Source organism: Paenibacillus sp. GQ49 (genome assembly GCF_059759055.1).
Window position 1 is genome coordinate 173015 of sequence record NZ_JCAXEL010000003.1, and the last position, 57671, is coordinate 230685.

General features: G+C 47.5%; 52 protein-coding genes and 1 pseudogene (1 of these 53 cut by a window edge). 37 read left to right on the plus strand and 16 right to left on the minus strand.

The window, feature by feature from the left end; translation table 11 throughout:
• The first annotated feature begins 57 nt into the window (after window positions 1-57).
• From AC6CIF_RS07950 to AC6CIF_RS07970, 5 genes are all read left to right on the plus strand, one after another.
• Window positions 58-1800, plus strand: a complete 1743-nt coding sequence (locus AC6CIF_RS07950; RefSeq protein WP_498198926.1) for an adenine deaminase C-terminal domain-containing protein — start codon at window positions 58-60, stop codon at window positions 1798-1800.
• A gap of 227 nt (window positions 1801-2027) precedes the next feature.
• The gene (locus tag AC6CIF_RS07955; RefSeq protein ID WP_498198928.1) at window positions 2028-2765 is read left to right on the plus strand and encodes an HAD family hydrolase; all 738 of its coding nucleotides are present in this window, start codon (window positions 2028-2030) and stop codon (window positions 2763-2765) included.
• 383 nt (window positions 2766-3148) lie between these two features.
• On the plus strand, window positions 3149-3628 hold the full coding sequence (locus tag AC6CIF_RS07960; protein ID WP_498198930.1) for a Dps family protein: 480 nt from the start codon (window positions 3149-3151) through the stop codon (window positions 3626-3628).
• Window positions 3629-3755: 127 nt separating this feature from the next.
• Window positions 3756-4967 (plus strand): nitric oxide synthase oxygenase, encoded by a 1212-nt coding sequence (locus AC6CIF_RS07965; protein ID WP_498198932.1) that lies wholly within the window; start codon window positions 3756-3758, stop codon window positions 4965-4967.
• A gap of 156 nt (window positions 4968-5123) precedes the next feature.
• Window positions 5124-5591, plus strand: coding sequence for an NUDIX hydrolase (locus AC6CIF_RS07970; protein WP_498198934.1), 468 nt, complete (start codon window positions 5124-5126; stop codon window positions 5589-5591).
• A 308-nt stretch (window positions 5592-5899) separates the two neighbouring features.
• On the opposite strand, the gene AC6CIF_RS07975 is transcribed toward AC6CIF_RS07970, so the two are convergent.
• A complete protein-coding gene (locus AC6CIF_RS07975) occupies window positions 5900-7255 on the minus strand; it encodes an MFS transporter (RefSeq protein ID WP_498198936.1) in 1356 nt (451 codons plus the stop codon).
• Window positions 7256-7511: 256 nt separating this feature from the next.
• On the opposite strand from AC6CIF_RS07975, the gene AC6CIF_RS07980 reads away from it, so the two are divergent.
• Genes AC6CIF_RS07980 through AC6CIF_RS07995 form a run of 4 tightly spaced genes read left to right on the plus strand, consistent with a single transcriptional unit; the run spans window position 7512 to window position 11298 of the window.
• Window positions 7512-8621, plus strand: a complete 1110-nt coding sequence (locus tag AC6CIF_RS07980) for an ABC transporter ATP-binding protein (protein WP_036612848.1) — start codon at window positions 7512-7514, stop codon at window positions 8619-8621.
• Window positions 8611-9444 (plus strand): ABC transporter permease, encoded by an 834-nt coding sequence (locus AC6CIF_RS07985; protein ID WP_017691799.1) that lies wholly within the window; start codon window positions 8611-8613, stop codon window positions 9442-9444. Before AC6CIF_RS07980 ends, AC6CIF_RS07985 begins: the two co-directional genes overlap by 11 nt.
• A complete protein-coding gene (locus AC6CIF_RS07990; RefSeq protein ID WP_036612847.1) occupies window positions 9419-10228 on the plus strand; it encodes an ABC transporter permease in 810 nt (269 codons plus the stop codon). The genes AC6CIF_RS07985 and AC6CIF_RS07990 overlap by 26 nt, the downstream gene beginning before the upstream one ends.
• Window positions 10225-11298 carry an ABC transporter substrate-binding protein gene (locus AC6CIF_RS07995; protein ID WP_498198939.1) on the plus strand — a complete coding sequence of 358 codons (1074 nt, stop codon included), beginning with the start codon at window positions 10225-10227 and terminating at the stop codon, window positions 11296-11298. The genes AC6CIF_RS07990 and AC6CIF_RS07995 overlap by 4 nt, the downstream gene beginning before the upstream one ends.
• A 300-nt stretch (window positions 11299-11598) precedes the next feature.
• On the opposite strand, the gene AC6CIF_RS08000 is transcribed toward AC6CIF_RS07995, so the two are convergent.
• The 5 genes from AC6CIF_RS08000 to AC6CIF_RS08020 form a co-directional block, all read right to left on the minus strand.
• The gene (locus AC6CIF_RS08000) at window positions 11599-12099 is read right to left on the minus strand and encodes a hypothetical protein (protein ID WP_036667859.1); all 501 of its coding nucleotides are present in this window, start codon (window positions 12097-12099) and stop codon (window positions 11599-11601) included.
• 252 nt (window positions 12100-12351) lie between these two features.
• Window positions 12352-13353, minus strand: coding sequence for a cation diffusion facilitator family transporter (locus AC6CIF_RS08005; protein WP_100528301.1), 1002 nt, complete (start codon window positions 13351-13353; stop codon window positions 12352-12354).
• A 144-nt stretch (window positions 13354-13497) separates the two neighbouring features.
• Window positions 13498-14094, minus strand: a complete 597-nt coding sequence (locus AC6CIF_RS08010; protein ID WP_498198941.1) for an SMI1/KNR4 family protein — start codon at window positions 14092-14094, stop codon at window positions 13498-13500.
• 528 nt (window positions 14095-14622) lie between these two features.
• A complete protein-coding gene (locus tag AC6CIF_RS08015) occupies window positions 14623-15393 on the minus strand; it encodes a DODA-type extradiol aromatic ring-opening family dioxygenase (protein ID WP_498198943.1) in 771 nt (256 codons plus the stop codon).
• On the minus strand, window positions 15393-16067 hold the full coding sequence (locus AC6CIF_RS08020; protein WP_498198945.1) for an alpha/beta hydrolase: 675 nt from the start codon (window positions 16065-16067) through the stop codon (window positions 15393-15395). The genes AC6CIF_RS08015 and AC6CIF_RS08020 overlap by 1 nt, the downstream gene beginning before the upstream one ends.
• 229 nt (window positions 16068-16296) lie before the next feature.
• Between AC6CIF_RS08020 and AC6CIF_RS08025 the strand changes: the two genes are divergently transcribed.
• Both AC6CIF_RS08025 and AC6CIF_RS08030 read left to right on the plus strand, forming a co-directional pair.
• A complete protein-coding gene (locus tag AC6CIF_RS08025) occupies window positions 16297-16662 on the plus strand; it encodes a glyoxalase superfamily protein (RefSeq protein WP_076209698.1) in 366 nt (121 codons plus the stop codon).
• Between the two features lie 67 nt (window positions 16663-16729).
• On the plus strand, window positions 16730-17269 hold the full coding sequence (locus AC6CIF_RS08030; RefSeq protein WP_498198947.1) for a helix-turn-helix domain-containing protein: 540 nt from the start codon (window positions 16730-16732) through the stop codon (window positions 17267-17269).
• Window positions 17270-17512: 243 nt separating this feature from the next.
• Here AC6CIF_RS08030 and AC6CIF_RS08035 read toward each other — a convergent pair whose 3' ends face one another.
• The 5 genes from AC6CIF_RS08035 to AC6CIF_RS08055 all read right to left on the minus strand — a co-directional run bounded on the left by AC6CIF_RS08035 (window position 17513) and on the right by AC6CIF_RS08055 (window position 21964).
• Complete coding sequence (locus AC6CIF_RS08035) at window positions 17513-18232, minus strand: 3-ketoacyl-ACP reductase (protein ID WP_076209700.1); 720 nt, start codon at window positions 18230-18232, stop codon at window positions 17513-17515.
• Between the two features lie 77 nt (window positions 18233-18309).
• A complete protein-coding gene (locus AC6CIF_RS08040) occupies window positions 18310-19209 on the minus strand; it encodes a DUF4097 family beta strand repeat-containing protein (protein ID WP_076209701.1) in 900 nt (299 codons plus the stop codon).
• Window positions 19206-19799, minus strand: coding sequence for an HAAS signaling domain-containing protein (locus AC6CIF_RS08045; protein WP_076209702.1), 594 nt, complete (start codon window positions 19797-19799; stop codon window positions 19206-19208). The genes AC6CIF_RS08040 and AC6CIF_RS08045 overlap by 4 nt, the downstream gene beginning before the upstream one ends.
• Window positions 19792-20121, minus strand: coding sequence for a PadR family transcriptional regulator (locus AC6CIF_RS08050; RefSeq protein WP_036612821.1), 330 nt, complete (start codon window positions 20119-20121; stop codon window positions 19792-19794). Before AC6CIF_RS08050 ends, AC6CIF_RS08045 begins: the two co-directional genes overlap by 8 nt.
• A gap of 298 nt (window positions 20122-20419) precedes the next feature.
• Entirely contained in the window at window positions 20420-21964 is a 1545-nt protein-coding gene (locus AC6CIF_RS08055) for an FAD-dependent oxidoreductase (RefSeq protein ID WP_498198949.1), read from the minus strand.
• Between the two features lie 369 nt (window positions 21965-22333).
• Here AC6CIF_RS08055 and AC6CIF_RS08060 point away from each other — a divergent pair, with 369 nt between their 5' ends.
• Window positions 22334-25156: a glycoside hydrolase family 3 C-terminal domain-containing protein gene (locus AC6CIF_RS08060; protein ID WP_498198951.1), complete on the plus strand. Its 2823-nt coding sequence runs from the start codon at window positions 22334-22336 to the stop codon at window positions 25154-25156.
• Window positions 25157-25308: 152 nt separating this feature from the next.
• On the opposite strand, the gene AC6CIF_RS08065 is transcribed toward AC6CIF_RS08060, so the two are convergent.
• The gene (locus AC6CIF_RS08065) at window positions 25309-26148 is read right to left on the minus strand and encodes a methyl-accepting chemotaxis protein (protein ID WP_074092610.1); all 840 of its coding nucleotides are present in this window, start codon (window positions 26146-26148) and stop codon (window positions 25309-25311) included.
• Window positions 26149-26431: 283 nt separating this feature from the next.
• Between AC6CIF_RS08065 and AC6CIF_RS08070 the strand changes: the two genes are divergently transcribed.
• The gene (locus AC6CIF_RS08070; protein WP_340014807.1) at window positions 26432-27034 is read left to right on the plus strand and encodes a TetR/AcrR family transcriptional regulator; all 603 of its coding nucleotides are present in this window, start codon (window positions 26432-26434) and stop codon (window positions 27032-27034) included.
• Window positions 27035-27076: 42 nt separating this feature from the next.
• Complete coding sequence (locus tag AC6CIF_RS08075; protein WP_498198954.1) at window positions 27077-27523, plus strand: DoxX family protein; 447 nt, start codon at window positions 27077-27079, stop codon at window positions 27521-27523.
• Window positions 27524-27532: 9 nt separating this feature from the next.
• Here the strand turns inward: AC6CIF_RS08075 and nrdG are convergent, their stop codons facing one another.
• On the minus strand, window positions 27533-28036 hold the full coding sequence (gene nrdG / locus AC6CIF_RS08080; protein WP_498198956.1) for an anaerobic ribonucleoside-triphosphate reductase activating protein: 504 nt from the start codon (window positions 28034-28036) through the stop codon (window positions 27533-27535).
• Complete coding sequence (locus AC6CIF_RS08085) at window positions 28033-29994, minus strand: anaerobic ribonucleoside triphosphate reductase (protein WP_498198958.1); 1962 nt, start codon at window positions 29992-29994, stop codon at window positions 28033-28035. Before AC6CIF_RS08085 ends, nrdG begins: the two co-directional genes overlap by 4 nt.
• Window positions 29995-30475: 481 nt before the next feature.
• Here AC6CIF_RS08085 and AC6CIF_RS08090 point away from each other — a divergent pair, with 481 nt between their 5' ends.
• Together AC6CIF_RS08090 and AC6CIF_RS08095 are read left to right on the plus strand one after the other, a co-directional pair.
• Entirely contained in the window at window positions 30476-32113 is a 1638-nt protein-coding gene (locus tag AC6CIF_RS08090; protein ID WP_498198960.1) for a hybrid sensor histidine kinase/response regulator, read from the plus strand.
• A 153-nt stretch (window positions 32114-32266) separates the two neighbouring features.
• Window positions 32267-33205 carry an aldo/keto reductase family protein gene (locus tag AC6CIF_RS08095; RefSeq protein WP_498198962.1) on the plus strand — a complete coding sequence of 313 codons (939 nt, stop codon included), beginning with the start codon at window positions 32267-32269 and terminating at the stop codon, window positions 33203-33205.
• Between the two features lie 140 nt (window positions 33206-33345).
• Here AC6CIF_RS08095 and AC6CIF_RS08100 read toward each other — a convergent pair whose 3' ends face one another.
• Entirely contained in the window at window positions 33346-34458 is a 1113-nt protein-coding gene (locus AC6CIF_RS08100) for a GGDEF domain-containing protein (RefSeq protein ID WP_498198964.1), read from the minus strand.
• Between the two features lie 272 nt (window positions 34459-34730).
• Between AC6CIF_RS08100 and AC6CIF_RS08105 the strand changes: the two genes are divergently transcribed.
• The 20 genes and pseudogenes from AC6CIF_RS08105 (at window position 34731) to AC6CIF_RS08200 (ending at window position 55751) form a co-directional block, all read left to right on the plus strand.
• Window positions 34731-35126, plus strand: a complete 396-nt coding sequence (locus AC6CIF_RS08105) for a Fur family transcriptional regulator (RefSeq protein WP_036612807.1) — start codon at window positions 34731-34733, stop codon at window positions 35124-35126.
• Complete coding sequence (locus AC6CIF_RS08110) at window positions 35102-35908, plus strand: winged helix-turn-helix transcriptional regulator (protein WP_036612804.1); 807 nt, start codon at window positions 35102-35104, stop codon at window positions 35906-35908. Before AC6CIF_RS08105 ends, AC6CIF_RS08110 begins: the two co-directional genes overlap by 25 nt.
• Before the next feature lie 274 nt (window positions 35909-36182).
• Window positions 36183-37646: a catalase gene (locus AC6CIF_RS08115; protein WP_076209711.1), complete on the plus strand. Its 1464-nt coding sequence runs from the start codon at window positions 36183-36185 to the stop codon at window positions 37644-37646.
• Between the two features lie 209 nt (window positions 37647-37855).
• Window positions 37856-38272 (plus strand): BlaI/MecI/CopY family transcriptional regulator, encoded by a 417-nt coding sequence (locus AC6CIF_RS08120; protein WP_076209712.1) that lies wholly within the window; start codon window positions 37856-37858, stop codon window positions 38270-38272.
• Between the two features lies 1 nt (window position 38273).
• Window positions 38274-39134: a M56 family metallopeptidase gene (locus AC6CIF_RS08125; protein ID WP_076209713.1), complete on the plus strand. Its 861-nt coding sequence runs from the start codon at window positions 38274-38276 to the stop codon at window positions 39132-39134.
• 49 nt (window positions 39135-39183) lie between these two features.
• Window positions 39184-39597 (plus strand): DoxX family protein, encoded by a 414-nt coding sequence (locus tag AC6CIF_RS08130; protein WP_076209884.1) that lies wholly within the window; start codon window positions 39184-39186, stop codon window positions 39595-39597.
• A 303-nt stretch (window positions 39598-39900) separates the two neighbouring features.
• Entirely contained in the window at window positions 39901-40602 is a 702-nt protein-coding gene (locus AC6CIF_RS08135; RefSeq protein ID WP_036612794.1) for a pirin family protein, read from the plus strand.
• A 44-nt stretch (window positions 40603-40646) separates the two neighbouring features.
• On the plus strand, window positions 40647-40982 hold the full coding sequence (locus AC6CIF_RS08140) for a hypothetical protein (protein WP_076209715.1): 336 nt from the start codon (window positions 40647-40649) through the stop codon (window positions 40980-40982).
• A 175-nt stretch (window positions 40983-41157) separates the two neighbouring features.
• A complete protein-coding gene (locus AC6CIF_RS08145) occupies window positions 41158-42750 on the plus strand; it encodes a spore germination protein (protein WP_498198968.1) in 1593 nt (530 codons plus the stop codon).
• A gap of 4 nt (window positions 42751-42754) precedes the next feature.
• Window positions 42755-43954 carry a Ger(x)C family spore germination protein gene (locus tag AC6CIF_RS08150; RefSeq protein ID WP_498198970.1) on the plus strand — a complete coding sequence of 400 codons (1200 nt, stop codon included), beginning with the start codon at window positions 42755-42757 and terminating at the stop codon, window positions 43952-43954.
• Window positions 43947-44168 (plus strand): hypothetical protein, encoded by a 222-nt coding sequence (locus AC6CIF_RS08155; protein WP_076209718.1) that lies wholly within the window; start codon window positions 43947-43949, stop codon window positions 44166-44168. The genes AC6CIF_RS08150 and AC6CIF_RS08155 overlap by 8 nt, the downstream gene beginning before the upstream one ends.
• A 54-nt stretch (window positions 44169-44222) precedes the next feature.
• Window positions 44223-45425, plus strand: coding sequence for a GerAB/ArcD/ProY family transporter (locus AC6CIF_RS08160; RefSeq protein ID WP_498198972.1), 1203 nt, complete (start codon window positions 44223-44225; stop codon window positions 45423-45425).
• Between the two features lie 130 nt (window positions 45426-45555).
• Window positions 45556-46386, plus strand: coding sequence for a uroporphyrinogen-III synthase (locus AC6CIF_RS08165; RefSeq protein WP_498198974.1), 831 nt, complete (start codon window positions 45556-45558; stop codon window positions 46384-46386).
• 168 nt (window positions 46387-46554) lie between these two features.
• Window positions 46555-48056, plus strand: a pseudogene (locus tag AC6CIF_RS08170) (cobyrinic acid a,c-diamide synthase CobB).
• 178 nt (window positions 48057-48234) lie between these two features.
• Window positions 48235-48957: an SDR family oxidoreductase gene (locus AC6CIF_RS08175; RefSeq protein ID WP_498198975.1), complete on the plus strand. Its 723-nt coding sequence runs from the start codon at window positions 48235-48237 to the stop codon at window positions 48955-48957.
• Window positions 48958-49000: 43 nt separating this feature from the next.
• Window positions 49001-49639, plus strand: coding sequence for a ThuA domain-containing protein (locus AC6CIF_RS08180; RefSeq protein ID WP_498198977.1), 639 nt, complete (start codon window positions 49001-49003; stop codon window positions 49637-49639).
• 72 nt (window positions 49640-49711) lie between these two features.
• Window positions 49712-50092: a phasin family protein gene (locus AC6CIF_RS08185; protein ID WP_253441470.1), complete on the plus strand. Its 381-nt coding sequence runs from the start codon at window positions 49712-49714 to the stop codon at window positions 50090-50092.
• Window positions 50093-51763, plus strand: a complete 1671-nt coding sequence (locus tag AC6CIF_RS08190) for an ABC1 kinase family protein (protein ID WP_498198979.1) — start codon at window positions 50093-50095, stop codon at window positions 51761-51763.
• A gap of 512 nt (window positions 51764-52275) precedes the next feature.
• On the plus strand, window positions 52276-53727 hold the full coding sequence (locus AC6CIF_RS08195) for a SulP family inorganic anion transporter (RefSeq protein WP_498198981.1): 1452 nt from the start codon (window positions 52276-52278) through the stop codon (window positions 53725-53727).
• A 431-nt stretch (window positions 53728-54158) separates the two neighbouring features.
• On the plus strand, window positions 54159-55751 hold the full coding sequence (locus AC6CIF_RS08200) for a DEAD/DEAH box helicase (protein WP_498198983.1): 1593 nt from the start codon (window positions 54159-54161) through the stop codon (window positions 55749-55751).
• Between the two features lie 490 nt (window positions 55752-56241).
• Here AC6CIF_RS08200 and AC6CIF_RS08205 read toward each other — a convergent pair whose 3' ends face one another.
• Window positions 56242-57174, minus strand: coding sequence for a hypothetical protein (locus AC6CIF_RS08205; RefSeq protein ID WP_498198985.1), 933 nt, complete (start codon window positions 57172-57174; stop codon window positions 56242-56244).
• Between the two features lie 408 nt (window positions 57175-57582).
• Here AC6CIF_RS08205 and AC6CIF_RS08210 point away from each other — a divergent pair, with 408 nt between their 5' ends.
• Window positions 57583-57671, plus strand: the 5' portion of a protein-coding gene (locus tag AC6CIF_RS08210; RefSeq protein WP_498198986.1) for a vWA domain-containing protein. 1705 nt of this gene lie beyond the right edge of the window; 89 of the gene's 1794 nt are visible here — the first part of the coding sequence; it begins with the start codon at window positions 57583-57585; the stop codon falls past the right edge of the window.

Here is a 57671-nt window from a genome sequence, read left to right on the forward strand (position 1 = left end):
ATTCATTGTCCAGTCCGGATCGCGGTGAAATGCTTGTGAAGAAGGAGATTATGCCCCATGCGTGCAGATCAACTAATTGTGAATGTACATGTGTATAACAGTTATTATAAACGGTTTGAAATGAACAACGTTGCTGTGTTGGGCGGCAGATTCCTATATGTTGGACCCGGCGGACCGGAGATGATTCAGGCAGACGAAGTCATCGATGCGCGAGGAAGACACATGATTCCTGGCTTGATTGATATCCATCTGCATATCGAAAGTACGATGGTGACACCGGAAACCTTTTCTCATGGTCTGATTGGCTGCGGCGTAACATCCATTGTAGCGGAACCGCATGAGATGGCGAATGTGTTCGGGCTAGAGGGTGTGCAGGAGATGATGGCTGTGAGTCGGGAAACCACCGTGGATATGTTCTATGCGATCCCGAGTTCCGTTCCAGCAACCCCGATGGAGACAACAGGTGGTTCGATCGAGATTGAAGATATGGACGTGTTGCTCGCCACTGGCGAGATCATCTGTCTGGGTGAGATCATGAACTATGTCGATGTCATCCGTGATCCGGAATGCAAGACAAACCAGATTTTACAGCATATTCGCAAAAACTATCCGGATCTTGTGATCGAAGGACATACACCGAAACTGCTTGGACTCGATCTGCATCGACTGATCTACGCAGGTATTGATTCCGATCATACTCATCAGAGCATTGAGGGATTACAGGCGCGGATTGCGGCAGGTATGTTTATTGAAATTCAAGAGAAATCAATGACCCCGGAAGTCATGGAGTACCTGATTCAACATGATGTGGCGCAGCATTTCTGCTTTGTAACAGATGATGTAATGCCGGATTCACTGGTGGAGCGTGGTCATCTGGATCATATCGTACGCAAGGCAATTCAGATGGGGATGCGTCCGGAAGACGCGATTTATGCAGCAACATCAACCCCTGCTTCCCGGATGAAAATGACCGATCGTGGCAGCGTTGCCCCAGGCAAAGTAGCCGATTATGTGTTGTTATCTAACCTGGAGGAGCTCGCTATTGATCAGGTGTACAAAAACGGCCGCAAAGCTTATGACGATTACGAACCGTATAAGCAGGAACGCATAACCGGGCAGTTTCCACCTCATTTCTATAAGAGTGTACAGTTGGAGAAGCTGGGCGTAGCAGATTTTGCAATTCAGTTGTCAGACCCAAAAGTCAGTGGATCAGGTGTTGATCTCGCTGGCGAAGGTGAGCACCAATGCCGCGTCATGATGGTGAAGGATGGTTCTACTTTTGTAGAAGAACATATTGCACCGGTTCAGTCTGCGGATGGCGAATTGTTATGGGAAGAAAGCGGATATGCTCAAATCGCTACCTTTGAACGTTATGGTGTGAACGGCAATCGTGCACATGGTCTGATCGGTGGAGACACCATCAAGCGTGGTGCCATTGCAACGACATATTCACATGACAATCACAACCTGCTGGTTGTAGGACGTAATCGTGAAGATATGATACTGGCAGCTAACACAGTGATTTCGAGCCAGGGTGGGTTCTGTGTGGTGGAAGATGGCAAGGTGTTGTCCCATCTGGAACTTCCCGTAGGTGGCATTTTGACGGAGGAACCACTTGCAGTGGTATCCCATCAAGTGAAGGAACTGAGAGCAGCGATGTTGTCTCTTGGGTATGTACATTACAACCCGATCATGTCGATTAGCACGCACTCTCTTGCGGTAAGTCCCGCGCTGAAGATTACGGACCATGGTCTGATTGATGTGAATGCGGGTAAGGTTGTATCGTTGATTGTAGAATAGAGTTTATTAAAAAATAGCGTCACCCCATTTCATGACCATGAGTTGTGAAATGGGGTGTTTTTATATATAAGAATGACTATTTAATGATTCTTTGCCAGACAGAGGTCTCTGGCTATGGTTTATCCTAGAGAGGGCTGCAAAAAATCCTCTTTTGGACGGGACAAATGAATACATATATAGTAAGAAGAGAATCTTTGGACGCAAAAGCAGGAGGATAGACAACCATTATGGATAAAATGAATGATGCTAAAAACATATTTTTCGACGTGGATGATACCTTATATGATCACTTGCAGCCGCTTCGTGGCGCGTTGCAGGACGTTCTCGGCCTGCCCGATGAGTTCCCTTATGCTGAGGCCTATCATCGTTTTCGTTATTATAGTGACTGGCTGTCTGCACAAGAAGATCTGTCCGCTGTACCAGAAGCGGATGCAGTAGAGCGAATGCGCCATCGGAGGTTTGAGTTGACGATGGAAGAGTTCGGATTCCCCCTACAATCGGGACAGGCTGAAGAACTACAAGCACAGTATCTGAGCAGACAGTTTGAGATTGTACCTTTTGAAGGAGCGTATGAGCTGATCAGAAGGCTTCAGGCAGAAGGCCATACCGTTGGTCTAATCACCAATGGAGAAGGAGAGCATCAGCGCCGCAAGCTTGAAGCACTGGATGTGCTCAGTCTCGTGGACGAGCATCTGATTTTCATCTCCGGTACGACTGGTTATGCGAAGCCGGATCGCAGGTTGTTCGAATATGTGAGTATGCAGTCCGGGACGGATGCCCGTTCCAGCTATTACATCGGAGACTCGTGGCGTAATGATGTGGTAGGTGCAGTGGATGCAGGCTGGACAGTCATCTGGTTCAACCATCGGGAGGCGCTGCCGGAGTCCGATCATCAACCTCATTTTGTAGCATCGAGCTATGAAGAGATCAGTCGTATCCTGACTTTTGAGTTTGTTAAGCAATAAAATTGTACAGGTGGGTTCATGCAGTCCTATCTTCTCGCGGAGATGAAGGCTGTTTTTGCGTTATTTGCACTGTGAGAATATTCGCAGTATGTGAGCGTAATTAAAGGTATAAATAAAAAGTGGGATCTGGTGCAAGCAGTACTACAGATCCTCATTAATCAGCCGTGTGGCCAGTGTAACTCCACTTTTTATAATGATATAGGATGAAGCTGTACTTCATGGAATCTTCATGTACAAGACAGGGCAAAATCCTTCCCAAATAGTATATGCGGTGTTATAATTAAAACAAGATTTAGATTAAGTCTAAATTAAAAAGAAGCGAATCAAAGCAATCCATTATAAAATTCAAATTCTATTTTTATATTCGAGAGGGGATAAATTCCATGAGCACAATCCAAACTAGAAACAACACTTTTGCTAACAACGCCACAGCACTTCAAGAGGTCCTGAACCGTCAGATCGCAGGTTGGTCCGTACTTTACACGAAACTGCATAACTTCCACTGGTATGTCCAAGGACCACATTTCTTTACACTGCATGCCAAATTCGAAGAGCTGTACAACTTGGCTACGGCAAATATGGACGAAGTTGCAGAACGTTTGCTTGCTATTGGTGGACGTCCGGTAGCTACGATGGGTGAACAGCTGCGTCTGTCTCCGATTGAAGAGGCACAAGGCCGGTTGTCTGCTGAACGTATGGTAGAGTCGGTGGTTGCTGATTTGCACACGATGGTGGAAGTGATTCGTCAAGGCATTCACGAAGCAGGAGAAGCGGAAGATAACGCAACGGAAGATATGCTGATTGGATTCACCGCTGCGCTGGATAAAGAGGTCTGGATGTTAACCGCATTTCTGGGCAAATAAGCAAAGTCACCCTACATCCTGACAACGATATGTAGAGTCCGTGAACAAAGTGTCAGTTCGCTTACAAATCCGGTGCGCTTGCCGTATAATGATGGCATTCAAGATGTACAGAATGGTGGAATGAACGATGCGGTCAGACCTGGAACAATTGCAGGAAGAAGCTGAACGGTTTATATATACATGTTATGAAGAGCTGGGCCATTCGCGTGAAGACGCGCAGGCCCGGCTTGTTGCCGTTATGGGCGAGATTGAAGTGACGGGTACCTATGTGCATACCACAGAGGAATTGGAGCAGGGTTGTAAAATGGCATGGCGGAACAGCAACCGCTGCATCGGGCGTCTGTTTTGGGATAAACTTCGGATCGTGGATGCCCGTCACGCCGATACGACAGGAACGGCAGCGGAAGCTGTGCTGAATCATATCCATGTGGCATCCAACGGTGGCAAAGTAATCCCGATGATTACCATTCTTCCACCGGATGGGCCGAATGGAACTCCGGTACGTCTCTGGAATCATCAGCTTATTCGTTATGCAGGATATGAGACAGAGGAAGGTATTGTTGGAGATCCTGCTTCGGTGGAACTGACCAAGGCGGCGATGTCGCTTGGCTGGCAGGGGGCAGGTAGCTCCTATGATGTCTTGCCACTCATAATTCAGGCGCAAGGACAAGCTCCAGAGTGGTATGTTATACCCGAAGAAGAGATTGTGGAAGTGATGATTGAACACCCGGAGCGGGAAGAGATTGGTGAGCTGGGTATGCGCTGGTACGGTGTGCCGATGATTGCCGATATGCGACTGGAGATTGGCGGTATATCTTATCCAGCAGCACCGTTCAATGGTTGGTATATGGGTACCGAGATCGGCGCCCGTAATCTGGCGGACACGTTCCGGTATAACAAGCTGCCTGCGGTGGCGGAAGTGTTTGGATTGAATACGTCGAGTGAAACGACATTGTGGAAGGATCGTGCGTTAGTTGAGCTGAATGTGGCTGTGCTGCATTCGTTCAAAAAAGCAGGTGTGAGCATTGTGGATCACCACACGGCGGCAGCACAATTTGCTATGTTTGAACAGCGGGAAGAGAAGGCTGGGCGTGAGCTGACCGGGGATTGGGTGTGGCTGATTCCGCCAGTGTCCCCGGCGACCACGCATATTTTCCACAGCTCGTATCGTAATGAGATCGTGAAACCGAACTTTTTCCGTCAGGATCAGGCGTATACCCTGAAAGATGGCGTGGCATCTGCCGCAGAGGCGCGAAGCAGCGAGCAGCAGAATGCACAGATAGAGCATCCCCAGCCTCAGGCCGGAGATGCACTAATGAAATGCCCGTTTGCACATTAAATTGTGCAGGCGGGTTATTTTTTGTAATCCTTTTTTATCCAAAAGAAGGGCTTTAAAATAGGAAAAAAATGAAAAGATTCTTTCTCTATATGGAAATATATAACACGCCTATAATGAAGCCATGACTTTGACTTCACATAGGGGAGGGAACAATCCATGGGTTATATTGAAACGTTGCGAGGAATGGTTGGCAATGCTCCTGTTATTTTGGTGAGACCGAGTATATTGATCTTGAACAAGACAGGTGAGATTCTATTAGTTCGACATATGGATGACACTTGGGGAGTACCCGGTGGATTCATGGAGCTCGGCGAATCGGTGGAAGAGTCTGCAATAAGAGAGGTCAGAGAAGAGATTGGGATAGAGATCAAGAAACTTCATCTGTATGGCGTCTTCTCAGGAAAAGAGTTGTACACGAAATTAAGAAATGGGCATGAATACTACAATGTGGTCATTGGTTATATTTGCACGGAGTATGAGGGAGAACTGAAGCCAGATGGGGTTGAAGTTCTTGAAGCAGAATTTTTCAAACCAACGGAATTGCCTGAAAGGACCGACCCTTACTTAAAAAGAAAAATTCAAGAAAATGCAGTACACATAGCAACATTATTGGGAAAAATATAATCGAGAGGTTGCCACCGAAACGGTTTATCTCACGAGTTGTAAAGCTTACGAACCGAGCGCGCCTTACAGGGCGGATTAATTGTGGAATTGTAATTTAACGAACTTCAGTGGCGATATATCGGCATTAACCTGCCTGAAACCGATGAGGGAGCACCATTTCGGGGAAATAGTACTTCTGTGATTCGTTAAAATACCGCCCTGTGGAAATTGAAGCGAATAACACTTGTGTAGTTCGTTAGAAAATAATTACGCCAATAAAGGGATGCCTCCGTCATATTCATGACTTGTGGGACATCTCCCTTTTGCATTTACACCCGCCTTGTCTTGTACCGACTACGCATCGCGGTCTGAACGGCAATCGCTGCTGCAATCAGGACTAGATTAAATACAAACACGGAGTACAGCGAGCCAACTTCCATAAGTAGTGCTGCAACCAGTGGAGATACGATGGAGCCGATCTCGGCCGCAGAGACAATTTTGCCTATGACAGAACTTCGACTCTCGTCCGGGATGTGATCGCCAATATGAGCAAAGAACGAATCCATGTAACATGCACCACCAACCCCGCCAATGAGCATGCCAACGTAGACCCATAGATGGGAGGACGTGCTTAGAAATACAGCAACTTCGATTCCAATCAGGAACATGCCGAGCATGCAAAGCAACAGACGATCGCCCATCCGATCAGAGAGATAACCAACAAAGGGAGCAGCGGCAAGCGTAGAGATCCCGGATACAGTGAAGGCGAGACTGGTGGCAAACGGGTCCCAATGCATGATGTGAGCTGCATACAGTGCAAAATAGGTGAGGAAAACCGCATAGGCACTCATCTCCAGAAAATGTACTGTGCCGTAGCCGATAAGCTGTTGCCGCTGTGTGAGCCTTGTAGATAAATCTTGAGTATGCTTTGCATCAGACGGTGATGAAGATAAAAGAGGTTCAGTGGATGCAGCAAAAGGGTGGGATTCACTGATGGTGGGATCTACAACAACGTTATCCGTGGAGAGTGGCGAATGTGATGATTTGTCGATAGGTTCTTGTGTCACAGTAGCCGAAGGATCCTCTATTAGATGATCACTTAACGTATCCCCAGATCCATGATTGGCTTTAGCCTGTGCCGTCGTCTTCATTCCCATCGCAGCGACTACGGCCATCAGACAACATACGGTAACGAGCAGAAAAGGCACCGACAGTGGCCAATGCAATGCGAGCCAGCCACTTATGACCGGACCGAGTACCATGCCGCCACCCTCACTGCTGCTGATATATCCATTGTACAGGCCGCGGTTGTCTACATTACCCTCATCTCCGATGATGGAACGTACGACCACGGTAAGGCCCGTGGAAGCGAGCCCCTGTAGAAGTCGGAGCAGGCCGAATAACACCGCAGCAGTAGACAGCGCGAAGCCGCCCATACAGACAGCCAGCAGAATCAGCATGAGGATGAGAGCTTTTTTACCACCTAGTTTCTTATAAATTGCCGCTGCTGGAACGCCACCAATTACTTTCCCCACATAAAAGAGTGCAAAAATAACCCCCATCATCCAGCCGGACAGGCCGAATTCCTCAATAAACAAAGGAAATAGGGGCAGGATCATGAATCCGCCCATCTGACTTAAGAAACAAATGGTCATCAGCAAAGGCAGGTTACGACGAATATCCAAGAGCCAAGACTCCTCTCACACATAAAATGGAATCCTAAAAATCCTTCATTTACTCCATATGGGTACGTATTATCGACATTACCCGTAATGTATGCAGAATTTTTGAAAATAAGAAGAAATGACACGCGGCGTTTACATCAAAACCATTGCGGATATACCTGAATCATATATAATAGATGGGTTATCTATAAGGATGCATGAACGAAAAGTGTACAGACTTAAGAGGTACCTCAAGTATAAGGGGGCGATATGAAGCATGTCAGAACAACAACCGATTATCCGCTTCGAAGCGGTGACTCAGCAATACGACCAGGATGAAGCCGTATTGAAGGCGGTCAGCTTTGAGATTGAGCGGGGTAAATTTTATACGCTTCTTGGCCCATCGGGCTGCGGGAAAACAACGATATTGCGGCTGATTGCCGGTTTTGCGGAGCCGACACAGGGAAGTATTTATTTTAACGGTGCGCTCATCAACCGGGTGCCTGCTCACCAACGGCAGGTGAATACCGTATTTCAGGATTACGCGTTATTTCCACATTTGAATGTATTTGAGAACGTGGCTTTTGGTTTGCGGATCAAAAAGATGAAAACGGCTGAAATTCGCAGCAAAGTGTTGGAAGCCCTCAAATTCGTCAATCTATCCGGGTATGAAAACCGGGAAATTGGCGAAATGTCCGGCGGACAACGACAACGTGTCGCGATTGCACGCGCCATTGTGAACGAACCTGAAATTCTGCTACTGGACGAGCCGCTCTCGGCACTCGATCTGAAATTACGGACCGAAATGCAGTACGAGCTGCGCGAGTTGCAACAGCGACTGGGCATTACGTTTATCTTTGTTACGCATGATCAGGAAGAGGCCTTGGCGATGTCGGATGAGATCTTTGTCCTGAATGGCGGTGTGATTCAACAGAGCGGTACACCGAATGATATCTATGATGAGCCAATTAACCGCTTTGTGGCAGACTTTATCGGGGAATCGAACATTGTATCGGGCAAAATGAAGCAGGACTTTGTGGTGGAATTCGCTGGCGCACAGCACGAGTGCGTCGATCAGGGTCTCCAGCGGGACGAGCCGGTAGAGATTGTCATTCGCCCAGAGGATCTGGAGATTACAACCGAAGACCAAGGCAAGCTGAAAGTCAATGTGGACTCCCAGTTATTCCGCGGGGTGCATTACGAGATATCTACGTACGACGATGCGGGCAATGAGTGGCTTGTTCATTCAACGAAGAAAGCCGTCGTCGGCGCGCGGATTGGACTCTATTTTGACCCGGAAGCTGTGCACGTCATGCGCTTTAACGAGACCGAAGAAGAGTTCGACAAACGACTCGAAGCCTACCAAGAGGCCGCTCATGCAGACTAAGGCCAGCACACGCAATGCGTATCTGATTCCATATGTATTATGGATGGTGTTGTTTGTTGTGGCGCCGGTTCTGCTGGTCATCTATTATTCATTCTTCGATGTGGAGGGTAACTTCACGTTTGGCAACTACGCCCGGTTCTTTACACCGGTGTACTTGCAGATGACGCTCAGTTCGTTCTGGTATGCATTTCTGATTACGGCGTTCTCACTGCTGATCTCGTATCCAACGGCGTATATGCTGACCCGGACGAAGCACAAGCAGCTATGGTTGCTGCTGATCATTCTGCCAAGCTGGATCAATCTTTTGTTAAAAGCGTATGCCTTCATCGGCCTGTTCGGAACGTACGGTCTGACCAACTCCCTGCTTGAAGTCGTGGGTATTGGTACACAGCAGATCTTGTTCACCGACTTCAGTTTTATCTTTGTCTCGGTGTACATCTTCATTCCATTCATGATTCTGCCGATCTTCAATGCGCTGGAAGAGATGAATCCATCGTTGATCTATGCGGCGCGGGATTTGGGAGCCTCATCGTGGCTGACCTTCCGCCGGGTTATCTTTCCACTGACGATTAGTGGAGTGAAATCAGGCTGTCAGGCTGTATTTATTCCTGCGCTGTCTCTGTTCATGATTACCCGCCTCATTGCGGGGAACCGTGTAATTACGCTGGGGACAGCGATTGAACAGCATTTTCTCGTCACCCAGGACTGGGGGATGGGTTCTACGATTGCCGTCTTTTTGATTATTGCGATGGCGATTATTATGTTCCTGACTGGATCAGGCAAGAAGGAGGTGCGTAATGGGAAGAAACGGAAAGCTGTCTAACGTCTATCTAGCCGTTGTATTCGCCATATTGTACGCACCGATTGCGTATCTGATCTTCTACTCCTTCAATAGTGGCGGCCACATGCGCAGCTTCGAAGGATTCACGCTTGAATGGTACAAAGAGGTGTTCGCCGATACTCGGCTGCTCATCATTGTGCTGAATACATTTATCATTGCGCTCCTGTCATCAGCGATCTCGACGATCCTTGGTGTAGCAGGAGCACTGGCGATCTACCATGTGCGTCGCAAACGGACCAAGAACACGCTGCTGTCACTCAATAACGTGCTCATCGTTAGTCCGGATGTCATCATTGGTGCGTCATTCCTGATCCTGTTCACCATGATTGGCATTAAACTGGGCTTCACTTCGGTCCTGCTGTCTCATATCGCATTCAGCGTACCCATTGTCGTGATCATGGTGCTGCCAAAGCTGCAGGAGATGAGCCCAACATTGATGGATGCGGCACGCGATCTGGGCGCTGGATCATGGCAGATTCTGACGCGTGTGGTGCTGCCATACGTGAAACCAGGTATTTTTGCCGGATTCTTTATGGCGTTGACGTACTCGCTCGATGATTTTGCAGTAACATTCTTTGTCACGGGTAATGGATACTCCACACTCTCTGTAGAGATATACTCCAGAGCAAGGCAGGGCGTTTCGTTGTCCATCAATGCTTTGTCTACCCTGCTATTCCTGCTCACGGTGCTGCTGGTGGTCGGATATTACTTCATTAACCGCCGAGCAACACGGATACCACCTGGAGGAAAGGGGCTGCGACCATGAAGCAACTGGTACGGACATTTGCGATTGTTTTTGTGGCCGCGTTTGCCCTGATGATCCTGGCTTCGTATCTGAACAAGAGTCAGGGGTATTCTGGCGGCAACACGCTGACTATCTATAACTGGGGCGATTATATCGACCCCGATCTGCTCAAGGAATTTGAGGATGAGACAGGCATTAAGGTTATCTATCAGACGTTTGATTCCAATGAAGCGATGCTGACCAAGATTGAGCAGGGGGGAACCACGTTTGATGTGGCGATCCCTTCCGAATATGCGATTAGCAAAATGAAAGAAGAAGACCTGCTCGTTCCAATTGATCACAGCAAACTGACTAACCTGAATAACATCGATCCGCGGTTCTTGGACTTGTCCTTTGATGAAGGTAACAAGTATTCCATCCCGTATTTCTGGGGAACGGTGGGGGTTGTGTACAATCCCGAACTGGTGGATGGGTTGACGTTTGATAGCTGGAACGACCTGTGGGACCCACGTCTGAAAAATCAAATCCTTCTCCTTGACGGGGCACGCGAAGTCATTGGGATGGGATTAAACAGTCTTGGGTATTCTCTGAATGATACCAACGAAGACCATTTGCAAGAAGCGCTGAAGAAGCTGTCTACACTGACGCCAAACGTCAGAGCAATTGTCGGAGACGAGATCAAGATGTTACTCGCCAACGAGGAAGCAGCAGTTGGACTCGTGTGGTCTGGGGATGCATCCGAGATTATGGATGAGAACGACAAGCTGGATTACATGGTGCCAGAAGAAGGCTCGAACCTCTGGTTTGATAACATGGTTATTCCGAAGACGGTGAGTAATATTGAAGGGGCACACCAGTTTATCAACTTCATGCTGGACCCGGATCATGCCGCTCGTAATGCGGAGTATGTCGGATATTCCACGCCAAACGCCGAGGCGCTTAAGCTGCTGCCAGAGGACATCTCCGAGGATGAGCGCTTTTATCCAGAAGAGGCACTGACAGGCAAGCTGGAGGTCTACGATAATCTGGGCAAAAAAATGCTCTCGCATTATAACGATCTGTTCCTGGAGTTTAAAATGCACAGTAAATAACCGCCAACAGCGTATGTACAGTTCGTTAGATTCTGAAAAAAAACAAAAAGGGGTGCTGCTCGTCATATCAATTGATGACGAGCAGCACCCCTATTTTATTACCTTCTTCAGAGCAATAGCTCAGGTCATGCTTTTTTCGTGCACACGTTAACGGAGGGGAGAGAACAAACGAAGGAAGCGAAGCGGTCGCCTTTATCAACGGATTTTCCCATTTCTAGATGGGATTCAAAAAAATCCGGGGATAACAGCGATCCGAAGTTGTTCTGTCACCGCAGTGATCAAGTGGGAACGAATAAAGGGTTACATGCGCTTTTTGCGACCCACCATGATCCATGCCCCACCCATAATCAACACAATCGCCACAAACGGTTGAATAAAGCTCAAGCTGCTCAGCATCGTGCCAATCGACATCACAGCGAAGAACAGCAGCGATATCACCGTTAGAATGTTGATGGGGATCAGCAACCATTTATTCCGACCACCGAACCAATACAATTCGAACAAACCAACAGCTACAGCCAAGATGAAGCCCGGCCACATTGTACTCCAGTTGTTGAACAGCATCGCGATTTGACAGACGATACCCACCGTGAGCAGCAACCCACCAGGAACCAGAAGTCCAACCCCTCTGCCAATCATGGAGAAGTACAGCCAGTGGAAGAACAGTCCCAGTGGAATCACGAATAACGTGGGCCAGAAGGTCGCAAAGATCGTACCCGGACCGAGTGAACCTCCCTGGTTCAGAATCAGGTACACGCCTAGCAAAATGAGAACAGGCGCAAGGATCGTACGTTTAGCCATAATATCTCTCCTTCTGAATAAAACATCAATTTCCGAACGGTTGTATGTAGAGCAATACTTTCGTTACTCACAGCATACCATGAACTGGAAAAGTCTATCCTCCGTCTTTGGAGTTAAAATGAACCTAGACCAAAGTCTAGGTAAGCATTTTGGGCAACCACCTCTCAGTAGATGAGGATGTAGTTGAACATGCTAAAAACCCACTCTGTTGAAGAGTGGGTTCTTTCATTCTTTTTATCAAAACGAAGCTCGTTATTTCACTACATCCGAATGTTTCTTGCCCCAGCTGTTCACACCGTCATCCTCAATAATGGAGATGGCAGCGTCGGCGATGTCAGGGTTTGTCATCAGTTTCTCCTGAATACGGAACTTGATGTCATCCGCATCAGCCAGGCTGAGTCCTTTGGTCAGTTCAATCAGACCTTCGACATGATAATAACGGCCTTCCTGAATGATACGCATCATCTGAATGTCAGCAACGTGTGTGTCTGCGAGAATAGTCTGGGACACTTTGTCCTCAATATCCTGCGGAGCCGCTACACCGATCAATCCGATCATATTATCGTAACCGACACGGAAGGCTACAGCGATCATCAGACATCCAATAATTGTTGTCACAATGCCGTCGAGCAATGCAAAATTGGTCAATGCAATGACTACAACGGAGATCAAGGCGAGTGTCGCACCGAGTACTGCCACAACATCTTCGTAGAATACGAGACGGGTTGGTGGCGCAGCACGGCCTACATTTTTGATAGCAGCAGGGACCAAGGCAAATCCGGCGGCTTTGGGTGCGCGTGCTTCTTTGAGGATTTCCTTCATGGCTTTGATCAGAATGGCCCCGTCAATGACAATGTTCAGAACAAGCACTCCGATGTTAATCCAGAGACCGCCGGTATGACCAACAGGATGCTGCAACAGATGGATACCTTCATGGATCGTTTCATACGCCATAATGGTAACAACAATAACGGCGATCATGCAGAAAATGTTAATGACCCGTCCGAATCCGGTCGGGAAGCGGCGTGTAGGTTTTTTCTCGGACAACACACTTCCGACAAAGACAAACCCTTGGTTAATGGCATCAGCGAGTGAATGCATCGCCGAAGCGAACATGGCGCCACTGCCACTGAATAGGAAGGCTCCCCCTTTGCACACAGCAAGTACGGCATTACCTGCCATCGCTACGGCGGAGGATGTGTTTCCTTTTTTGATGAGAGACATAAAGCTCTCAGACTTCGGTTGTTCAGCCACTTCGTATGTTCCTCCCAGATCAATGTATTAGGTGTAGAAAAGGCAGTCTTATCTATACAGCATGTGCATTTCCACTAAATGTTATTATAACCGCTTTGACATATCCCAGCATTATGCAAAAAAGGTCATATCACCATGTGCAACTCAGTACTCGATAGCCTCCAAGGCACGTAAATTGTGGTTGGATTGTTCCAACAGTTCCGTAAACGTCCCAGCGACATAATATACAAAATCCGGATCATGTACGTACATAATAATCTGCCCGACGGTTCCTTGCTCTGTCGGATCAAAATCGAACATCAGATACAGTGAACCGCCTCCAAGCTTGCCAAACGTGATCCATTTCTTTTGAAAAAGGTAGGGTTTGATTCGAGGATCAAGCTCACGGATCTCTTCTTCGGTAAAATAATCATCCATGCGGTTCTCCACCAGCGTGGACTGCTCCTTTTGAATCTTCTCCAGGGATAACAGGTAAAATGGCTCGGATTCCCGTCCTTCCTCAAGACTTGGATACAACACGTGAAAGCCATATCCACTGCCGTTTTTTCGTTTGTAGAATGCACAAAAATCAGTGGGCAAACGAACACCATGTTCCTGCTCGAATGCGTCGAGCTGCTCATCCGTCACGCCTTCAAACTCGCGATATGCCTCCAAGAGCTCCCGGTTTTCCTCATCCTGTACCTTCTCCTCCAGCAACATATCCAGTTCATCCATCAATTCATATATACGCTGTTCTGGCATCCAATTCCCTCCGTATGAGCTATTCAGATAATATGGTGAGTGATATGCGAGCAAACTGTGCCTGATTTCACCTCATATTATAGTTATAATCCAGAAAAGCACACAAGAAACCGGAGTCCTTGCTTACATACTACAATGGTCTCATTATTTAAAGGTGGTTGTTGCATATCAGCACACATAGCCCCATCCCAATCGATTATGTACAACCATCATAAAAGTCGCTCCTAACGACAAATAAAGCGTAGGCATAAGGAATGATCCCTGTAACCCACGCTTTATTTTTATCTACTATATAAATGAAACTAATCTTTTACACGAAAACGTAGAGGACAGAAATAACCTGAAGAAGCGAAGTGTTCGCCTAAAAGCTTTCTGCAAGAAAGCTACATCGGAAGCATACGCTTATCACCAGATTTTCACCTTTATATAAAGTAAATAAAAAAATCTGGGGATAACAGCGATCAGAAGGTTGTTCTGTCATCGGAGTAGCGAGTGTAAATATTCTTATTTCATTTCACATCGTCCTCTTTAATCAAACTTCCAGCAGGACAGACTAAGGTTGCCATACTGATAGGCTTTGAACAGGAGCGATGCCTGCTTGTTCTGATCTCCCGCACCCATGGCGAGTAACAGCGGTACAAAATGCTCCGGCGTAGGCACGGCGGCTTGAGCTGAAGGTGCCAGTTTATCATAGGAGAAGAGAGACTCCGTATCCCAACTCACCAGCTTGTCATGCAGCCAGTTATCAAACTCTGATGCCCACGGGTCAACGCCGTTACTTTCCCAGTTCAATCGACGCAGATTGTGGACGGTTCCGCCGCTGCCAATGACGAGGATGTCTTGCTCACGCAAGGAAGCAAGCGCCTGTCCGACCTGATATTGCTGCTCACCTGTCAGATAGCGATTCACGGACAAGGCAATTACGGGAATATCCGCATCCGGATAGAGTAGGCGTAGCACAACCCAAGCGCCGTGATCCAGGCCACGAACATCATCTGACTGTACCGAAATGCCTGCTTCTGTGAATAAACGCTCCACCTCGGCTGTGGTCTCTGCCTGTCCTTGAGCCGGATACTTGATCTGGTACAGCTCTGGCTGGAAACCGCCGAAATCATAAATGGTCTCATAGTTGGCTACCGAGGATACAAGCTGGGTTGTGGATTCCCAGTGAGCAGAGAACAACACGATTGCTTTGGGTTTCGGCAGTTCCTGTCCAAGTTTTTGCAGAAATTCAGTGTACACATTCTCCTCCAGTGCCAGGGATGGGGCACCGTGAGCAATAAACAGAGATGGCATCATTATGAATTCAGTCCTTTCGGGTCTTCGGTAGTCAGATTTGCATCCGTCCGAAGCCAGTGTTGAAATTGTTGATATAGATCGGGGGTCACTTGGTGCCCACCGTTGTAAGGTACATATGTGACGTGATTGGTATGTTGACGGAAGAAATTGGCGTTATTTTCCCCCAGTTGCAGCGGGAATAGATGATCCTGATCCCCATGCGAGATGAACACAGACAGCTGCGAATCGGGTTGCAGCTTGTACTCGTCTTTCACAAATTGCGGGATGTACCCACTCATCGCTACAATGCCTTTAATTTCATCTCCCATCATCAGCGATAGGGTCATCGCCATAATGGCGCCCTGGCTAAATCCGGCGATATAACGCCGCGTGGGATCAATAGCATATTTGGCGGAAAGATCAACAATCAACTGTTGCAGTCCCAGCACGGAGGCATCATACAATTTACGGATGGGATTGCCAATGCTTTTAATCTGAAAATAAGCATAACCACTACCCTGAACGATAGGCCCACGGATGGCAACAATAATAAAATCAGACTGCATAGGTTCCATTAAACGAAGCATATCTTGCTCATCTGACCCCATGCCATGTAAGGCGAAAATGACAGGATAACGTTGATCTGGATTGTAATGAGACGGTAATCGGACTTCATGTATATAAGGAGAATTCATTGATAACACCACCTGAAGAGGAATGAGTTAAATATATCTTTTCTGACAATAAAGTTCACCAATATGAAATAAATATTCTTATTTATGAACAAAATTTATCATGGTTTCATTGTAGGGTCAATACTTTTTTTGTATGATGAATATATGTTGTTTATAAAAAATCTTGAATGGTTCTACAATAAATGCCGCTGCGCATGGTTCATATCTTATTCCCGAGGACGTGATCAGGATGTTAAAGAGTATCGTGCCTATTTTGAGAATATTTGATGAAAATAAAGCTAGAGAGTTTTACCTTGAATACCTGGGTTTCCAATTGGATTGGGAACATCGATTTGAGCAAGATATGCCCTTATATATGCAGATTTCACTCGATTCCATCGTGATTCATTTATCCGAACATCATGGAGATTGTACACCTGGAGCTGCCTTGCGCGTGGAAACAGATAACTTGGATACATTCCATGGTGCACTTCGTCAGAAAGAGTACAAAAATGCGAGACCCGGTATAGAGGAGACCCCATGGCAATCAAGAGAAATGACCGTGACAGATCCGTTTGGCAATAGGATTATATTTGTTGAGACAAGCGCCGAATAGATAACCTGAAGTAGCTAAGCTTACGTCTGGTGTCTTATATAGATCAATAGAAGGGGAGGGACGCAATATGGATATTGGCTTGGCTATTCGTACGATCCGCAAACAGAAACAGATTACGATCATGCAGATGTGCGAGGGAACCGGTTTGTCCAAAGGTTTTATCAGCAACGTGGAAAATAACAAAACGTCACCTTCCATTGCTACGCTTGAAAGTATTGCAGATTATCTGGAAGTGCCACTTCCTTATTTGCTACTGACACCAGAGCAACGGATGAATGTGGTACGCAAGAACGAGCGCAAGGAGACGACAGCAGGAAGCGGACAGATCAAAGTACAGCAGCTTACAGCCAAAGGTGCAATGCGTATGTCCATTGTGGAGTTACCGCCAGGTGCTTCGACCGGGGTTAGCAAACATGCCGGGGAGGAAAGCCATCTGGTGTTGCAGGGTAAGATTCGTGCGGAGCAATGCGAAGATGTGGAAGTTCTTGAAGTGGGTGATTCGTTTACTTGGAATGCAATCGTGCCCCATGAAGTGACCAATATCGGTGAGGAACCTGCGGTGGTGCTCATTGCGGTGTCCAAAGAATTGGGTCTGGATTATCTGTAAAATACAAAAAGGACGGCTCCCAAGTCATGAACATGCGAACCTGCATACATGTACAATGGGAAACGTCCTTTTATATTTCTAACGAACGGAGCGAGCCCTATTAGGTGAGTTTAAGCAGGTGCAGAGATGTAACGAACCTCATACGCTTTATTTCACTGCTGTGTGTGTATTTTGGCTACATTCCACAGACTTCTGGCGAAATAACGTCGCAGAGATTCCTTAGAAAGGTCAGAAGCACACTGTCTATTGCGGATTAGTCGTCCAGATGCCTGCTGCTTTGACAAAGACACGGTCGGACAGCTTGAGCGTTGCCAGTGCAAGTTCAGCTACATCTTCCGCTTGCATCATGCGATCTTCGTCGCCAATTTTCAGTCCGGCATTAGTCGCAAGCTCCGTATTAACGGTGCTTGGAGTCAGTGCTGTCACACGAATGTTGGACTTACGCACTTCCTGCATCAGAGATTCGGTCATGCCGAGTAGTGCAAACTTGGATGCACAGTATGCCGAACCTGTAGCGAATCCGCGTTCACCTGCAGTGGAAGCAATATTGATAATGCTGCCGCTACTTTCCTTGATCATGCTCGGAAGGACAGCGCGTGTAACGTAATATGTACCCATAACGTTCACCTGCAGGATGCGCTCCCACTCTTCCGGCTCCATCTCCATGAACGTCCCGAACTTTCCGATCCCCGCATTATTGATAAGGATATCCACCGCACCGAGTTCCATCTCGATGGCTGCTACAGCGGCTTCCGCCTGCGTGCGATCCGAGATATCTGCTACAGCACTGGTTACTTTTACACCGTATTCTTGACTAAGTGACTGTTGCAGAGCCTGAAGATCGGAAGCGGTACGTGCAATAAGGCCAAGGTGCACACCTTCTTTGGCAAGTGCCTCAGCAATCGCACGTCCGATACCTTTACCAGCACCTGTGATGATCGCTGTTTTATTTTTAAGTTCCATGTGGGTAATTCCTCCTTAGAATTGGACTGGCATCTGATTATACTATATTACCCACAGTTCGGAAATTTGCTTCATCACTATTTGGTAATCTCGATGCTGCCAGAAGAAGTACGGGCCTTGATCACTTCCCGGCTCACCATTGGCGATTCAGGTACATCTACACTTCCGGAAGTAGCCTTAGCGTCATAGATTCCGTCAAAATCAGGTGCAGCTTGAATGAAAATATCTCCTGATGTTCCAGACGCATTAATCGGGGCAGGATGGGACTGTTCAATATGAATGCTACCCGAAGTGAATTGAACATCGGCTGCACCGTTTAATTCAGTGATCTCAATATCTCCTGATTTAATCTTACTGTTCACTTGACCGGCAATCTGATCTGCCGTGAAGCTTCCGGATGTCTGTTTCACGGTCATGTCTCCATTGATCATGGAAGCGTTAATGTCACCCGAAGTTAGAACCAATTCAATATTGGGCGCCTTGATGTTTTCCAGACGTATGGAACCTGAGGTGGTGTTCAGCTCAAGCTGATTGGCATTTAAACCTGTCAGATCCCAGTCACTTGAAGAAGAATCCAGCTTAACCTCATTTAATTGGTGTCCTTCGGGCAGGGCCACAGTTATTGTGGAGTCTTGATCATTCCAATACAGGGTGAAAAATTGTAATCGTTCACGTTCTGTCTGAGACAGTTGGAATGTGCCGTTGGATAAAGTGGCTTGTTCGAAGCTTTTGACTACGGCAGAGTCCCATTTGCCATCCACTTCGATATAACCATTCGAATCCGGGCTTACAACAAATTCAATATCTGCACTGAAATTAGCATTCATGATAATGTTCTGCAATTCATCTGCTTTGAAATCCCATCGTTTAGAATAATGCTCCCGTTCATCCCCGAACTGAACGCCATAGATGGATGTACCAAGTAAACCTATTCCGATACATATCACGGCGAGTGCAAGCCATTTTTTGGTACTCATGCGGAAACATCTCCTTTCATCGTGTTTTTATTCCATCTAATATATTGAAGAGTGACGATTTTGAAGGCTCTAAAGACATACTTCGATGTGATAGCAAACAAAATGCCGACACCGAAAGCGCCAATCGCAACGAAAATTTCCGGTTTATCGAGTTGCCCCAGGAATACAAAGTCCACAACTGCTGCCACAGGAGCCAATACCAGCAAGGAAAGGCTGGCAATAACAAGCCATACCGACCACATCATGAGACCAAGAGGAATGCCAAGAATCAGATTCAGGAATAACAGGCCGATGGCTGTGAAAAATTTGCGAGTGGCTCTGGTGCTGTTTCTAGGTGACCGCATTTCGCGATACGTCGGTGCATAGAACGCATCTGAACCCGGCGTATGAATGTCATAACGATCACCGAGTGCTTCCTTGGCGATCTCTTCCGGGTGTCCCAGTTCCCGAGCAATCTCTTCTTCCAGCCGGCCTTCTCGTAGTCCAAGCTCGAAATGTTGATCATAGTCGGCGAGCAACTCAGCCCTTTCGAACGGGTCCATCGGCCGTAGATGAACTTCCATGGCTTTCATAAATTGTTGTCTATTCATTAGGGATTCCTTCCTCAATCAGATTTGCGACATTGCGCACAAATTCATTCCATTCTGTTGTCAGTGCCGTCATGTAGTCGCGACCTGTATCAGACAGTCGGTAATACTTGCGTGGCGGTCCTTCCGTTGATTCTTGCAGATAGGTGGTGCAGTACCCGTCATTTACAAGCCGGCGAAGCAAGGGATACAGTGCACCTTCAGCAACTTCAATATGTTTGGAGACCGCCTGAGCCAGTTCGTAGCCATACCGATCCTGGCGGTTAATTAATACCAGGACGCACAGCTCCAATACTCCTTTTTTGAACTGGATGTTCACATTCACACAGGTTCCTCCTTCGTAGCTTCATTCATAGCTAGTGTATATTGTTCAGTAGTGGTGAAGTCATCATAGCATCCAGTACTGTTTAATGCAAGGTAGTGATTTTAAAATAGTTCCATGTCACAATTTATCGATCATAAGTTTGTTTAATGCGGATGCTTAGCCGAGGCTGTCTGTTTAGCTATATAATTCAGCATACGCAAAAACCGGATCGGTTGCTTCCGTCTGAAGGCGGATTCCGATCCGGTCTGTGAGATGAACTTTGGTTTCTTTGGTTTACAGGTGAATCGCTGAATGTCGGTTATTCTTTTGCATCCAGGACTTTAAGGTCTTCCACAGCAGGGCCCTCAATGACATGGCCTGCATAATCGAAGCGGGAACCATGGCATGGGCAATCCCACGAACGTTCGCCCTCGTTCCATTCGACTTCGCAACCCAGATGGGTGCAGGTGGTATCCACCAGAAACAGCTTGCCACTGGTGTCCTTGTAGGCGCCAGCCCGTTTGCCATTATGTCGGACGACAGCTCCTTCGTCTTCACCAATATCGCTAACCTTTTTGTGAACAATGCCTACTTTACCGGAGATTAATTCCTTGGCTACATTCACATTTTCCACAATAAAGTTCTTCATGCCAGGATCTGCCTTGAATCTTGCTGGATCAAATACTTCAGCATGCGGATTTTCACGTCCGGTGATCCGATCTGCGAGAATATGCCCAGCCATGGTACCCGTTGTCATACCCCATTTGGCAAATCCAGTCGCGACATAGACGCGTTCATGTCTTCCGGTAATCGGTCCGATGTAGGGCACCTTGTCAATGGAGATGAGATCCTGAGCAGACCAGCGATATGGAATGTTGCGAATACCAAATGTCTCCGCTGCGAACTGCTCCAGACGTTCATAGTGACCGAAGGTGCAGATGCCTTGTCCGGTTTTGTGATTTTCGCCGCCAAAAAGGATGTGTTCCTTCCCGTTATGTAAGACGGTACGCAAGGAGCGGTAAGGTGTATCGTCCGAGATGTACATGCCGCCTGCATAGGGTTTCTCCGGTTCGACTAATACGGCGTAGGATCGTTCGGCGTGTAATCGTGTGAAATAAAATCCGGGATCATAGACGGGAAAATGAGAAGCCACGACAATATGTTCCGCTGTTACGGATGGGCCATCTCCATAAGTTCTGACATGTAGTGAAGCGTCTTCCTCTACATCCGTAACAGTCGTATGCTCGTAGATCTGTACCCCTTGTTTCACAGCGGAATCGAGCAAGTAGTGCAGGTAGGCCAGCGGATCAAAGCGTGCCTGACCCGGCATGAGAATGCCTGCTCTGGCTGGGACTGGAATAGGGAGTGGGTCTACCCACTCACCAGGGATATTGAGTTTGCCATAGGCGGTCAGCTCGATCTCCAGTTTTTTAATGTTTTCCTCTGATTGAATGTAGACGTAGGCATCTTCCTCTGCCCACTGGCAATCAATCTGTTTTTCCTTCACCAGATTGCGCATCCATTTCGCGGCATCGGCATTGCCTTCATAGTACATTCGAGCCTGTTCTTGTCCGAAGTGATGCATAATTTCATCAAATATGACGCCGTGTTGTGCAGATACCTTGGCAGTGGTATGACCAGTCGTGCCATCCAACACTTTTCCAGCCTCTAGCAGGACCACACGCATACCTGTCTGTGCCAGCAGATAAGCGGTGGTAATGCCTGCAATACCGGCACCAATAATGGCTACATCCGCGGTGATATCTTCGGTCAGTTTTGGATAGGCATCGAATTCATGCGTAGCACGCCACAGTGATTCGGGGACCGGGGGCAGACCCGTCTTGGGATGCTGGTTGTCGCTCATTTTTTTTCCTCCTTGATTATCTTCAATCTATCGAATGGGATGTTGTTCAGCGCACATCGTTGTACTCTTATTCATGATTGCCAGACTATGCCAGGAAAAAACGGTGTTGTTTAGATTTTGCAGAGGGGATGTTCACAATTTCCTGCACAGGACCTCTGTTTTTTTTGTTAAACATGCTATATGATAGAATTACCGAAATCGTTTTAGGTATTGAAAAGGAGATCAGGTTTTACACCTGTAAACGTTGATTATAAAAGGATTAATCTATCTATTGGAAGAAAGATTTCATCCGAATTAACCCCCGTTTTTTCTCGATATATGTATTCGCTATCATTTTAATTAACTACCGATAACCAAAGGAGATTCTATATGACCACCAACCAAACGAAATATCCGTTTCAAGATACAGCACTAGAGTTAGACACCCGTGTGAAGGACCTTGTATCCCGCTTGACGGAAGATGAAAAAATTGAATCCATGCTGCAATATCAACCGGCAGTAGACCGTTTGGGTGTGCCTGCATACAAACACGGAACAGAAGCTGCCCACGGCTTGGCCTGGCTTGGAGAAGCAACATCTTTCCCACAACCGGTGGGGCTGGCATGCACATGGGATGCGGATCTGATGAAGGAGATTGGCTCCGTGCTTGGAGACGAGGCACGTGTATTTTATAAACGCAATCCGGCAGTGAACGGTCTTACCCTGTGGGCACCTACAGTAGATATGGAACGTGACCCGCGCTGGGGCAGGAATGAAGAGGCGTATGGTGAAGATCCGGAACTGACAGCCGAGCTGACAACAGCATTGGTCAAAGGAATTCAGGGCGACCATCCGAAGTATTACAAAGCGGTCGCTACCTTGAAGCATTTTCTTGCGAATAATAACGAAGTGGATCGTGGAAGCGGTTCGTCCAGCATTGATCCGCGCAACATGCGTGAATATTATCTGAAGGCGTTTGAGAAGCCATTTAAAGAAGGCGGCGCACAGTCCATGATGACAGCGTACAACTCCATTAATGGTACACCAGCGTTGTTGCATCCATTTGTGAACGAGATTGTCAAAGGAGAATGGGGCATGGATGGTTTCATTGTCAGTGATGCAGGCGACGTGATGGGCATCAAGAACGATCATAAATACTATGATTCCCACACACCGGGTACCGTAGAATCCGTGAAGGCAGGAATTGATAGCATCACCGATGATGCTGAGCTGTCCAAACAGGCACTGCGTGAAGGATTGGAACAAGGTACGCTCACGATGGATGACATCGACAAGGCGTTGTTTAATACGTTCCGTGTGCGTTTCCGTCTGGGCGAGTTCGATCCGGAAGAAGGCAACCCGTACGCTGCTATTGGTGAAGAGTCCATGATGACAGAGAAAGCAAAAGAACTGTCGCTCAGAGCCGCAAGAGAACAAGTGGTATTGCTCAAAAACGAGAAAGGCACGCTCCCGCTGGACAAAACAAAAGCTGGTAAAGTGGCTGTGATTGGTCAATTGGGCGGAACCGTCTATCGTGACTGGTATGCAGGCACCATGCCGTATAACGTATCCCCGCTTGAAGCGATCCGTGGCAAAGTAGGCAGCGATAAAGTATCGTTCAAGGATGGTAATGATCGCATTACGCTAACTTCCGTAGCCAATGGGAAGAAAATTGGACTGGCAGAAGGTGAAAAATCACCTGTGATTGCTTCGGGAGAAGCGGAAACGTTCATGGTGTCCGACTGGGGCTTCGGAAGTTATACCTTGCAGGCGGAAAGCAACGGCAAATATCTGACCACAGATGAAGAGACCGTAACAGCTTCCGCAGATGAAGTGTACGGCTGGTTTGTGAAGGAAGTATTCCAACTGTTGCCACAAGAGGACGACAGTGTAGGTATGACCACTTGGAATGGCAAAACGGTGACTGCCCCTAATGGTGGAAACGATGCATTTGCGGTGTCCGAAGAACTGAAAACCTTTGGTGCCACAGAGACGTTCAAGCAGGATGTGGTTTTGAATGGACTGGAGGAAGCCGTAGCAGCTGCCAAGGCTGCGGAAACGGCAATTGTGTTTGTTGGTAATAATCCGCTTGTAAATGGTAAAGAAGAAATTGACCGTCCAAGTCTGGATCTGGCCGAATCCCAGCAACGTCTGGTTGAGGCGGTCTATGCCGCGAACCCGAACACGGTAGTTGTCATCGTGGGTAGTTATCCGTTCACATCGAATTGGATTCAGGAGAACATCCCGGCGGTATTGTATACTTCACACGCAGGACAGGAACTGGGTAACGCAGTAGCTGACGTATTGTATGGCGACTATGCACCAGCAGGTCGTTTGAACATGACATGGGTACAATCAGCAGATCAACTGACCGACATCAAGGATTACGATATTATTCAATCCGGTCGGACATATCAATATTTTGAAGGTAATGTATTGTATCCGTTTGGACATGGTCTGACGTATGCAACATTTAAATACAGCAATTTGGAAATTAGCCCAGCTCAAGTGGGTACAGAGGGCAACGTTACGGTAACTGTAGATGTAACCAATACCGGTTCAATCGCCAGTGACGAGGTTGTACAGTTGTACGTTCGTGCAGGCAAATCGCGGGTAAAACGTCCACTCAAAACGTTAAAAGGATTCCGTCGTCTTCATATCGAAGCGGGAGCTACAGCAAAAGTCAGCTTCACCTTGCCTGTGCAGGAACTGGCAATCTGGGATGTAACTCGTGATCGGTATGTCGTGGAAAGTGGAACTTACTCTATTATGGTTGCCAAGTCATCCTCCGATGTTCAGCTGGTTGCAGACCTGACGGTTGAAGGAGAGACAATCCCTGCTCGTAATCTGGGTGTGGCTACTCGTGCCGAGAATTATGATGCTTACCTGGGTGTTGACCTGGATGAGAGCAAAGAGGGCGGAAGTGCTGTCCGTGTAGTTGGAGAGCAAGGATGGATTGCCTTCAAAGATGCCGATCTGGGTAGTGGGGCAGCAGCAATTGAAGCTCGTGTATCCGCAGAACAAGCAGGCGCTGTGTTGGAAGTTCGACTCGGCTCTCCGGAGGGTACGCTAGCAGGACGTGTGGAACTGGCACAAGGTGAAGCCCAGCAGTGGTCTACCGTGAAGGCAGAACTCTCAGGTGCATCAGGTGCGCAGGATGTATACATTGTGCTGTCAGCAGGTGTACGTATCAGTCACTTCGAGATTCGTTAAGTCAAATAGCTCATGACAAAGCCTCCGAATGCATTCGGAGGCTTTTGTTGGTCTATACGCTGGTTGGATCAGGATGCTTCTTCCTGTACAACTCTTTTATCCTGAGCGGTAACACTAGAATTATACAAAATGCTTTGCCATCGCACGTATTTTTATTTTCCGTCAAACGTAATCATTTTTTGCACAAATTGCTTCAATTGTTTGTTGGTTTCATTCAGTTGCTCAATTGTGCTCATGAAATTGTTTACGAGTTCAGCCTGCTCTTGGGAGCTTGCAGTGATCTCACCAAGTTCATTCTCCATGCCTTGAATGGATTGCCGAACCGAGAGAAGAGAATCTTCAATACGTGCCGTCGCTTCTTTGGTATCCACAGACAGTTTGCGAATTTCTTTGGCAACAACGCCAAAACCTGCACCTGCTTCACCTACACGAGCAGCTTCAATAGCTGCATTCAAGCCGAGCAGATTGGTTTGCTCGGAGATTTCACGAATGAAGCTGGCGACTTGAGTTACATTGCCTGATTTCTGTACGGCTTGTTTGGAATTGTTCCGGATCTCTTCAGTTGTGGCACTGAGTTCCTCGGAGTGTGCAGCTACATGCTGTACACTGTCAATTAACTGGTTAGTCAGATTTTCGGTAGCATCCATGAGCTGTTGCAGCTGGTCCTGATCATCCATACTGTAGAGCAGGTTAAACAGGGCGATGACTTCACCTTGTTCATTTTTAATGGGAATAAAAGCCACGTCAAAAGGAACGCCGAATAAATCTTTAGGGTAGTGATCGAATCGTTTGACTGTACCGCCGTTGAGATCAGCAAAATTTCGATTTCCATCCAATAGAGGGTCGCCGGGTTGATAATTCAGTTGTTTTAACGATTCCCCTGCTGAGAAATATAGAAATTTCTCATGATCAATAACGGAGAGGGTTACATCCTGACGAATCGTATCTCGAAAGAAAGGCATACATGTAATTAATGCTTGAACAATATCCATATAAAAGATGATTCCTCCCTGGCTACCTTATGTAAACGGTTAAATTTTAAATGCTAAATTAATAACTACCTATATTATATATCGTCATGCAATAGAGGAGAAAATAGAGAGAATGGATAGAACCTATTTCTTTAAGGCAGGTCTCTACGAATGCTTCAATTATGCGGGAAATGGTCCGAGAACCAGTTAAAGATTGTTTAATTACTATTCTTATTTACAAACCGATGGTCGGTTTGTATAATTCTTATAAAGAGTAGAGGAGTAAACAAGGGAGGAAACGTACTTGAAGAATGAAGACAGACGGAAACATACAACGGCTCAGTTATTGGGAGCTACCAAGGAACTGTTACAAGAGAAAGCCTGCCATGCGATTACCTTAAAAGAGATTATGGAACGCTCGGGATTGTCCAAAGGGGCGATTTTTCATTACGTTAGAAGCAAGGACGAAATATTTATCTGGGTTCTGATGGAGCATCTGGAGACGGTGCACTCTGCCGTTCTGTCTACCATTGCGGAAGCAGATATCAAGACGTTTGAAGGTCCGATGCAGATTATCGCTGCGAATTTAGTCGGTCTGGAGGAGCAGGGGTCAATGACCAATAAGGTCTTGCTTTATTTGCTGGGCAAAGAGGACGAACCTCAGGTGTCCGAAGCACTACAGCAATTTCACGATAGGTCGGTCAACTATTCGATGCAGTGGATTGAGTTGGGAATCAAACATGGTGTGATAGATAGCTCGATTAATGCAGAGCAGATGGGAGAACTTTTTGTACTGCTCTCCATGGGACTGCGGGTACGCACCTCAATGCATACAAGCGGAAGGTCACACTTGAACTCTACAGATATAGCTAACTTCATGTCTACCATGCTTAAGCAACAAGACTGATACGGATCTTTTTATAGTAAAGATGATGAAGGAGGGTAAGAAATGGCACCACTTATTGCATTATGCACAACTTTTATGATACTTCGCGGGATCGGCTGGATTGGAGTTCCGATGTTTAATCATTGGCATCCTGCGTTGCAAGGTGCGGTTGTCGTCATGTTTTTGTTAACCGCATCCGCACACTGGGGCAAACGCAGATCCGATTTGGTTCAGATGGTTCCTCGTGGATTAGTTCACAAGGAGAAAATCGTAACGTGGACTGGAATCCTGGAGATCGTAGGCGCAGTTGGTTTACTTATACCTGGTGTTGCATGGATTGCCTCTACAGGGTTGCTGCTCATGCTCATTGTCATGTTCCCGGCTAATGTCCATGCGGCCCGTGAGAAGTTAACAATAGGCGGCAAAGCTGTGTGGCCAGTTTTCCCACGTCTGATGCTTCAATTGCTGTTCATTACAGCGGTTGTACTCGCTTCGCCATGGTTTGGATAATATAATACCTCATATGAGTGTGTGCGTCACAATGGTGTGACTTGCCATTGTGCCAGGCACATCAATCAAACGTTGATTCCGGCTGCCGCGGAAGGGCAGGGAGACATCACGCTCCGCTTCAACGTATCGACCGTCGATAATGACGTCGCATAACCGGGCAAGCTCCGCTCTCACAGGGTCGGTGACCAGCTCTTCATATTCGAATCCCGTGTAAGCCCACACCGTCAGATCAGGACGTGCAGCGCGGAGCTGCTGAACCCAAGACGTACATTCTGCTGCCGAGAAAAAGGGATCACCGCCACACAACGTAACGCCATCCAGCAATGGATGGGTCGTCACTTCATGCAGAATCTGCTGCTGCCGCTCCTCTGTAAAGGGCTCACCCGCTCGAAAGCTCCATGAATCCGGACTGAAGCAGCCCGGACAGGCGTGACGACATCCGCTGATGAACAACACAGCACGCAGGCCTGTCCCTTCATTCACCGATTCCGGGATGTAACCATATAGATTCACCGGTGTTTCACCCGATCCCGCACTTCAGCTTGTTTCGCAGCATTGAAGCGTACTTTGTAATCTCCGGTCAGATAGCCCGTTACGCGGCGTAACCGCTGGAAGTGTACATGGTTCTCATGGGCTTCACAGCCTGGGCATACATCCCCGATGACGCCTTCATAACCACATGCAGGACAGTGATCAATCGGGTGATTAATGGAGAAATATCCGATATCCTGTGCCAGTGCATATTGCACGATCCGCAGGAAAGCTGCGGTGTTGGCTCGAACGTTCCCGTCAAGCTCCACATAGGAGATTGCACCCGCATTACATAACGTATGGAACGGGGCCTCCAGTTCAATCTTCCGATAAGCTGGAAGAGTGTGGTATACCGGGATATGGAATGAGTTCGTATAATACTCCCGATCATTAACTCCAGGAATGAGACCATAACGCTCTCTGTCGATTTTCGTGAATTTGCCGGACAACCCTTCAGCAGGTGTGGCAAACAGGGTGATATTCAGGTTATGCTGCTCGCTCATCCGGTCACAGAACTCTCTCATGGTCCGAATAATGTTCAGTGCTTCACGATGTACATGAGTGTCCTGCCCATGATGGCGCCCATAGAGAGCTGTCATACATTCCGCAAGACCGATAAAACCAAGAGATAATGTTCCATGCTTTAAAAGATCGGCAACCGGCTCGTTCGGGCCAAGCTGTTCTCCACCTTCCCATACACCCTCTCGCATCATGAAGTCCGATGCCTTGGCAGGCTGTGCTGTCTGAATTCGGTAGCGGTGCAGCAGGCCGGAAGCGGCATTATGCATAACCGACTCCAAAGCAGTATAGAATCCGGCCCGGTCAGCGACAGCTCTGGCACCTTGGCAGATGCCAAACCGGATGCCCAGTTTCACGAGGTTAATGGTGTTGAAGGACAGATTACCTTTACCACTTTGACGATTGCGACCAAAGCGGTCAGCCAGTGTACGTGTGCGGCATCCCATAGTTGCGATGATCGTATCCGGATCTTCCGGATGATAGAAAGGCAGATTGAAAGAGGCATCCACATTGACAAAGTTGGGATACATCCGCCGGGATGAACAGGTGACTGCGAGCCGGAACAGATCATAGTTCAGCTCTCCTTGAGCCTGATTGATCCCCTGTTTACATTGGAAAATATGTTGAGGGAACACGGGAGTCTCCCCGTTGCCCAGGCCACGGATGGTTGCTTCCAGCAATGAGCGTGATACCAGCCGACCTTCTGCTGATGTACATAATCCATAGTTCAGTGAAGTGAATGGAATCTGACCACCTGCACGACTGCTCATCGTATTCAGGTTATGAATCAGCGATTCAGCAGCTTGTCCTGTCTCCAGTTCAGTCTCTTCATAGGCGAAGGCATACGCCTGCGGGCACTGATTCTTCGCTTCGATGCTATCCAGATGAAGCTGTTCATCCCCGATCAGGACATTTTCACCGAAGAGCCGTTGCCCTTTGCGGTAATGTTTGCGGAACGATCGCTGTACATAGGGAGCTAGATCCCAGTCGATTTTATTGGCTGACACACCACCGTATTGACTGTTCTGCTGGGACTGGAAGATGATCGCAACCAAGGCCATGGCAGACATGATGGTCTGAGGTGTGCGAACCGATCCGTTACCTGTATTGAAACCTGCAGCCAGAAGACGGTCAAACGGGATAAAGATGCAGTTGGTCGTTCCAAGTGCATACTGATCCAGATCGTGTACATACAGATCCCCATTCTCCACAGCTTGGGCAAGCTCTTCCGGCAACACATGACGCAGAGCATGCCACTTGGCTGTCTCCGAACCGAGCCTGCTCATCTTGCCGCTGAAGGAGTCTCCGTTCAGATTGGCATTTTCCCTCAGCGTATCGGCGTCTTCTGCGCCAATAATTCGTCTTCCCAGGTCGGATAATAGATCGGATGCCGGTGGAGTGGCATACTCAAGCATGTTCATGTAAGGTTCCTCCTAAAATGATTGAATATCATTCAATTTCCGTATAACACTATATGTAGATTCCTCTTATCCATTTATAAACTATATGTGGTTTTTTGGGTGTGATAATGGTCACATAGTTTACAGGACAAAGCGGACTTTCCTTTAATTGCTGTGGATAAAGGTTCCCAAAGTTTGAGTAGAAGCGTATAATTTCTAGTTATCCTGCAAGGATAATATCCGAAGTTGGACAGGATGGACTTTAATCAATCTGAAAAGGCGTTTTGCCATAATTTTTCGTTTGTTAATCCATCCGTTTAAGAACTGTTTTAACCGCAAATGGGCAATAAACAGGAAGTATGATTCTCTTATACAGCTACGGTGTTAATCATATAAGTATAGATTGTGACAGCTATTCGGATTTTTTGATGAACCCTTGTACGTGATTACACAATTATGATCTACAGATTGGATAGTGCAGCTAAGATAAAAGGGGTGGATCATGGGGACGGCAGAAGGCATTACGAGAGGCTTCTATGAAGATATACAGGAAGCTGCGGCCCATATTGTAGACGTACTAAGTGGTATATTGAAGGTCAATACCATCTTTGTTGCTACGAATGACGGTTTGACGAATGTCATTCTGGAGGCGTTCAATCGCAAGGAAGAATTGATTGTAAAAGGTAGCGAACTTCCATTTGAAGATTCTTACTGCAGCTTGGTATTAAAAGATAAACATGAGAACCTTACAATCCAGAATACATGTGAACATCCGATGACAAGATTCATGGATGTCACGAGCGGGCTCGGCAATCGTTTCTTCGTGGGCGTGCCTATCATGCGAAGATCTGGCGAAACATTCGGGACCATCTGTCTGATGGATAATCCTGATTATGTAATCAGTGAAACCGACATGAAGACGCTGAAGGCGATGGCTGTATTCCTTGGCTATGTTGTGGACCTGGAGAGCACACTGCATCTTCAGGAGCGTAAACTGAGTGATTCGGAACAAATGCAAGAGCAGCTCCAGGCAGAGAAAGAACGAGCTGAATCGGAGGCCATGACCAAATCACAGATGCTAAAGCTGATGAGTCATGAGATTCGCAATCCGTTGAATGGCATTCTGGGACTGACTGATCTGATACGTACACCGGATATGCCTGAGGAGCAGTCAGAATATGTGAATATGATTGAGACGAGCGGCAATATTCTACTTTCTTTGTTGAACAATATGATGAATTTCAACATCAATGAGACAGGTAAAACGGTTATACATGATGATCCTTTCGATCTGGTAGGTACAATCGAGAATACGGTCTATCTTTATGCGGGAATTGCGGCTGGCAAGAACATTGAGCTGGGATTAAATCTGGAGCTGAATGTGTCGCAAGTATTCGTTGGTGATGAGATCAAGATCGGACAGCTGCTTGCACATGTCATTCAATACGCTCTCGATTCAACGCGTGAGGGCTCCGTCCTGATCACGGCAGTGGTGAACGGAGAAGAGACCGAAGAGACCGGTACACTTCTGCTCAAGGTGAATTACACGGGTCAGATGTTATCGGACAAGAAGAAACCAACCTTTAACAGCCAAGATGAAAAATTGAATATCCAAAAACTGATTGGAAGCAATCTGGGTTTAGCTGTAAGCCAGAATCTTGCCATTCTCATGCATGGCCGTATTCAGGTGAGCAGTGTGAAGGAAAATGAGACGGAATTCAACATTTCACTTCCGTTACGCAGATACTGGGAGTTACCTCAGCTCGCAAGTGTTCAGCAGCGGTTAAAAGGGAAAAAGGTGTTACTTGCCAAGGACCCTGACATTTTGCAAGGTGTCTCTTCCCTGATGCGTAGGTGGGAGATGGATGTACACATGACCTCGGGTGTGACATTAGCGCATGATTGGATCAAGGAAGGATTCATGCCGGATGTAGCCGTTGTGGATATGGGATTAATGGAAGGCGGCGCGGTTGATTTTGTACATGAACTGAAACAGCGACTGGAGAATCTGCCCGTCATTGTTCTTGTTCCTTATGGTATGCACATTGAATTGCATGAAGCAGAAGCCTTTGATGCTGTTCTGACCAAGCCGGTCAGACAGGCTGATCTGTTGAATGCATTGAGCATTACTTTGCCTTAGATCATGATCATAGATCTTTATTCGGCGCATCTTATAGGTGCGCTTTTTTTCATTTTCCATTTTCTGAGCCAAAGCCCTTTTATTCCGAGCTGGTTACGTTACAATAGAAAGTGAACTTCATCTTTATAACCAACAGAGGAGGATATGCAATCAATGGATTATCGCAGATTAGGTGGAAGCGGACTGAAAGTAAGCGAGATTAGCCTGGGAAGCTGGCTGACGTACGGAGGGTATGTGGAACGTGAGAATGCGGTGAAATCAATTGAAACTGCATTTGATGAAGGCATTAACTTTTTTGATACTGCCAATGTATATGAACGGGGTGCAGCAGAAGAACTGCTTGGACAGACGCTCAAAGCGTACTCCCGTGACTCTTATGTACTTGCAACCAAAGTATTTGGCAAAATGGGTGATGGTCCGAATGACCAGGGGTTGTCTCGCAAACATATCAAGGAGCAATGTGAAGCCAGCTTGAAGCGCCTGGGCGTTGAATATGTGGATATCTATTACTGCCATCGTTATCATACCGAAACACCAATCGAAGAAACACTCCGCGCTCTTGATGATCTGGTACGTCAAGGCAAAGTGTTATATGTAGGCGTCAGCCAGTGGACAGCGGCTCAGATGGAAGCTGCGTTGGGTACAGCAGATCGTCTGCTTCTGGATCGTATCGTGGTTAATCAGCCGGTGTACAACATGTTTGACCGATATATCGAAAATGAAATTATCCCGCTCGGTGAGCGTAAAGGCATCGGACAAGTCGTATATTCCCCGCTTGCTCAAGGTCTATTGACCGGGAAATATACGTCCGTTTCCGATATCCCAGAGAATAGCCGTGCTGCCAAGCTAGGATGGGACGAAGGAAAGATCAATGCGGATCGTATCGGGAAAGTTCGTCAACTGATTGAAGTGGCGGACAAGCTGGATCTGAAGGTTGGCCAACTGGCCCTGGCCTGGATTCTGCGCCAGAACAATGTATCCAGTGCACTTGTAGGGGCGAGTCGTCCCGAGCAGATAAAAGAGAACGCGGCTGCATCTGGCGTGAAGCTGGATGCTGCCATTGTGGAGGAGATTGAGAGCATCCTTGCTTGATCTCCTGTCATTACACAAGCTGAGATGATATGCAATGATCCATAAAGCAAGGGATGTCCTGTGCGCCTGAATAGGCGAACGAGACATCCCTTTTTTGAATAACGTTGAAAGGTTAGATTATTGAAAGGTTAGATCTTACTTTAAAGCGTAAGAGGCAAGGAGCGAAAAGTTAAGGCACACACACGGTTACGCCCTGTATTCTTGGCTTCATATAAAGCACGATCGGCCTGTTCGAAGAAGTCATCATCGTCATGATCATCACAATGATCGGGATACACGGCTACACCAATGGAGATGGTTAGACGTGTCGTGTGCCCGTCGGGTAGAGCAAAATGGTATTTCTCTACAGCCTGTCGTATAGATTCGGCGGTAGCCACGGCCTGACGGTGTCCACAGTCGAGCAAGAGAATGGCGAATTCTTCCCCACCGTTTCGTGACACGATATCAGCAGAACGTGCATGCTCAACAAGCAGTTGTCCAAGTTGCTTCAGGACCGCATCGCCGGCGGAATGACCATAGGTGTCGTTCACCTTTTTGAACCGGTCAATATCAATGGCAAGCAAGGAAAGCTTCTGTTGGTACTCCCGCGCACGCTGGAGTTCCAGTTGAAGTGATTTTTCGAACTGTCGTCGATTGCTCAGGTTGGTAAGATGATCGGTAGATGCTCTTTTTTCCAATAGAAATAACATTTCATTGGATTTATTGATGAATTCTGCGATGAAATAGATAAATAATCCACCGGCAAAGGAAATGGTCATTTGTAACGGATATATCTTCATTAATGAATTCATGCTGTCCGTGTTCAACATAAGGATGATAAAGATTAACGTAATGCCGAGCAGATTCATCGTAATGATTTTGGTCAGTCTGGACCAGGAAGCATAGGCGAAGTATACACCGGACAGCCCGATCAAAGTCATGACAAATCCTGCATCTATGGCAGAGGATGATATGCCAAACATCAGAATACGAAGGACCGAGATCATGAGTCCCGTTACGATCGAAGCCAGTCCTCCCAGATATACTGCTGCGGTAACGATGGCCAGATGACGTAGATCTACAATCGTAGTTTCGTTCAGAGGGAAAGAATAGTTCATGAGTACTGTGCCATATATACCGAATAATAAGCCGCCGATCAACTGAACACGTAACGAGGGAAAAGGCAATCGGATACTATAGAACTTCGCGATGATCCCGGACACATACATAAACGTAATCATGACACAGATATTAATGAAAAAAGTGCTAAACAACCGACATTCCCCCTTTTTACGCACATCCCTACATTTTATCTGAAAAGTGGAGCTGTAGCGAACCATATTATCCCAAATTTATGAGGGGATTGCTGGGAAAGATGTTTTATTTGCATATACAGGATGTTAGGGTGATATTGACTTCAATATGTAATGAGATTTATACTTAATCTAAATCAAAATGTATTCCTTCTTTTTGGGAAGACCATCATAAGTAGAAGATCAGTGTCTGATTTCATATAAAATGGATCAATAATAAAGGAGAAATGGTTGTGAGAACTTTAAATCTGACGATACAACGGCAAGCGGTATATGATGTGGTGCGCCATTCAGAGGATCACCCGACAGCTGCAGATGTCATGAATCGACTCGTAGAACAAGGATATAATCTGGCCTATGGTACGGTGTATAATTCTCTTCGTTATCTGACGGACAAAGAATTGATACGGGAACTTAAACTCGGAGAGACAGCAAGCCGATACGATGCCCGTATGGATGATCATCAGCACATTATGTGTGAAGTGTGCGGCAAAGTGGATGAGGTAATGACAGAGGTTCCTCCACAATGGATGAAACAGGTAGCTGAAGAAACCGGATATGCAATCGATCATGCTCATGTGGTCTTTGGAGGTGTCTGCGGGGAATGCAGAAACAAACGGATCAAGTAAAAATAAAACTGCCTGGCCGCCGTTTACCCCTAAGGGTTAAACCAGCCTTGTCTGACTCAACACCCCTTGTGGACAATTGTCCTGTTACACGGCGTGTTATTCTGATCAGCCCGATGCCGGGGCAGGTTCATGAACTGGTAAAAGCCTTAACGGATAGCTGCTTTGATGTACTGGTCTTTCATCGCTGGGAACCGGATCTGCATGAGCGTCTTGTCTTTGATCTGTTGATCTATGACCTGTCTGTCGCCGGAACGATCGATGCATTTGCCGGCATTAGCAGTCGATTGAATCGTGAGGCTGAGCATACAACCCCTTGTCTGTATCTGGTTGGTGAGAAGATGATCGGCAGTGCGAGTGGACCGATGCTTCAGGAGGAATTGCTGGTGTGGCCTGCACGCCCGCAGGAAGCACTTTACCGGGTGCAGCGTATGATTGGCAACAGTCCTGCTCTGCCCAACCGTGGGTTTTTGCCTGAGGAAGGGCACCGTATCGGATTTAAGGATCTGTGGCTCGATCGTGAACGGATGAGTGTACAGCGCGATAATAACCGGATTCATCTAACCAAGACCGAATATGATCTGTTACTCAAGCTGATTGATGCCAAAGGTGCAGTCATTTCCCGTGAGGAGATGCTCAGCGATATCTGGGAGACGGACTTTACGGGTGGAAGCAATGTGGTCGATGTTCATATCAAAAGCTTGCGAAAAAAATTGGGCGATAACGCATCTTCGCCACAATATATTGTCACTGTAAGAGGAGTGGGCTACCGCCTGGCGGATTAGTCCGCTTTTTTTTGCCTAATGTTATCGTTCACCTCAACCTAATGGATATAGTAAATCCGGATCACTTCCTTAAAAGCATGTTCATAGTTCATTCATGAAGTGTTGAAGAACCTCATCTTAATCTCATGTGAACCTCATGCAAGAGCAGAGAGGGACATGTTAGAATCAATTTAACAGTTAGATCAAGTCTAAATGTATATTTAATCCGAAGCCGAATATGATTTTAATAGTAGATATATAACAGCCGTGAGACCCATTAGAGGAGGACGACATGATGACAGAACGTATGACTACGAATCAGGGAGCACCTGTAGGTGACAACCAGAATTCTCGCACAGCAGGTAGAAGAGGGCCAACACTGCTTGAAGACTACCATCTCATTGAGAAAATAGCCCACTTTGACCGAGAACGTATTCCCGAAAGAGTCGTACATGCGAGAGGTGCCGGAGCCCATGGTGTATTCACACTGGAGCAAAGTATGAAGGCTTATACAACAGCGGACTTCCTGCAAGATCCGGGTACCGAGACGGATGTGCTGGTTCGTTTTTCAACTGTTATTCACGGTACGGGATCACCAGAGACTGCACGAGATCCGCGTGGATTTGCCGTCAAATTCTACACACGTGAAGGCAACTATGATATCGTGGGCAACCATCTGCCCGTCTTCTTCATTCGTGATGCCATGAAGTTCCCTGATATGGTTCACTCCCTGAAGCCAGCTCCGGATACCAACATTCAGGACCCAGCTCGCTATTGGGACTTTATGACTCTCTCGCCGGAATCAACGCATATGATGACCTGGTTATTCTCTGACCTGGGTACACCGGCAAGTTATCGGGAGATGGATGGATTCGGCGTACATGCTTTCAAATGGATCAATGCACAGGGACAGGTCCACTATGTGAAGTATAAGTGGGAGTCTGCCCAAGGGGTCCGAGGCTTCTCTCGTCAGGAAGCTGCCGAAGTACAGGGCCAGGACTTTAACCATGCTACCCGTGATCTGCGTGAACATATCAAGAACGGGCAATACCCGCAGTGGAAGCTTCAGGTGCAACTGTTGAAGCCTGAACAGATGGATGATTTTGCTTTTGATCCACTCGACCCTACGAAGACCTGGCCTGAGGATGTACTCCCGTTCCATACGGTAGGAACCATGACCCTGAATCGTAATCCGCAAAACTTCTTTGCTGAAGTGGAGCAGGCTGCGTTTTCTCCTAGTGCAGTTGTGCCTGGAATTGAGCCTTCCGAAGATAAATTACTGCAAGGACGCTTATTCTCCTACCCAGATACACAGCGGCACCGGCTTGGAACGAACTATTTGCAAATTCCGGTGAATTGCCCGTACGCACCCGTTCGTAATCATCAGCGTGATGGACTCATGAATGTGAATCAGGACCCATCCCCGGTGAACTATGAACCCAACAGTTCCGGGAACAGCCCGCAGGAAGATCCGGCATACCGGGACAGTCAGGTTCCGTTGCAAGGGCACGTTACAAGAGAGAAAATCGAGAAGACGGATGATTATACGCAGGCAGGGGAGCTATTCCGTTCATTCACTCCTGTAGAGCAGCAGCATTTGCTGGATAATCTGATCAATGACCTTAAGGGCGTATCTGTTGATATTCAGATGCGTGCCCTGTGCCACTTCTTCCGGGCGGATGGACAGCTTGGCGGACGTTTGGCTCATGGACTCGGTGTGGATATTTCTGCACATATGCCGTCACAGGATGGAAAATAAAGTGCAGTTTGAACTTGTACTCACAACATCATACTGACTGATATTCGTTGAAGACCGGGAAAACCGTGAACGTGCGGAATTTCCCGGTCTTTAACCTTTTTTACTGAAATGGAAAACAAATTTACAAATCATTTACATAAAATAGCTGACATAGAGGTTGACTTCTCATTTGTTGGCACTACAATGGGTAGTGTGAGGGGTGTCAGAAAATGAGAATACACAATTTCAAAGTGGGTGAGCGTGGGCTCAACCGATTTTTCGGTCCGCTGGAGGCCAAGATCATGGACATTTTATGGGCTCGTCCTGGCAGCAGCATCCGTGAAGTGCAGACCGCACTTGAACAAGACAAAGACGTCAATTTTAATACAGTCATGACCGTGATGAACCGGCTCGTAGACAAGGGACTTCTCGAAAAGTCGCAAAAGGGCAGAACATCTTTGTACCAACCGGTACAGAGCAAGGAGGAGTTTATGAACGACCAATCCAAGGAATTGTCACATGAGTTGGTGGATGAATTCGGAGCTTTGGCATTGAATCATATGCTGGATGCGCTGGATGAAGCAGATGCGGGTCTGATTGAACGCTTGGAACAGAAGATCAAACAATGGAAAAAGGATACCGATTAAGATGTGGAAGACCCGCTCGAAACTTTTGTTTACCGTCGGGTTTGGCATTCCGTTACTCGTGTTCATGCAGATGTTCATGTACGCGATGTACAAAATTTTTGGCTGGGATATCCCGTTTAACCTGCTCTGGCTCTGCAATCATTGGATGAGTCGACTGGGTTGGTTATCCGTGGGACATTTTCTGCTGGCACTGGTATTGCTGACATTTGCGGGAACAGGTTGGTTGCTAATGGTGCGTATGATGAAAACCAGAGCAGCCGTACGTAAGCTCCGCTCCATGGAGGTGCGTGCATTGTCTCGCGAACTGGAGTCCAAGTATCACCATCTCGGACAGCCAGGATTCATTGTAGTGGACAAGCATTCTCCGGTTGCATTTACAATTGGTCTATGGAGACCTTGCATCGTACTCTCCACGGGGCTTCTGAAGATGCTGGATGCAGAAGAGGAGACAGCAGTTGTGTACCACGAAGTCCATCATCTGTGGCACCGTGACCCACTGAAAACAACACTGTTATCGGTATTTGCAATCATGATGCCGTATATTCCCGTATTGAAGCATACTTCGAAACATTACAATATCGTTAGAGAAATTCTGGCAGACAATGAGGCTATTGAGCGTACAGGCAATGTGGCAGGCATTGGCAGTGCTTTGCTCAAGCTGCTCCGTGCTTGTCCTGAACCTTGGGGGGCCACAGAACTGACCGTTCAATCCTCATTTGCGGATACGTCGGTGAATGTCCGAATTTCACGTCTGCTGGACCCGGAACAGGACGTCACGCTGAGATTGCCACGTTACGCCGTTCTGATGTCGGCTACTGTTTTTCTATTGCTGTCTATCTTGTTTGTTTGGTCGATCGGATAGATTAATTGGGCTAAAGTGAAGTCGAATATAATGAGGAAGGAAGATGAACATGAATAATAAAAGTGTAGAGATTGGATTACTTTTCTCAAGGATTATGATCGGTTTGATCTTTGTATTGCACGGATGGAGTAAATTCGAAGGTGGAATCAGCGGTACGGTAGGTTTTTTCGAAAGTATTGGAATTCCCGGATTTCTTGCATCCGTTGTAGCCATCATTGAGTTGGTAGGTGGTGCAGCGATGATTCTGGGTCTGGGAACACGTGTGTTTGCTGCCCTGTTTGCCATCGTGATGGTTGGCGTTCTGTTTACAGCCAAAGTGGGTGAGCCGTTCCTGAGTGGTACGGAGTTAGATTACCTGCTGCTGGCGGGTTCCCTGACACTGCTCTTCACAGGAAGCCGCTTCCTGGCCGTGGATTATCTGTTCTCCAGACAGGGGAACGCTCGCCAGAATGTGAGTGCTTGAATGGACTAACGATTGCTACAAATAATGAAGTGCAGGAATAGTCCTGTAATGAGGTTCTTTATTGGCCAGGCCGGTTCGGAAATTGATTTGCGAACCGGGCTGATCAGTAGAGAACTTTTTTTCTAAATATAGGAAAGTATATCATCTCGTCTCGTCATTCTTTATCTATATTTCTTCGGAATGAAACAGGCTGAGCCGCCAGAGGACGGCGACAGCCGTTTCACCTTGTTTGGACGACATGCCTTTGGTTTGGTACAATGAGAATAAGTATGCTACTAAGAAAAAATAAGGAGGATGCATTTTATGATTAACGTCATTCCATCCGATGCCCGCTCCAGCTTCGATCGAGGCTGGCTCCGTGGTAGTCACAGCTTTTCTTTCGGAGAATACCAAGACCCGGAGAATACGGCGTTTGGACCGATGCGGGTAGCGAACGACGATGTGATCGCGCCTGGTCGCGGTTTTGGAGCTCACCCACATAGTGATATGGAGATTGTATCGATCGTACTGAACGGCAAGTTGCGACATGAAGATAACCTTGGGAATGTAGCCGTTACAGGCTTTGGCGGTATCCAGCGGATGTCAGCAGGCAGTGGCATGATTCATACCGAACATAATGCATCCGATACCGAAGAAGTACGTTTGCTTCAGCTCTGGTTCATGCCACAGACCAAAGGGTTGGAGCCCTCCTATGAGACGACATCATTTGATCCAGCGGCATTGGCAGGAGCACTCGTGCCGATTGTATCCCCAGATGGGGGACCAAGAGTTGCGACCATTCATCAGGATATGACGATCTACCTTGGCCGATTAGCCAAAGACGAAACGTTAACCTTTAATCAGGATGCAGGCCGCCGAATGTACATTTTCTCCATCGAAGGCAAGCTGGGATTGGATGGAGAGTACCTGTTGAACGAAGGCGACACGGCTCGTGTGGAACAGCGGGATTCAATCGAACTGCAAGGAAACGAAGATACGTTCTATATGATTATTGATTTGCCGTAGATGACTGATGAAAAGAACTCCAAGATGAAGGAGGATATACACGTATGGCGCAACAGGAATGGTTCATGGTTAAACATGCGGTGACCGGGCGAGGATTAGCTAATAGCAAAACAGATTCGCTGTCCTATCGGTTCCAACAGGAGGGTACAGGTTTCATATTTACCGTTACAGGTCTGGACGAGCAGATGGTGGAACAGATTATGGAGCTTAGACAGGAACTGAACGTATTTCGCTTCGTCCAACGCAAGGACCAGCCCCTTTTGAAACACTGGTACTATGTAGATGGTGAACGGGTTGTGTACGACAGGGAGAGTCATACGCTAAGCATCTATGCGAAGTCGGAGATTCGTTATGTGCCTGAAGATTATTTTGCGGATTAACTTGTAAGTAACGATAGAACTTGGAACATCCCAGAGGTCTCTGTTAATACAGAGGCCTCTTTTGCTGTCTGAAAACTCAGAGGATTTTTATCGTAATTTTGCAAAAAAGACCACATAATTCCCTCCTGTCTGGCACAAGCTACCTTGTATAAAAACAAGAACGGAGGGGCGGCATATGGCGGACAAAACATCTGGGAAAGACAAGTCCCGGCAATCGGGAAGAACTTCAGAAAAAAAACATATCCCTTTGGGACTGCCGTCCCCGCCTTTTCTGCGGCAGCCGATTAGTGCAGTACATGAAACTCAGATTCAAGCGGTAAAGGAGATATTTTCCGATTGCTCGGATGTGGTTTTTCGCAACGTCATGATTACGCCTGAAGTGAAAGGACTTCTCGTCTATATCGAAGGCATTGTTAATTCGGCTGATATCCAGGAACACATGCTGCGTCCGATTATTCGAGGGCTGGTGCAGCAGCGCACAGATGAACCCAATGTTCCGCTGGACGATACAACTGTTGAGCTGACCCAGGTAAAGCGAGTGGATACCTGGGCTGCTGCGACAGAAGGAGTGCTGGCATCCTCTGCCCTTCTGGTGGTTGATGGAAGTAACAAAGCCTGGATGTTCAATGTCAAAGGCGGCGTCAGACGTGGTGTAGAGGAACCGCAGACAGAATCCGTGATTCGGGGGCCGCGGGAGGGATTTACCGAAACGCTTCGTGTGAATACGGCCTTATTGCGGTTCAAGCTGAAAACACCTTCTCTTAAGATGGTGAGTATGACCCTTGGCACAGACACCAAGACAGATATTGTGCTGACCTACCTGGATGGGATTGCTGATCCAAAAACGATTCAAGATGCCAAGAAACGTCTGGAAAAAATCAATATTGATGGCATCCTGGAGACGGGTTATATCGAGGAATTGATTGAAGATCATCCGTACTCGCCTTTCCCTCAGATGCACTACTCGGAGCGTCCGGATACTGTTGCAGGCAATCTGTTGGAGGGACGCTTTGCCATTATGGTAGATGGTACCCCCTTTGCGCTGATTGCTCCAGTCACGATGTGGCAGATGCTTCAGGCAAGTGAGGATTACTATGAACGATTCTTTATCAGTAATCTGTTGCGCTGGATTCGCTTTTTGTTCGTAGCCATTGCGTTATTCCTGCCAGCGCTATACATCGCTATTACGACATTTCATCAGGACATGCTGCCAACCACATTGATACTGAGTATCGCGGGGGCACGGGAAGCTATTCCTTTTCCGGCACTGGTCGAAGCTCTCATCATGGAGCTATCCTTTGAAGCACTTCGTGAAGCAGGAGTCAGGTTACCGAAAACAGTTGGGCAGGCCGTCAGTATCCTGGGTGCACTTGTAATTGGGCAGGCGGCTGTCCAGGCAGGGATTGTATCTGCACCGATGGTTATTATCGTATCCATGACAGGTATTGCTTCCTTTACGATTCCACGGTTTAACTTTGCGATTACCGTTCGTTTATTGCGTTTTCCAATCATGCTACTGGCTGGCATGTTCGGACTGTATGGTATCGTGATCGGTCTGGTCCTGATATCGGTGCATCTGACCCAGATGACCTCATTTGGTGTGCCGTATCTGTCGGGTCTTAGCCCATACAGCAAAACAGATACCAAGGATATTCTCATTCGTGTACCTTGGTGGAAAATGATCAATCGTCCATCTACGGTTCACCGGGATCAGAAGCGGATGGCAGAGAAGATCAATGGTTCGCCTGAAGCAGAAGAGGGGTGGTAAACACATGCAGTTCATTCTGAAGTATCGTGCAGTGGGTGTATTGCTGTTATGTACCGTTCTAATCTCCGGCTGTTGGGATCGCGAAGAGATTAATGATGTCGCCTTTGTGATTGGAATCGCGATTGATAAGGAGAAGGATAACTACAGAACCAGCTTGCAGGTTGCGCTTCCTGGACAATCCGGTTCTTCGGGGAGTGAAGGAGGCGGAGGAGGTAGCAGTGGTGATAAATCCTGGTTCATGTTATCCAATACAGCCAAGACCTTTCGTGGAACTTCGCTGGAAGGACAGAAGTCATTATCACGCAGACTGTATTACGCCCATCGTCGTACCTTGCTGATTGGAGAGGATTTGGCAAGGGAAGGTGTGGCTCCCATGCTGGATTTGTTAACACGTTACCCACTCAACCGATTCTCGGCACTGCCGGTAATCACCAAAGGTGAAGCTTACAAAGTATTGGATACTGATGCGCCCATAGAGAAATTCCCCTCTGAAATGGTGCGTGAATTATGCTTTCTGAATATGCGCAACCCCCGCTCGCTTAAGACATTTATAGATTCCATTTTGGATGAAGGTGTAGATCCTTTTCTGCCCATCGCCTCAGTTGCAGACAATGTACCGAAGAGCTGGAAGGATTCCAAGACAAATATCAAGCTGGATGGATTGGCTGTATTCAAGAAAGATAAACTGGTAGGCATGATTGAGAAAGCGCCAGCCGATGCGCTGATTCTAGCTATGGGCGAAGCGAATGCACCAGAAGTGATGGTCAAAGCTCCGAGAGGGGAAGGAGATATATTCCTTAAGCTGAACGAAAATAATTCTGCCCTTCATCCCAGTGTCAATAATGAGAAGGTCAAGGTGACCATTCAAATGTATGCCAAGGGCGTTATCGTGGATAACGAATCAAATTACGGTGACCGAAGTGAGAAAGAGATGTTGAAGTTAAATGAAGGTGTTCATGAAAAGTTGAAATCAGACATTGAGGAAGGTATCCGGTTGGTGCAGCATAAATATAACGCTGATATCCTTGGAATCGGACGATCGATCCATCAACACTTACCGGCAGAGTGGGACAAAATAAAGGATCGCTGGGACGCCATATACCCTGATGTTGAGGTGGAAGTCATCCCCCATGTCATTATTGAAAATGTAGGGGTAGTCAACAAACCAATTGGTGTTGCAGAGGAGGATATTGTCCATGATTAAGCCGCTTATGTTTACCTACCTGGGAATGGTCATCGTAGTGATTTTGATGGATTTCAGACATATGAAGCAAGCAGCAGCCATTAATCGCTGGCTATCCTATGGTTTCATTGCAGTGGGGACAGGCATTTGGATCTACGTGACACACTTGAGTAAAACATTCTACGTTTCTGTGTGGATAAGTCACGTCGTTCAGCGATTATTACCACTTCCCTAGATTCTGTATCAGAGGACAGGTGATTGCTGTTATGCGCTCGGAAGGAGGCAGGTTATGAATCAGAAAGTGACCCATCGGCAGATGGTGCTTCTTATACTGATGCTCAGCATTACAGGAACGTTGATCCAGCCTCATGCGCAAGCTATTTTTTACGCGGAGCAGCACGCGTATCTCTCCTATGTGCCTGTTGTGCTTGTGATGACTGCATCGCTGTGGATGTTAAGCCGGGTTCAGCGGCGATTTCCTGAGAAGGATCTGTTCGAGTCTCTCATCGGACGATTCCCCTTACTGGGAAGATTAATGGGTTTTTTGTATATTCTGTTTTTTTTCTTTGTGTTTGCAAGAGATATCCGGTTAACAGGTGACTATATCAGTATCACATTGCTGGAGACGACACCGATCTCTATCATTGTGATGTCACTGATGATTATGGGCGTTTTTATCGTCCGAGGGGGATTGGGCTCCTTAATTGGAATGACAGAATTATATGTTACTTTGTTCCTGCTGAACTCGGTTATTTTACCTTTCATGCTCATTCAACAGATCGACATGGACAACCTTATGCCTTATTTTCATGTCGATGTTGCAGGCGTAGGTAAAGGGAGCTGGTACATATTTTCATTTTATGGCGAGATGATTGCATTGCCCTTTGTTATCAAGGGTAGTGATTTCCGTTTTAAGTCTGCACTATGGGGAATTCTCATCTCTGGCGTTCTGATGATGCTAATTGTGGTGGAGACAATTACGTCCATAGGTGTTCCGATTGCTTCAAGACTGGTATACCCTTCTTATGAACTGGCAAGACAGCTGCAAATTAGTGACTTTCTGGACCGGTTTGACCTGGCGCTGGCAGCAGCGACTTTGCCTACAATGATCACGAAGATTGCTTTTGACCTGTACTTTGTCTGCTGGGGACTGAAGCGGATGATTCCGAAAGTGTCGGGAAAGATGATGACAGGCCCGGTGGCCTTGGTTGGATTCGTATGTGCTTTCTGGTTCTTCCGAAACGCGATTCAGCTTAATCGTTTTACCCGGGAATGGACATGGATCGCCATTGTTTTCGAAGCGCTGTTCCCCATTGTGCTGTTCCTTTTTCTTCGTCCTCGCAAAAAGGATAAAAAAGAATCTACCCAACAGAGATCGAGAGACCAGTCAAAGGAAGAGAAGCATGAACAGGGACATGAATCCTCTGATTCGGAGAAGAACGGAGAGAAAAGAGGGCAGGATTCCCATGGTGGGGAACTCCAGCCTTCCTGATGCATTCCATCAAAAATCCTTATAGATGAACGGGCAAAAAGAGGGGAAACACAGTTTCCCTTCACAGAAGTACCCTGTATACTGTAGTCAGACTGATGAACATTCGGCTGAACTAACGGGGGGAACATGAATGGCTCAACATTTGGCAGGTGTGCGTGTAGCATTGACAGGACCACGAAAATCGAAAGAAATGTCCATACTGGTTGAAAAAATGGGTGGAATCCCGCTTGTGCGACCGGCACAGGGGACCGTATTCCTGGATGACCGGAGTATCAGGGACGGGCTGGTATCCTGGATCTCAGACCCGCCAGATTGGGCGGTATTAACGACGGGTATGGGATTGGATGCATTGTTTGAAATGGCTGAGGATATGGAAGTGGCGGGAAAATTACTGGATGTATTATCGCAATCCTCAATTGCGGCAAGGGGATACAAGACGGTGAATGCGCTCAAAAAGCGTAAGTTAACACCATTGGTACGAGATGATGACGGTAGCACGGATGGGCTCATTCGAGAATTCGCCCCACATGATCTCGCAGGGAAAAAGGTTATGTTGCAGCTTCATGGGGAGACAGCTCCCAAACTTGTCGCATGGTTGGAAGAACAAGGCGCACTCGTCAGACAAGTGCTTCCTTACCGCCATGTACCGCCAGAAGAGACAGAGCTGGAACAGTTACTGAATGAAATTCTAAATTTCGAAGTAGATGCTGTTGCGTTCACAAGTGGACCGCAGGTCAGATTTCTGACCCAATATGCAGCCTCCCAGGACAAGCTTGAGCCGATGCTTGCAGCCTTCAGACAAGGTGTAATTCCTGCGTCTGTAGGTAAAGTTACAGCAAACTCCATGCGTGAAGAAGGCATTGAGGCACTGGTCATTCCGGAGGAAGAGAAGATGGGAGCACTCATCGTTGAGCTTGGACGTTACTTTGCAGCAGGGCGTGCGGCCAAGATTAGAGATTAGTGGCCTGCTTTTAGATCAGTTCGACAAAAAGCTTTTGGCGTCGCTTCATGAATAAAGGGTGTGCATTAACTTAACCGCATCGCTATATGATGCGGTTTTGTTTAGATTATAGAATTTATACGTTTTCAGCGGAGCTGAAGGATTCGATAATCGCAAGAAAAGGTGGATATGACGATGACCATTACAAATCGTAACACCAGACCCCGACTGATCATTGCAGGCACCGGAAGTGGTGCAGGGAAAACGACAGTAACTTTGGGGCTAATGAGAGCACTCGCTCAGCGTGGTTTGAGTGTACAAGGGTTCAAGTGCGGCCCGGATTATATTGATCCGACATACCATACCGCCGTCACGGGCAGACCGTCACGTAATCTGGATGCATGGATGACATCGCCTGAGTATGTGAGAGATACGTTCGAGAAGGCATCGGCGGGGCATGATATTTCCATTATTGAAGGCGTTATGGGCCTCTACGATGGCAAAGATCCGCTTAGCAATACAGGCTCAACTGCAGAGATTGCTCTGGTCACGCAGACCCCTGTGATCTTGGTCGTGGATGTACGCAGCATGGCTCGCAGTGCGGCCGCGATTGTACTGGGTTTTCAACAATTGGAACCTGAATTAAATATTGCCGGAGTAATCGTCAACCGTTGTGGAAGTGAGGGTCATTATACCATTGTGAAAAAGCCATTGAGCAGATGTGCGGCATTCCGGTGGTTGGCTGGCTGAAGCGTGACGAGGACATGTCCATTCCGGAGAGACATCTGGGACTGGTACCTGCGATCGAGCGCGGTGAACTGGAGCCATTATTTCAGCGGGCTGCCGATGTGTTAATGGAAGGCACGGATCTGGACCTTCTGCTGGAACTGGCGGCAAGCGCCCCGCCGTTAAATGAAGAAATGAGTCCTGCCATGACTGCCCACACGGATTCGGCTAATGCTGAATCAGGCTCTTATTCCGACCGAAATTTCAATTCAGTGATCCACGTTAATAATCGACATGTATCTTATGCGGTGCAGCCTGTCATTGCCATTGCGCGCGATGCGGCATTTAATTTCTATTATCCCGATAATCTGGAATTGCTTGAAGCAGCCGGGGCCCGAATACATTACTTCAGTCCGCTCGCTGGTGAAGGTATTCCAACGGATGTGGATGGCATCTATTTGGGCGGTGGGTTTCCAGAGGAGTTTGCAGCAGAGATTGCGGGTAACCAGGGGTTCTTGGAAGGACTTCGACAGGCAGCACACTCCAACATGCCTTTATTTGCCGAGTGTGGTGGTTACATGGTGCTCGGGGAAACGTTAACCGACCGAGAGGGCGTTACTTTCGACATGGCGGGGATTATCCCCGCACAGGTGCAGATGCAGAAGAAGCGAGCTGCGCTTGGCTATCGTGAAGCGAGTAGCGTTCGGGATTCCTTTTTACTGAAAAAGGGTGAAGTACTTCGGGGTCATGAATTTCATTATTCGACAATGACCTATCGTGATGGAGAAACGATCCCTTATGCGTATGAGACCAAGGGGTTACGTGACTTGAAGCAAGAGGGATATGCCGCAGGCAACATCGTGGCGGGGTATACACACGTTCATCTGGGCTCTTATCCGGCAGCCGCTCGAAGATGGGTGGAGCATTGTTTAGCCTATCGGCAGGAGCGATATATGCAGAGATAATAGCAGCTTTTTATAGCTCAAATAGATAGCTGAATTCAATAAGCAAAATGGCTCTAATCTCGCTTTTACCTCATGAGTCTTTGGTCGTGAAGTTGGCGATCCCATTCTGAATTAAAGGTTTTCAGATGAATATGTGGAATGAATAAAAGACAGAATCATTATGCGAAGGAGGGACATCATGATGAGAACCGTATGTGTAACGGGAGCTGCTCGGGGATTGGGATTGGCTTTGACGGCACAGATGCTGAAGAGAGGGTATCTCGTGTATGCGGCCGGTCTGGACGTGGAGGATTCCGAGGGGATTCGTATGCTTGCAGAAGGATATCCTGACCATCTGCGCGCCATCGAATTGGATATTGCGGATGACCTGTCGGTGGCTCTGTTCACGGAGACATTGAAGCTGGATACGAATCATTTGGATATGCTGATCAATAATGCGGCTATACTAGGGAGTATTACGGATCATATCCGCGGGCCGTTGAATATGGCGGAGATGGCTGAAGTATTTAATGTGAACACCTTAGGTACACTGCGTGTGACTCATTCCCTGTTACCCCTCCTTCTTCAAGGACAGGTCAAGCTGATTGTTGATATCTCTTCCGAGGCTGGAAGTATAGAGCAATGCAGTCGGGATGGGTGGTATGCCTATTGTATGTCCAAAGCTGCTTTGAACATGCAGGCCCGTCTTGTGCACAATGGTCTGAAGGATGAAGGCGGACAAGTGATGCTTGTGCATCCCGGTTGGGTACAGAGTTATATGCGGGGAGAATTGGATGCTTCTGCGGATCTCACGCCCGAGCAATCTGCACAGCATATCGCAGTACTTATCGACCGCCATGAACAATTTAAAGGAGATCAGCCCGCATATGTGGACTACAAGGGAGAGAAGCTCCCCTGGTAGTTGGTTTTATACAGTGAGGTGAACAAGAAAGGAGATTGATTGAATGGATCATCGTAAAAAAGCATTACTACTTGGCGATTACACACATCCAGATTGGCACCCGCTTCAAGGTGTGGATGCGGAGATTAGCCGAATTTTCCACGATACTATGACTGTGCAATGCAGTGAGAATCGGAATATGCTGCTGCAAGAAAATATAACCGGGTTTGATGTATGTATCTCATACATGGACGATTGGAAGGGTAAAGTCTCTCCACAGCAGACAGCAGGTTTGTTGTCCTATGTAAGTAATGGAGGTGGACTGGTCATTATACATAACGGCATTTCGCTCCAAAATCGTTATGAGCTCAAACAGATGATCGGTGCCAAGTTCCTGCATCATCCGGCTTATGCACCACTTGAATTCAATGTAACAGAGGAAAGCCATCCCGTGACGGAGGGCATTTCGAATTTCACAATGGAAGAAGAGCCATATCAGTTCGAGTTTGGTTCTTTTGCCGAAACCAAAATATTGCTGGAATATCAATCCGAAGAAGGGCCGAAGCCTGCGGTATGGGCACATCGATATGGTGTTGGACGTATTGTTTATCTGATGCCGGGTCACCATGTACCGTCTTTTGCACACGAAACATACCGCAAGTTACTCCTGCAAGCAGGCAAATGGGCTGCACGTTACGTCTGATCGGACTGACATTTTTGCATGCGGAGTGTAAGGGGTATAATATAGAGATCAACGAAGAGGAGGATGACAAAAATGAGCGATTTGTTCAAAAAGGCGATCTCGTTAGGGCTTGGTCTTACTGTCGTAAGCAAAGAAAAAATTGAGAAAACCGTGGATGATTTGGTCAAGCGCGGGGAACTTGCGCCCGGTGAATCCAAAGCTTTGGTTGAACGCCTGATGGAACGGGGCGATGAAGAACAAGGCCAGTTCAAGAGAGTGATTCAGGAACAGGTCAAGCGCGTGCTTCAGGAAGCTGGTGTGGCATCCGAAAGTGATGTAACCAGTCTGGAACAGCGTGTTGCCGTTCTGGAGAAAAAACTTGCTGAACTGGGCCACTCACCACAGCTTCAACCTGATGAATCCCCAGCTCCACTTGAAGTTCCTCCTCCTCTCAAAGGAAACGAGATCGAGTAGATGGCAGTGCGAATCAAACATGTCGGCAGATACCGTGAAATTGCCATGGCGCTTGTGCGTCATGGCTTCGGTTATATGGTCGAGGAGCTGGGTTTGTTCCAGCTGCTGGCTCTGCCCAGACGGTGGATGTCGCGCGAAGCACACACCACCAAAACGTTGAGTGAACGCATCAGGCTTGTGCTGCAGGAGCTGGGGCCAGCTTTCGTCAAGCTGGGGCAACTCGCAAGCACAAGGGCAGATCTATTGCCTGAGTCTGTCATTCGTGAGTTGGTGAAGTTGCAGGATCAGGTCCCGCCGTTCTCTTCCGAGACGGCACGGGGTATTTTGGAACAGGAATTGGATACACCGCTGGAGGAGATCTTTTCCCGGTTCGAGGATACCCCTGTAGCTGCGGCCAGCATTGGACAGGTGCATCTGGGCAAACTTCGAAGCGGGGAATCGGTAGCCATCAAGATTCAGCGGCCGGGTATATCGCGTATTGTGCAGCGTGACCTGGATATTTTGCGTGAGCTGACTGCCATGGCCGAGAAGCGCTGGGATTGGGTGAAGCAATATCAGATTCCGCAAATGGTAGAAGAATACGCCCAGGCATTGATGGCCGAGCTGGATTATACGGTCGAAGGCCGGAATACGGAAAAGATTGCACAGCAATACCAGCAGGACAATAAGGTGAAAATCCCGACAATTTATTGGGATCATACGTCGTCACGTGTGCTCACTATGGAATATATCGAAGGCATCAAGCTCAATGATCGTGAAGAACTGGTCAGACGCGGCCATGATCTGAACAATATTGCTGAGCGGCTGGTGGACTCATTATTGAATCAAATCTTTATTCATGGATTCTTTCACGCTGACCCACATCCGGGCAACCTGATGGTATTGAAGGATGGACGTCTTGCCTTTATAGACTTCGGTATGGTGGGCAGTCTGAGCGATGAGATGAAACAGCAGCTTGCTTCGCTTATTATTGGGTTAATGCGCAAAGATACGGACAGTATGATCCGGGCAATTGAGAAACTTGGCATGATGCCAGATGACATGGATCTGCGTGGGCTTCATGTGGATTTGGACAAGTTGCGTACCAAATATTACGATATTCCCTTTTCCAAGATTAGTGTGGGTCAGGCGTTAAATGACTTGTTCGGCGTAGCCCAGAGGCACCGGGTTGTCATGCCTGCCGATATTCTGCTGCTCGGTAAATCGTTGCTGACGATGGAAGGTGTAATCGAACATCTCGATCCATCCCTGAGCATTGTAGATATGGCCGAGCCTTTTGGACGGAAACTGATCAAGGAACGTTTTAGCGCAGGAAGAATCAAGAATCGGTTGTTCCGCAGTGCGGCTGATATGGCCGAAAGTGTCATTGGTCTGCCAGGGCAGTTAAGGCAGTTATCATCCATTATTAGCAAAGGCAAGCTGAGGCTAGAGATCAGTGTTCCTGAACTGGATGCCCTCATGCGCAGAATGGACCAGATTAGTAATCGGCTGTCCTTCAGTATTGTGTTACTTGCCTTTTGTATCATCATGGTGGGTTTGATTATCGGTTCGTCGATCAGTCATCAATCCACGATGCTGTGGGATATTCCGGTCATTGAGATTGGTTTTCTGGTGGCGATTCTGATGGTGGCTTTCCTGCTCTATTCGATATTCAAATCAGGAAGATTCTAGCATAGTATCGCGAGAATACCCGTAAAGAGACTTTCTTCAAAGGATCTTTGCGGGTTATTTTTTTGTGAATAGAGAATGGGTGAGTAATTCATAGAAAAACTAAGATAATAGGAGATAAGGTTCTATTTTTTTGGCTTAACTGTATTAGTACATATCCAATCCTGTGACTATAATAATAGGTCAGTACATTAACGGACCCGGTTTTTCTGAGAGGGGAAAACCTATTGGCATCAGGATCAGCTCCTGATGTGGCATGAGTAAGACAACTGAAGGTAATGGAACAATAGCGGTACACATTGGAACGGAAAACACGTGAATGCACATTAACCCGTCAAGGCTATACGGATGGTGAAGAATGATGCAATTCAGGCAACAGCATAGGCGAATGATGCGGAGAGGATTCCGTTGTTTTGTGCTGTCCTGGATAGTTGGTTAGTGTGAACGTCTTTCGTTACTCTTCAGTAAGATTGTCCATTATGAGGAATACACGTAGGAGGAACGGCAAAGAACATATGAATACTTTAAAACAACAATGGTTTGGCAACATTCGCGGAGACGTGCTGGCAGGCATTACGGTAGCGCTGGCGTTAATTCCGGAAGCCATTGCGTTCTCCATCATTGCAGGTGTCGATCCGATGGTCGGATTGTACGCTTCGATTACGATTGCGATTGTGATCTCGATTGCAGGTGGAAGACCCGGTATGATCTCGGCGGCAACAGGTGCCATGGCGGTACTGATGGTTGGACTCGTCAAGGATTATGGCGTGGAATATCTTTTTGCAGCAACGATTTTGACGGGAGTTATTCAGTTTATTTTGGGTATTTTCAAGGTTGGACGGTTTATTACGTTTGTGCCTCATTCGGTACTGACGGGATTTGTGAATGCATTGGCTATTCTGATTTTTATGGCGCAACTGACTCATTTCACAGGGGCTAACTGGATCATGTACGCAATGGTAGCGGGCACGTTGGCGATTGTTTACATATTGCCACGTTTTTTCAAAGGTGTTCCGGCTCCGCTCATTGCGATTATCGCCATGACCATTATTACTGTAGTTTTCCATCTGGATGTGAAAACCGTAGGTCAGATGGGTAATCTCACAAGTACGTTGCCCATGTTCCACTTGCCGAATATTGCATGGACATGGGAAACACTAATGATCCTGCTGCCTTATTCATTCACCTTGGCACTGGTCGGTTTGCTGGAATCTCTCCTGACTGCTACCATTGTGGATGAGATGACGGAGACCAAGAGCAGTAAAAACCGCGAAGTACGCGGTCAGGGGATTGCCAACTTCATTAATGGTTTGTTCGGTGGTATGGCTGGGTGTGCCATGATTGGGCAATCGGTGATTAATGTGAAGTCTGGCGGACGCGGAAGATTATCCACGTTTACCGCAGGTGCGTTTCTCGCGATCCTGTTGTTGCTGCTCAGCGGAGTGGTGAAACAGGTGCCGATGGGTGCGCTCGTTGGTGTAATGTTTATGGTGTGTATCGGAACATTCGACTGGAGTTCCATCAAAAATATTGCCCGTGTGCCTCGGGCGGAAGCCTTTGTCATGATCGTGACGGTGGCGATTGTGGTCTATACCCACGATCTGTCGATCGGGGTCATGGTCGGCGTTGTGCTCAGTGTGCTGCATTTTGGCTGGAAACAGACCAAGATTCGCGTAAAGGCGAGCCAGGAGCAAGGACAGAAAGTATATCGGGTTCACGGACCGTTCTTCTTCGGTTCTTCGTCCCGCTTTGTGGATGAGTTTGATGCAGAGGCTGATCCGAAGGAAATCACGATTGATTTCGGAGGTTCACATATCTGGGACAATACGGCGGTTGTGGCTATTGGCAAAGTGAAATTCAAATACGCGAAGCTGGGCAAAACCGTGCACCTGCGCGGGTTGAACGAAGAGAGCACTCGCATTCTTGAACGGAGTGGATTTGCCACAGCTGGAGGGCATGGTTCGTAACTTGGTTTTGGACGAATTAGACAACGAATAGATAACATAAAAAGATACTTTATAATCAGCGGCGCACTTTTTCCGGAAATCGGGGAGAGGGCGTCGCTGTTTTTTATTAGAGCCTGAGGCATGCTAGGTCATTATTTCCACATCATCAGCAACCTGAAGGCAGATCTAGAGTCACTTGGTCGATACAAGTTACGCTGATCTTGGAATTTTGTGCTACAAGTTGGGTGGGTAACGCTGTATCCCCTTTTGTTTTGCTTGACTAACGTGTAAACTACAGGGTATGGAGAAGAAGAGCAACGAGTGGATTGCTTTTTAAAAAATTCATTTCATAATCATGATTGATATAAGGAAAACTAGTCTTGATGGCAGATACTGATACTAAGGTCATTATGAAATGGACTTATCTAAATGAATATACAGAGGTGTAACGATTGGCAAACTTTGAACAACTGGGCATTCGCCCGGAATGGTGCGAGATCCTGAAACATCAGGGCATCGCCGTGCCGACTCCGGTACAGGAGCGTTCGATTCCGGTACTGCTGGGTGGACGCGATATTATCGCTGAGGCACAGACAGGAACAGGGAAAACGCTGGCATTTTTGCTGCCGATTATTCAGAAAATTAACGTATCCGACCGTTCGCCGCAAGCGTTGATTATTGCGCCTACGCGTGAGCTTGCGCTGCAAATTACGGAAGAAGCGAAGAAACTCACGGCAAACGACGATAAACTGCATGTGCTTGCCGTATACGGCGGGCAGGATGTGGACAAGCAACTGCGTAAATTGCAGAACGGAACCCAGATCGTTATTGGCACACCCGGGCGTCTGCTGGATCACCTGCGCCGTGGCACGTTGAAGCTGGATAATGTGAAAAAACTGGTGCTGGATGAAGCCGACCAAATGCTGCACATGGGCTTCCTGGACGATGTGGAAACGATTCTTAGTGAGCTTCCACACAAACGTCAAACAATGCTGTTCTCAGCAACGATGCCTAAGGGCATTCGCAACCTGGCGAAGACCTACATGAAAGATCCGGAAGATGTAAAAGTGTCTTCCCAATCTGTTATCCCGATCAAACAAATTCGCCAGCAAGTGCTGGAGTGTACGGATCGTGGTAAGCTTGAAGCGCTTCGCGGCATGATTGATACGTATCGCCCATACTTGGCGATTATTTTCTGCCGGACCAAGCGTCGTGCATCCAAGCTTAACCAAGATCTGCGTGAAGCAGGTTATGCAAGTGATGAACTTCATGGAGATCTGTCCCAATCCAAGCGTGAGAACGTAATGAAAGCGTTCCGCGATGCCAAACTGCAAGTGCTGGTTGCTACAGATGTAGCTGCACGTGGACTTGATGTTGAAGGCGTTACGCATGTATTTAACTACGATATGCCGCATGATGCGGAAAGTTATATCCACCGGATTGGTCGTACGGGCCGTGCAGGCGGTACAGGTCTTGCTGTAACGTTTGCAACAGAGCACGACAGACCGGAACTTGCACGTATTGAACAAGGTATTGACCAGAAGCTGTCCCGTATCCAGTGGACAAGCGAAGGTCCAATTGCTTCAACTGGAGCAGCTAGACGTTCCATCAACAGTCAAGGGGATGACGAACGTTCAGGCGGACGCTCTTCCGGAACTGGCAGTGCCCGTCGCGGTGCAGGCCGTAACGATCGCAGAGATGGCGGACGTGGGGGTCGTGGTTCCCGCGGCGGCGAAGGTGGACGCAGTGGTGGTCGTAGCGGTGGCCGCAGCAGCGACAGCAGTCGCGGTGCAGCAGGTCAAGGTGGACGCGGTGCGGGTCGCAGTGGCGACGAGCGCAGCGCAGGTCGTGGTTCCGCGCGTAGCAGCGACAGCAGTCGCGGAGCAGCGGGCCAAAGCGGACGCGGTGCAGCTAGCAGCGGCTGGGCTGGCCGTAGCGCCGACAAGCGCACCTCCGGGCGCAGTAGCGAAGGCTCTCGCCGTCCGGAATCCGCAGGACGCGGACCGGCGAAGGGTGACCGTCGCGATTCTCGTCGCGGACGGTAAAGCCTTGGCGCAAGCGGCGATGTAGCCGCAATTGCGCAGGCACCATGCCATGCCAGAGTGATTGGCATGGCATATATGAGAGGGTTCGGGTACAAATGTACCGAACCCTCAGATCAAGGGTCGCGACGGAACCACGTCGCGGCCCTTTTTCACCAGGACAGATGATCATATCCGCTTATTGTTTTTGTCATCTGCGAGTGCCTGTTTGCACACCTGTTTCATTCCATGGAAGATGTCTTTTAGGTATTCCCTATCTGGTTTTTCTTTGTCCGTGTACAGTGCATAACACTTGGCAGACTGCCATAAAATTCAAAACACCTCATCCTAGACCTAAGGATGGGGTGTTTTTGGATTAATTCTTATATCATTAGAATCATAACCTTCGATCTGTGGTGCTGACTCGCATGCAGGGGTGGATGAAATTGCATTCGTCTATATACAGGGAGTGAGTTTGCACTAAACTACGTTTTTCTTTCTCAATATATCATCCCTACAGCTGAACATCTGCGTATTGATCCCGATATTTCTCGTTATACACCCGACCTACCGACTCTGCCAATCCCCCTCGTGCCTTGCTCGGATAGCGTTCAATCGTGTGATACAGCCGCATGAAGCGATCCTTGGGCATAAAGCGGGCGTAGCGGGTAATAAGACTAGGGAATAACTCAATATATTTGCTCTTGCGCACGGCAGCAGCAGCTACGGCTGTAAGTATCTGAATTCCATTGTGGAGCTGTAAAATATTCACTTCATAGGTTGCGATATAACGAATCGCATCTTCACGGATCAAATCCGGCTTAAGCCGCGCAATCTCACCAATATATTCAGCCAGTAGCCGCTCGAAGCTGCGTAGAAGCAAGGGCTTGAGTTGCAAATCCATGTCACTACGCAGGACAAAGGATTGTAACAATGCAACCTGTTGCAGTCGAATTCGGTCGTTGTAGACAAGTGAGCCGATCTCGCGGAGCATCTCATAGGCAAGTGCTTCATCCTGCTTTCGGGCTTCGGCGACCAGAGCCCAGTTGCGATTGATGCCCTGTCGGATGATTTCCTCATCCTGTTGCAACATGCGCTTCAACTCGCGCTGCTGCTCTACCTCGAACGAACGTTTCTGCATGAAGATCAATAAGGCCAGAAGCAGCAGGGAAACACTGGCTGCTGCCATGGTCTGATCTATGGTCTCACCGAAATAGGTGGCAGCTGCACCGAACAATATCGTAATGAACAGGTCGCGTGCAATGCGGCGTTTCACACGGGAAGTCGCCTTCGACTGAACGGAGTTCAGGGCACCCCGGCCACAGGCCGTGCACTCCTCTTCCCACAGGCAGGTGTACTGTCCACAACGTGAGCAGACTTGCAACTTTTCATAGGCATAGGTCGTTCGATGAAATGGTCGTATGGATACAACTAGTTTAGTACTCATGCTCAATCACGCTCACCATTCAGAATAGTGTAGAGGGTACGATCCGTGTCTTCGCGGGAAATTGGTTTCCTCCGATGAAGCTGGAGTGCAAAACCCTTTATGATGACAAAAAGAAACAATATGGCGAGGCATCCGTATGTAACCATAATCCGTTCCCTTCTATGGCTTGGTGAACAAGCGCTGTTATATTGCAGTTTGCTGGCAATAACTATATCATATTTCCATAGTTGGTACTTTTGTGCCAGTTACAGGCTTGAAATCGTCGATTTTTGTCAGTCATTACAAAACTGTAACTCAAGATAGGGGTGCTTTTCAGAATTTGTTAGTAGACTGTTAAGATTTCCTTAAGGCTTGACGCCTATAATAAACTATTCCCATTTTAATCTCAAACGTGAAGGAGTACACCCAATGCTGCGGACACGCAAAATACGCTGGCTCAGTGGAACGATAGTTCTGCTGGCAATTCTAACGCTACTGCTACCTCAGGCGTTGCTGCC

Coding starts and splice junctions, on each gene's coding strand:
- AC6CIF_RS07985 (WP_017691799.1), top strand. CDS start 8,611: ATGCAGACTAAGGCCAGCACACGCAATGCGTATCTGATTCCATATGTA.
- AC6CIF_RS08055 (WP_498198949.1), bottom strand. CDS start 21,964: ATGAGCGACAACCAGCATCCCAAGACGGGTCTGCCCCCGGTCCCCGAA.
- AC6CIF_RS08015 (WP_498198943.1), bottom strand. CDS start 15,393: ATGATGCCATCTCTGTTTATTGCTCACGGTGCCCCATCCCTGGCACTG.
- AC6CIF_RS08085 (WP_498198958.1), bottom strand. CDS start 29,994: ATGAACATGCTTGAGTATGCCACTCCACCGGCATCCGATCTATTATCC.
- AC6CIF_RS08180 (WP_498198977.1), top strand. CDS start 49,001: ATGGATCATCGTAAAAAAGCATTACTACTTGGCGATTACACACATCCA.
- AC6CIF_RS07950 (WP_498198926.1), top strand. CDS start 58: ATGCGTGCAGATCAACTAATTGTGAATGTACATGTGTATAACAGTTAT.
- AC6CIF_RS08090 (WP_498198960.1), top strand. CDS start 30,476: ATGGGGACGGCAGAAGGCATTACGAGAGGCTTCTATGAAGATATACAG.
- AC6CIF_RS08160 (WP_498198972.1), top strand. CDS start 44,223: ATGAATCAGAAAGTGACCCATCGGCAGATGGTGCTTCTTATACTGATG.
- AC6CIF_RS08035 (WP_076209700.1), bottom strand. CDS start 18,232: ATGGAACTTAAAAATAAAACAGCGATCATCACAGGTGCTGGTAAAGGT.
- AC6CIF_RS08045 (WP_076209702.1), bottom strand. CDS start 19,799: ATGAATAGACAACAATTTATGAAAGCCATGGAAGTTCATCTACGGCCG.
- AC6CIF_RS08135 (WP_036612794.1), top strand. CDS start 39,901: ATGATTAACGTCATTCCATCCGATGCCCGCTCCAGCTTCGATCGAGGC.
- AC6CIF_RS07970 (WP_498198934.1), top strand. CDS start 5,124: ATGGGTTATATTGAAACGTTGCGAGGAATGGTTGGCAATGCTCCTGTT.
- AC6CIF_RS08155 (WP_076209718.1), top strand. CDS start 43,947: ATGATTAAGCCGCTTATGTTTACCTACCTGGGAATGGTCATCGTAGTG.
- AC6CIF_RS07955 (WP_498198928.1), top strand. CDS start 2,028: ATGGATAAAATGAATGATGCTAAAAACATATTTTTCGACGTGGATGAT.
- AC6CIF_RS08205 (WP_498198985.1), bottom strand. CDS start 57,174: ATGAGTACTAAACTAGTTGTATCCATACGACCATTTCATCGAACGACC.
- AC6CIF_RS08190 (WP_498198979.1), top strand. CDS start 50,093: ATGGCAGTGCGAATCAAACATGTCGGCAGATACCGTGAAATTGCCATG.
- AC6CIF_RS07960 (WP_498198930.1), top strand. CDS start 3,149: ATGAGCACAATCCAAACTAGAAACAACACTTTTGCTAACAACGCCACA.
- AC6CIF_RS08020 (WP_498198945.1), bottom strand. CDS start 16,067: ATGAATTCTCCTTATATACATGAAGTCCGATTACCGTCTCATTACAAT.
- AC6CIF_RS07990 (WP_036612847.1), top strand. CDS start 9,419: ATGGGAAGAAACGGAAAGCTGTCTAACGTCTATCTAGCCGTTGTATTC.
- AC6CIF_RS08175 (WP_498198975.1), top strand. CDS start 48,235: ATGATGAGAACCGTATGTGTAACGGGAGCTGCTCGGGGATTGGGATTG.
- AC6CIF_RS08165 (WP_498198974.1), top strand. CDS start 45,556: ATGGCTCAACATTTGGCAGGTGTGCGTGTAGCATTGACAGGACCACGA.
- AC6CIF_RS08075 (WP_498198954.1), top strand. CDS start 27,077: ATGGCACCACTTATTGCATTATGCACAACTTTTATGATACTTCGCGGG.
- AC6CIF_RS08060 (WP_498198951.1), top strand. CDS start 22,334: ATGACCACCAACCAAACGAAATATCCGTTTCAAGATACAGCACTAGAG.
- AC6CIF_RS08120 (WP_076209712.1), top strand. CDS start 37,856: ATGAGAATACACAATTTCAAAGTGGGTGAGCGTGGGCTCAACCGATTT.
- AC6CIF_RS08195 (WP_498198981.1), top strand. CDS start 52,276: ATGAATACTTTAAAACAACAATGGTTTGGCAACATTCGCGGAGACGTG.
- AC6CIF_RS07995 (WP_498198939.1), top strand. CDS start 10,225: ATGAAGCAACTGGTACGGACATTTGCGATTGTTTTTGTGGCCGCGTTT.
- AC6CIF_RS08040 (WP_076209701.1), bottom strand. CDS start 19,209: ATGAGTACCAAAAAATGGCTTGCACTCGCCGTGATATGTATCGGAATA.
- AC6CIF_RS08025 (WP_076209698.1), top strand. CDS start 16,297: ATGTTAAAGAGTATCGTGCCTATTTTGAGAATATTTGATGAAAATAAA.
- AC6CIF_RS08110 (WP_036612804.1), top strand. CDS start 35,102: ATGCAGAAACAAACGGATCAAGTAAAAATAAAACTGCCTGGCCGCCGT.
- AC6CIF_RS08095 (WP_498198962.1), top strand. CDS start 32,267: ATGGATTATCGCAGATTAGGTGGAAGCGGACTGAAAGTAAGCGAGATT.
- AC6CIF_RS08130 (WP_076209884.1), top strand. CDS start 39,184: ATGAATAATAAAAGTGTAGAGATTGGATTACTTTTCTCAAGGATTATG.
- AC6CIF_RS08185 (WP_253441470.1), top strand. CDS start 49,712: ATGAGCGATTTGTTCAAAAAGGCGATCTCGTTAGGGCTTGGTCTTACT.
- AC6CIF_RS08115 (WP_076209711.1), top strand. CDS start 36,183: ATGACAGAACGTATGACTACGAATCAGGGAGCACCTGTAGGTGACAAC.
- AC6CIF_RS08125 (WP_076209713.1), top strand. CDS start 38,274: ATGTGGAAGACCCGCTCGAAACTTTTGTTTACCGTCGGGTTTGGCATT.
- AC6CIF_RS08065 (WP_074092610.1), bottom strand. CDS start 26,148: ATGGATATTGTTCAAGCATTAATTACATGTATGCCTTTCTTTCGAGAT.
- AC6CIF_RS07980 (WP_036612848.1), top strand. CDS start 7,512: ATGTCAGAACAACAACCGATTATCCGCTTCGAAGCGGTGACTCAGCAA.
- AC6CIF_RS08145 (WP_498198968.1), top strand. CDS start 41,158: ATGGCGGACAAAACATCTGGGAAAGACAAGTCCCGGCAATCGGGAAGA.
- AC6CIF_RS07965 (WP_498198932.1), top strand. CDS start 3,756: ATGCGGTCAGACCTGGAACAATTGCAGGAAGAAGCTGAACGGTTTATA.
- AC6CIF_RS08030 (WP_498198947.1), top strand. CDS start 16,730: ATGGATATTGGCTTGGCTATTCGTACGATCCGCAAACAGAAACAGATT.
- AC6CIF_RS08010 (WP_498198941.1), bottom strand. CDS start 14,094: ATGCCAGAACAGCGTATATATGAATTGATGGATGAACTGGATATGTTG.
- AC6CIF_RS08150 (WP_498198970.1), top strand. CDS start 42,755: ATGCAGTTCATTCTGAAGTATCGTGCAGTGGGTGTATTGCTGTTATGT.
- AC6CIF_RS08000 (WP_036667859.1), bottom strand. CDS start 12,099: ATGGCTAAACGTACGATCCTTGCGCCTGTTCTCATTTTGCTAGGCGTG.
- AC6CIF_RS08140 (WP_076209715.1), top strand. CDS start 40,647: ATGGCGCAACAGGAATGGTTCATGGTTAAACATGCGGTGACCGGGCGA.